Annotated in this window: 49 protein-coding genes and 1 pseudogene (2 of these 50 cut by a window edge); 30 read left to right on the top strand and 20 right to left on the bottom strand. The window is 69.8% G+C overall.

The window, feature by feature from the left end; translation table 11 throughout:
• The 3 genes from LRX76_RS15040 to nfi all read right to left on the bottom strand — a co-directional run.
• Window positions 1–7 carry the 5' portion of a hypothetical protein gene (locus LRX76_RS15040; RefSeq protein WP_231806442.1) on the bottom strand. 455 nt of this gene lie to the left of the window's left edge, so 7 of the gene's 462 nt are visible here — the first part of the coding sequence; its start codon is at window positions 5–7; its stop codon lies beyond the left edge, outside the window.
• Between the two features lie 802 nt (window positions 8–809).
• Window positions 810–1,700, bottom strand: a complete 891-nt coding sequence (locus LRX76_RS15035) for a pirin family protein (protein ID WP_231806441.1) — start codon at window positions 1,698–1,700, stop codon at window positions 810–812.
• A 181-nt stretch (window positions 1,701–1,881) separates the two neighbouring features.
• Entirely contained in the window at window positions 1,882–2,589 is a 708-nt protein-coding gene (gene nfi, locus LRX76_RS15030) for a deoxyribonuclease V (protein WP_231806440.1), read from the bottom strand.
• Between the two features lie 100 nt (window positions 2,590–2,689).
• On the opposite strand from nfi, the gene gpmA reads away from it, so the two are divergent.
• The 3 genes from gpmA (at window position 2,690) to LRX76_RS15015 (ending at window position 7,324) form a co-directional block, all read left to right on the top strand.
• On the top strand, window positions 2,690–3,439 hold the full coding sequence (gene gpmA / locus LRX76_RS15025) for a 2,3-diphosphoglycerate-dependent phosphoglycerate mutase (protein WP_231806439.1): 750 nt from the start codon (window positions 2,690–2,692) through the stop codon (window positions 3,437–3,439).
• Window positions 3,440–3,586: 147 nt separating this feature from the next.
• Complete coding sequence (locus tag LRX76_RS15020) at window positions 3,587–5,629, top strand: M13-type metalloendopeptidase (protein WP_231806438.1); 2,043 nt, start codon at window positions 3,587–3,589, stop codon at window positions 5,627–5,629.
• A 138-nt stretch (window positions 5,630–5,767) separates the two neighbouring features.
• Window positions 5,768–7,324: a phospholipase D family protein gene (locus tag LRX76_RS15015; protein WP_231806437.1), complete on the top strand. Its 1,557-nt coding sequence runs from the start codon at window positions 5,768–5,770 to the stop codon at window positions 7,322–7,324.
• A 440-nt stretch (window positions 7,325–7,764) separates the two neighbouring features.
• Here the strand turns inward: LRX76_RS15015 and LRX76_RS15010 are convergent, their stop codons facing one another.
• Together LRX76_RS15010 and LRX76_RS15005 are read right to left on the bottom strand one after the other, a co-directional pair.
• On the bottom strand, window positions 7,765–8,370 hold the full coding sequence (locus LRX76_RS15010) for an HD domain-containing phosphohydrolase (protein WP_231806436.1): 606 nt from the start codon (window positions 8,368–8,370) through the stop codon (window positions 7,765–7,767).
• Window positions 8,371–8,583: 213 nt separating this feature from the next.
• Window positions 8,584–10,380: a methyl-accepting chemotaxis protein gene (locus tag LRX76_RS15005; RefSeq protein ID WP_231806435.1), complete on the bottom strand. Its 1,797-nt coding sequence runs from the start codon at window positions 10,378–10,380 to the stop codon at window positions 8,584–8,586.
• 412 nt (window positions 10,381–10,792) lie between these two features.
• On the opposite strand from LRX76_RS15005, the gene LRX76_RS15000 reads away from it, so the two are divergent.
• Window positions 10,793–10,945: a hypothetical protein gene (locus LRX76_RS15000; RefSeq protein WP_231806434.1), complete on the top strand. Its 153-nt coding sequence runs from the start codon at window positions 10,793–10,795 to the stop codon at window positions 10,943–10,945.
• A gap of 176 nt (window positions 10,946–11,121) precedes the next feature.
• Here LRX76_RS15000 and mfd read toward each other — a convergent pair whose 3' ends face one another.
• The 3 genes from mfd to rlmJ form a co-directional block, all read right to left on the bottom strand.
• A complete protein-coding gene (gene mfd, locus LRX76_RS14995) occupies window positions 11,122–14,625 on the bottom strand; it encodes a transcription-repair coupling factor (protein WP_231806433.1) in 3,504 nt (1,167 codons plus the stop codon).
• A 536-nt stretch (window positions 14,626–15,161) separates the two neighbouring features.
• Window positions 15,162–15,704: a GNAT family N-acetyltransferase gene (locus tag LRX76_RS14990; RefSeq protein ID WP_231806432.1), complete on the bottom strand. Its 543-nt coding sequence runs from the start codon at window positions 15,702–15,704 to the stop codon at window positions 15,162–15,164.
• 168 nt (window positions 15,705–15,872) lie between these two features.
• On the bottom strand, window positions 15,873–16,730 hold the full coding sequence (rlmJ, locus tag LRX76_RS14985) for a 23S rRNA (adenine(2030)-N(6))-methyltransferase RlmJ (protein WP_231806431.1): 858 nt from the start codon (window positions 16,728–16,730) through the stop codon (window positions 15,873–15,875).
• 265 nt (window positions 16,731–16,995) lie between these two features.
• Here rlmJ and LRX76_RS14980 point away from each other — a divergent pair, with 265 nt between their 5' ends.
• From LRX76_RS14980 to LRX76_RS14930, 11 genes are all read left to right on the top strand, one after another.
• Window positions 16,996–17,658: a response regulator transcription factor gene (locus LRX76_RS14980; protein WP_231806430.1), complete on the top strand. Its 663-nt coding sequence runs from the start codon at window positions 16,996–16,998 to the stop codon at window positions 17,656–17,658.
• Window positions 17,655–19,109: an ATP-binding protein gene (locus LRX76_RS14975; RefSeq protein ID WP_231806429.1), complete on the top strand. Its 1,455-nt coding sequence runs from the start codon at window positions 17,655–17,657 to the stop codon at window positions 19,107–19,109. Before LRX76_RS14980 ends, LRX76_RS14975 begins: the two co-directional genes overlap by 4 nt.
• 81 nt (window positions 19,110–19,190) lie before the next feature.
• Window positions 19,191–19,556 carry a NirD/YgiW/YdeI family stress tolerance protein gene (locus LRX76_RS14970; RefSeq protein WP_231806428.1) on the top strand — a complete coding sequence of 122 codons (366 nt, stop codon included), beginning with the start codon at window positions 19,191–19,193 and terminating at the stop codon, window positions 19,554–19,556.
• 433 nt (window positions 19,557–19,989) lie between these two features.
• Window positions 19,990–22,386: a membrane-bound PQQ-dependent dehydrogenase, glucose/quinate/shikimate family gene (locus LRX76_RS14965; protein ID WP_231806427.1), complete on the top strand. Its 2,397-nt coding sequence runs from the start codon at window positions 19,990–19,992 to the stop codon at window positions 22,384–22,386.
• 241 nt (window positions 22,387–22,627) lie between these two features.
• Window positions 22,628–23,929 carry a carbohydrate porin gene (locus tag LRX76_RS14960; protein ID WP_231806426.1) on the top strand — a complete coding sequence of 434 codons (1,302 nt, stop codon included), beginning with the start codon at window positions 22,628–22,630 and terminating at the stop codon, window positions 23,927–23,929.
• 73 nt (window positions 23,930–24,002) lie between these two features.
• Window positions 24,003–25,058, top strand: coding sequence for a LacI family DNA-binding transcriptional regulator (locus tag LRX76_RS14955; protein ID WP_231806425.1), 1,056 nt, complete (start codon window positions 24,003–24,005; stop codon window positions 25,056–25,058).
• Window positions 25,059–25,108: 50 nt separating this feature from the next.
• The gene (creB, locus tag LRX76_RS14950; protein WP_231806424.1) at window positions 25,109–25,807 is read left to right on the top strand and encodes a two-component system response regulator CreB; all 699 of its coding nucleotides are present in this window, start codon (window positions 25,109–25,111) and stop codon (window positions 25,805–25,807) included.
• A 1-nt stretch (window position 25,808) separates the two neighbouring features.
• The gene (creC, locus tag LRX76_RS14945; protein WP_231806423.1) at window positions 25,809–27,254 is read left to right on the top strand and encodes a two-component system sensor histidine kinase CreC; all 1,446 of its coding nucleotides are present in this window, start codon (window positions 25,809–25,811) and stop codon (window positions 27,252–27,254) included.
• A gap of 120 nt (window positions 27,255–27,374) precedes the next feature.
• Window positions 27,375–28,697 carry a cell envelope integrity protein CreD gene (gene creD / locus LRX76_RS14940; RefSeq protein ID WP_231806422.1) on the top strand — a complete coding sequence of 441 codons (1,323 nt, stop codon included), beginning with the start codon at window positions 27,375–27,377 and terminating at the stop codon, window positions 28,695–28,697.
• Window positions 28,672–29,136 carry a hypothetical protein gene (locus LRX76_RS14935; protein WP_231806421.1) on the top strand — a complete coding sequence of 155 codons (465 nt, stop codon included), beginning with the start codon at window positions 28,672–28,674 and terminating at the stop codon, window positions 29,134–29,136. Before creD ends, LRX76_RS14935 begins: the two co-directional genes overlap by 26 nt.
• 156 nt (window positions 29,137–29,292) lie before the next feature.
• Window positions 29,293–30,876, top strand: coding sequence for a M20/M25/M40 family metallo-hydrolase (locus LRX76_RS14930; protein ID WP_231806451.1), 1,584 nt, complete (start codon window positions 29,293–29,295; stop codon window positions 30,874–30,876).
• A gap of 181 nt (window positions 30,877–31,057) precedes the next feature.
• Here LRX76_RS14930 and LRX76_RS14925 read toward each other — a convergent pair whose 3' ends face one another.
• The gene (locus tag LRX76_RS14925) at window positions 31,058–31,810 is read right to left on the bottom strand and encodes an EAL domain-containing protein (RefSeq protein ID WP_231806450.1); all 753 of its coding nucleotides are present in this window, start codon (window positions 31,808–31,810) and stop codon (window positions 31,058–31,060) included.
• A gap of 213 nt (window positions 31,811–32,023) precedes the next feature.
• On the opposite strand from LRX76_RS14925, the gene LRX76_RS14920 reads away from it, so the two are divergent.
• From LRX76_RS14920 to LRX76_RS14910, 3 genes are all read left to right on the top strand, one after another.
• Window positions 32,024–32,371 (top strand): helix-turn-helix transcriptional regulator, encoded by a 348-nt coding sequence (locus LRX76_RS14920; protein ID WP_231806420.1) that lies wholly within the window; start codon window positions 32,024–32,026, stop codon window positions 32,369–32,371.
• Window positions 32,372–32,441: 70 nt separating this feature from the next.
• Window positions 32,442–33,848, top strand: a complete 1,407-nt coding sequence (gene gltX / locus LRX76_RS14915; protein ID WP_231806419.1) for a glutamate--tRNA ligase — start codon at window positions 32,442–32,444, stop codon at window positions 33,846–33,848.
• A gap of 13 nt (window positions 33,849–33,861) precedes the next feature.
• Window positions 33,862–34,353 carry a Fur family transcriptional regulator gene (locus LRX76_RS14910; protein WP_231806418.1) on the top strand — a complete coding sequence of 164 codons (492 nt, stop codon included), beginning with the start codon at window positions 33,862–33,864 and terminating at the stop codon, window positions 34,351–34,353.
• 68 nt (window positions 34,354–34,421) lie between these two features.
• Here the strand turns inward: LRX76_RS14910 and LRX76_RS14905 are convergent, their stop codons facing one another.
• The 3 genes from LRX76_RS14905 to LRX76_RS14895 form a co-directional block, all read right to left on the bottom strand.
• On the bottom strand, window positions 34,422–35,381 hold the full coding sequence (locus LRX76_RS14905; protein ID WP_231806417.1) for a hypothetical protein: 960 nt from the start codon (window positions 35,379–35,381) through the stop codon (window positions 34,422–34,424).
• Entirely contained in the window at window positions 35,321–35,875 is a 555-nt protein-coding gene (locus tag LRX76_RS14900; RefSeq protein WP_231806416.1) for a hypothetical protein, read from the bottom strand. Before LRX76_RS14900 ends, LRX76_RS14905 begins: the two co-directional genes overlap by 61 nt.
• A 183-nt stretch (window positions 35,876–36,058) precedes the next feature.
• Window positions 36,059–38,107, bottom strand: coding sequence for a TonB-dependent receptor (locus LRX76_RS14895; protein ID WP_231806415.1), 2,049 nt, complete (start codon window positions 38,105–38,107; stop codon window positions 36,059–36,061).
• 185 nt (window positions 38,108–38,292) lie between these two features.
• Here LRX76_RS14895 and LRX76_RS14890 point away from each other — a divergent pair, with 185 nt between their 5' ends.
• Both LRX76_RS14890 and LRX76_RS14885 read left to right on the top strand, forming a co-directional pair.
• Window positions 38,293–38,709, top strand: coding sequence for a MerC domain-containing protein (locus tag LRX76_RS14890; protein ID WP_231806414.1), 417 nt, complete (start codon window positions 38,293–38,295; stop codon window positions 38,707–38,709).
• Window positions 38,710–38,837: 128 nt separating this feature from the next.
• Window positions 38,838–39,020 (top strand): 30S ribosomal protein THX, encoded by a 183-nt coding sequence (locus tag LRX76_RS14885; RefSeq protein ID WP_231806413.1) that lies wholly within the window; start codon window positions 38,838–38,840, stop codon window positions 39,018–39,020.
• 121 nt (window positions 39,021–39,141) lie between these two features.
• Here LRX76_RS14885 and LRX76_RS14880 read toward each other — a convergent pair whose 3' ends face one another.
• From LRX76_RS14880 to LRX76_RS14865, 4 genes are all read right to left on the bottom strand, one after another.
• Window positions 39,142–40,416: an ectonucleotide pyrophosphatase/phosphodiesterase gene (locus LRX76_RS14880; RefSeq protein WP_231806412.1), complete on the bottom strand. Its 1,275-nt coding sequence runs from the start codon at window positions 40,414–40,416 to the stop codon at window positions 39,142–39,144.
• Window positions 40,417–40,490: 74 nt separating this feature from the next.
• Window positions 40,491–40,973 carry an NUDIX hydrolase gene (locus tag LRX76_RS14875; RefSeq protein WP_231806411.1) on the bottom strand — a complete coding sequence of 161 codons (483 nt, stop codon included), beginning with the start codon at window positions 40,971–40,973 and terminating at the stop codon, window positions 40,491–40,493.
• A 217-nt stretch (window positions 40,974–41,190) separates the two neighbouring features.
• Window positions 41,191–41,706 (bottom strand): methylated-DNA--[protein]-cysteine S-methyltransferase, encoded by a 516-nt coding sequence (locus LRX76_RS14870; protein ID WP_231806410.1) that lies wholly within the window; start codon window positions 41,704–41,706, stop codon window positions 41,191–41,193.
• A 79-nt stretch (window positions 41,707–41,785) separates the two neighbouring features.
• Window positions 41,786–43,249: an AlkA N-terminal domain-containing protein gene (locus LRX76_RS14865; protein WP_231806409.1), complete on the bottom strand. Its 1,464-nt coding sequence runs from the start codon at window positions 43,247–43,249 to the stop codon at window positions 41,786–41,788.
• Window positions 43,250–43,427: 178 nt separating this feature from the next.
• Here LRX76_RS14865 and LRX76_RS14860 point away from each other — a divergent pair, with 178 nt between their 5' ends.
• The 6 genes from LRX76_RS14860 (at window position 43,428) to LRX76_RS14835 (ending at window position 48,890) form a co-directional block, all read left to right on the top strand.
• Window positions 43,428–44,504: a hypothetical protein gene (locus tag LRX76_RS14860; protein ID WP_231806408.1), complete on the top strand. Its 1,077-nt coding sequence runs from the start codon at window positions 43,428–43,430 to the stop codon at window positions 44,502–44,504.
• A 275-nt stretch (window positions 44,505–44,779) separates the two neighbouring features.
• Window positions 44,780–45,025: a hypothetical protein gene (locus tag LRX76_RS14855; RefSeq protein ID WP_231806407.1), complete on the top strand. Its 246-nt coding sequence runs from the start codon at window positions 44,780–44,782 to the stop codon at window positions 45,023–45,025.
• 164 nt (window positions 45,026–45,189) lie between these two features.
• A complete protein-coding gene (locus LRX76_RS14850) occupies window positions 45,190–45,654 on the top strand; it encodes a DUF4019 domain-containing protein (protein WP_231806449.1) in 465 nt (154 codons plus the stop codon).
• Window positions 45,655–45,687: 33 nt separating this feature from the next.
• On the top strand, window positions 45,688–46,080 hold the full coding sequence (locus tag LRX76_RS14845) for an MAPEG family protein (protein ID WP_231806406.1): 393 nt from the start codon (window positions 45,688–45,690) through the stop codon (window positions 46,078–46,080).
• A gap of 213 nt (window positions 46,081–46,293) precedes the next feature.
• Entirely contained in the window at window positions 46,294–47,481 is a 1,188-nt protein-coding gene (ubiM, locus tag LRX76_RS14840; RefSeq protein ID WP_231806405.1) for a 5-demethoxyubiquinol-8 5-hydroxylase UbiM, read from the top strand.
• A 212-nt stretch (window positions 47,482–47,693) separates the two neighbouring features.
• On the top strand, window positions 47,694–48,890 hold the full coding sequence (locus LRX76_RS14835; RefSeq protein WP_231806404.1) for a mechanosensitive ion channel domain-containing protein: 1,197 nt from the start codon (window positions 47,694–47,696) through the stop codon (window positions 48,888–48,890).
• A gap of 304 nt (window positions 48,891–49,194) precedes the next feature.
• On the opposite strand, the gene LRX76_RS14830 is transcribed toward LRX76_RS14835, so the two are convergent.
• Together LRX76_RS14830 and LRX76_RS14825 are read right to left on the bottom strand one after the other, a co-directional pair.
• On the bottom strand, window positions 49,195–49,419 hold the full coding sequence (locus LRX76_RS14830) for an RNA-binding S4 domain-containing protein (protein WP_231806403.1): 225 nt from the start codon (window positions 49,417–49,419) through the stop codon (window positions 49,195–49,197).
• A gap of 109 nt (window positions 49,420–49,528) precedes the next feature.
• Window positions 49,529–49,723, bottom strand: a pseudogene (locus LRX76_RS14825) (sigma factor); the annotation flags it as partial.
• Between the two features lie 160 nt (window positions 49,724–49,883).
• Between LRX76_RS14825 and LRX76_RS14820 the strand changes: the two are divergent.
• Entirely contained in the window at window positions 49,884–51,842 is a 1,959-nt protein-coding gene (locus LRX76_RS14820) for a DEAD/DEAH box helicase (protein ID WP_231806402.1), read from the top strand.
• A gap of 191 nt (window positions 51,843–52,033) precedes the next feature.
• Complete coding sequence (locus tag LRX76_RS14815; protein ID WP_231806401.1) at window positions 52,034–52,756, top strand: pseudouridine synthase; 723 nt, start codon at window positions 52,034–52,036, stop codon at window positions 52,754–52,756.
• Between the two features lie 91 nt (window positions 52,757–52,847).
• Here LRX76_RS14815 and LRX76_RS14810 read toward each other — a convergent pair whose 3' ends face one another.
• Both LRX76_RS14810 and LRX76_RS14805 read right to left on the bottom strand, forming a co-directional pair.
• On the bottom strand, window positions 52,848–53,777 hold the full coding sequence (locus LRX76_RS14810; protein WP_231806400.1) for a DMT family transporter: 930 nt from the start codon (window positions 53,775–53,777) through the stop codon (window positions 52,848–52,850).
• 481 nt (window positions 53,778–54,258) lie between these two features.
• Window positions 54,259–55,089, bottom strand: coding sequence for a DUF72 domain-containing protein (locus LRX76_RS14805; protein WP_231806399.1), 831 nt, complete (start codon window positions 55,087–55,089; stop codon window positions 54,259–54,261).
• Between the two features lie 246 nt (window positions 55,090–55,335).
• On the opposite strand from LRX76_RS14805, the gene rraA reads away from it, so the two are divergent.
• Complete coding sequence (gene rraA / locus LRX76_RS14800) at window positions 55,336–55,812, top strand: ribonuclease E activity regulator RraA (RefSeq protein WP_231806398.1); 477 nt, start codon at window positions 55,336–55,338, stop codon at window positions 55,810–55,812.
• Between the two features lie 67 nt (window positions 55,813–55,879).
• Window positions 55,880–56,045, top strand: partial view of a serine hydrolase gene (locus tag LRX76_RS14795; RefSeq protein ID WP_231806448.1) — the beginning only. 1,373 nt of this gene lie beyond the right edge of the window; 166 of the gene's 1,539 nt are visible here — the first part of the coding sequence; it begins with the start codon at window positions 55,880–55,882; its stop codon lies beyond the right edge, outside the window.

The following is a 56,045-nucleotide window of genomic DNA, read 5'->3' as shown; positions in this document are numbered from 1 at the left end:
TCTTCATGCGTTGGATCCCCGAGTCGGAAGCGAACCTGGGCGGCATCGCCGTGTGACCCTGCCGCGATGCTGCCCGAATGCCTTCCGACGCTCCCCGCGCGGACGACACCTTGCGCTGCACCATAACCAAGGGCTACCTGCGAGGCAACCGGCAGGCGGGCGGCAATCCCGGGGTTCCGACCGACAAGAAAGCCAAGCCATCGTCGTCCGGGCCTGCGCGCACAACTGTCGGGGAAATTCCGATCGTCGCTCCGGCGCAGGCGGAAGCCCATTGGACGTTGTCTCGATCTGTACGAAAGTCCCTGGGCTCCGTCTGCGCGCACGACTTTGCGGGGAAGTTTCCCGACCTGGCCGGCGAGGGCTTGCGGCGGAGGCCTTGCGACCTCGATGGCAGCGGGACTCGGAGCGTAGGCCGTCGTCCGTGTGCTCGTCGGCCCCGCGCAGGCGGGGAGCCAGCAATTTACGTGGTGAAATCAATCAGCTACGCATATCCCGGTAGCTCCACCTTTCAAGGCACAGGCACTGGATCCCCGCCTGCGCGTGGACGACGCGTTCAATTCTCCCGGACGTGAGCCATGCCGCTTCAGCTGCCAGCTGTCCGATCCTGAATTTTCTGCGGACAGTAGTGCGCCTGCGCGGGGATGACGAGAACCAAGGTTCGGCGCGCAAGCCTCTCTATCCGGGTCCCGGGAGTGCCCAGGCGCATCGAGAGCCTCGCGTTTCAGGCTTCGCTGTCCCGGCGAGGAAACTTCTCCGGGCAGCAGTGCGCCTGCGCGGCGATGGCGAAACGCCGGCCGCGGGACGGACTCCTAGGGATAGTCCACCGGCTTGGGGACCCGCTGCTCGGGCAGCGGGATGAATTCCTTGTCGTCCCCGGGGATGGTGCCGAAGCGGCCCTGGCGCCAGTCCTCCTTGGCCTGCTCGATGCGCTCCTTCGAGCTGGAGACGAAGTTCCACCACAGGTGGCGCGGCGCGTCGAGCGGCTCGCCGCCCATCAGCATGGCCTTGAGCGGCGTCTTCGCGCGCAGCCGCGCGCGGGCGCCGGGCTCGGGGATCACCAGGTGGCGGGCGGGGATGTCGACCCCGTCCAGCTGCGCCTCGCCCTCCAGCACGTAGATGCAGCGCTCGACGTGCGAGCCGTCCAGGTCGATTTCGGCGTCGGCCTGCAGGTCGATGGCGACGTTGAGGGTGTCGGCGAACACCTCCACCGGCGATTCCTCGCCGTAGCCGCGGCCGGCGATCACCCGCAGCCAGGCGCCCGCGCGGCGTTGCTGCGGCAGGCGCTCGGCGCCGAAGTGGAAGAACGCCGGCGCGGTTTCCTCGGCCGACCGCGGCAGCGCCACCCAGGTCTGCATGCCGTGCAGCGGGCTCTCGTGCTCGCGCGCGGTCTGCGGGGTGCGTTCGGAGTGGGCGATGCCGCGTCCGGCGGTCATCCAGTTGACGTCGCCGGCGCGGATCACCTGGTCCGAGCCGAGCGTGTCGCGATGGCCGATCTCGCCCGACCACAGGAAGGTCACGGTGGCCAGGCCGATGTGCGGGTGCGGACGCACGTCGATGCCGTGCCCGGGCTCGAACAGTGCCGGGCCCATGTGGTCGACGAACACGAACGGGCCGACGCTGCGCGCCTGCAGGCTGGGCACGGAGCGGCGGACTTGCAGTCCATCGATGTCGTGGACGCGGGGCGCGATGATCGTGGTCATGGGAAGGCTCGCTATGGTGCTCGCTGGCGACGTGGCCACAGCATCGCATGGGGCGTCGGGGCTCCCTTTCCGGGCCGGGGCAGGCTGGTGCGCGGTGGGGGGGGGATTGGGGATTCGGGATTGGGGATTGGCAAACGCCTTGCTCTTGCGAATCCCCAATCCCGAATCCCCAATCCCCGCCCTAAAGCAAATCGTCCTGCCGAAGGTCCGGCATCGCGCCGCGCCGCGAGGCCAGGCGGTCGGCCAGCCGGGTGGGTTCGGGCAGGCGGTAGCCGGCGAGGAAGCGCTCGGTCAGCGCCAGCGCGCCATCCAGGGACACGTTGTGGCCCGGCGACACGATCAACGGGTTGCAGCGGCGCTTGCTGCGCAGCGCCCAGCCGACCTGTTCGCCGCGGTGCAGGATCGGCGTGCGCTCGCCCGGCTCCGGCCCGGGCGGGTCGAAGCGGCCGGCCAGCAGCGTCTTGGCCACGCCGATGCTGGGCAGTCCGCTGACCACGCCGAAATGCGCGGCGATGCCCAGCCGGCGCGGGTGGGCGATGCCCTGGCCATCGACGAACACCAGGTCCGGCGTGCGCGAAAGCAGTGCCAGCGCCTGCATCAGCGCCGGCAGCTCGCGGAAGCTGAGCAGGCCGGGGACGTAGGGCATCGAGGTCGGCACCCGCGCGACATGGCTTTCCAGCAACTGCAGCGATTGCGCGTCCAGCAGCACCGCGGCGGCGCGGGTGACGGCACCGTCGTCCTCGAAGCCGACGTCGAAGCCGGCCAGCAGCTGCAGCGGCTGCCGGTAGCGGTCTTCCAGCACCACCTGGCGCGCGAGCTGATGCTGCAGCACCCGCGCCTGTGCCGGGGAACCGTCCCAATCGCCGAAGACCGAATCGTTGCTGTCCATGGCCGCATCATCGCCGACGCGGGGTGGTCGCCGGGTGCAGGCGGGCTGGCGGCGTGCGGCTACAATCGTGGGCTCGACCCGTGTCCGATGGAGATCCGTAGTGACCCGCAAACTCGTATTGCTGCGCCATGGCCAGAGCCAGTGGAACCTGGCCAACCGCTTCACCGGCTGGGTGGACGTGGATCTCACCGAACAGGGGCGCCAGGAAGCGGCGGCGGCCGGACGCCTGATGCGCGAGGAGGGCCTGCAGTTCGACGTCGCCCATACCTCGGTGCTCAAGCGCGCCATCCACACCCTGCAGGGGGCGCTGGCCGAACTGGACCAGGACTGGCTGCCGGTGCACAAGAGCTGGCGCCTCAACGAGCGCCACTACGGCGCGCTGCAGGGCCTGGACAAGGCCGAGACCGCGGCCCGCCACGGCGAGGACCAGGTCAAGGTCTGGCGCCGCTCCTACGACATCCCGCCGCCGCCGATGGACGCCGAGGATCCGGGCCATCCGCTCCACGACCGCCGCTACGCCACGCTCGACCGCCACGCGTTGCCCGGAACCGAATCGCTGGCGACCACCCTCGATCGCGTGCTGCCGTACTGGTTCGACGCCATCGCGCCGCAGCTCAAGGACGGCAGGACGGTGCTGGTGACCGCGCACGGCAACTCGCTGCGGGCGCTGTACAAGTACCTCAACGGCGTCTCGCGCGAGGACATCGTCGAGCTCAACATCCCCACCGGCATCCCGCTGCTGTTCGAGCTGGACGACGAGCTGGCGGTGCAGTCCTTCCGCTACCTGGGCGATCCGGAGGCGGCGAAGAAGGCGGCCGCGGCCGTGGCCGCGCAGGGCAAGGCGAAGTAGCCGGCCGACGTTGCGGCATGCGATATATGCAACCGGCTCCCGAGCCGGCAGTGCGTGCCGACTCCGCTGGGGCATGACCTTTGTCCTACCCGTCACGGCGCGCGATCGCCTACGCTGGCCGTTTGCGCCGTCCCACGGAGTTCCTGCATGAGGCTTCCCACGTTGTTTCCCTTGACCCTGTCCATCGCCGCGGCGATCGCCGCTCCGGCCCTGGCCGCCGGCGGCGACGAGCCGCTGCCCAGCGCCAGCCTGCAGCCGGGCGACCTGGATCCGTCCGTGTCCGCCTGCACCGACCTCAACGCCTTCGTCAACGGCAAGTGGCTGGCGGCCAACCCGGTGCCGGCCGACCGCACCACCTGGGGCAGCTTCGAGATCCTCGGCGAGCGCTCGCTGGCGATCCAGCACAAACTGGTGCAGGAAGCCGCGGCCGGCGCACGGCCCGGCAGCATCGAGGCCAAGCTGGGCGACATCTGGAGCACCGGCATGGACCAGGCGGCAGTCGACGCGGCCGGCATCGCCCCGCTGCAGCCGCAGCTGGCGCGCATCGAGCAGGTGCGCGACAGCGCCGGCGTCGCCGCCTACCTGCGCCAGGCCTACGCGGCCGGGCAGGGGCCGCTGTTCTCCTTCGGCGCCAACGCCGACTACAAGGATTCCGGGCAGGTGATCGCCTACGCCGGCCAGGGCGGCCTGGGGCTGCCGGAGAAGGGCTACTACGTCGAGCCGGCCCACGCCAAGATCCGCGAGGCCTACGTGCAGTACATCGCGCGGCTGCTGACGCTGTCAGGCGTGGACGCGGCGCAGGCGGCCGCACAGGCCAAGGCGGTGATGGAGTTCGAGACCCGGCTGGCGCAGGCCTCGCTCTCGCGCATCGAGCTGCGCGACCCGGCCCGGCGCTACAACCCGGTGAGCCTGGCCGAGGCCGAGCGCATCATCCCCAGCCTCGACTGGACGGCGTTCTTCGACACCCTGCAGGTGCCGGCGCCGGCACATTTCTCGCTGGGCCAGCCGCAGTACTTCGCCGAGCTGGAGAGCATGCTGGCGCGGGTGCCGGCCTCGACCTGGCGCGCCTACCTGCGCTTCCACGCCGTCGACGACGCCGCACCGTACCTGGGCCAGGCGTTCGAGCAGGCCAACTTCGACTTCTACTCCAGGACCCTGCGCGGCCAGCAGGAAATGCTGCCGCGCTGGAAGCGCGTGCTCGCCGCCACCAACACCGCCATGGGCGAGGCGCTGGGCAAGCTGTACGTGCAGGACGCGTTCCCGGCGCAATCCAAGGAGCAGATGCAGCACCTGGTGCAGAACCTGTCGGTGGCGCTGAAGGCGCGGCTGCAGAACCTGGACTGGATGAGCGAGCAGACCAAGCAGCGCGCGCTGGAGAAGTGGGCCAGCTTCACCCCGAAGATCGGCTACCCGGACAAGTGGCGCGACTGGAGCGGGCTGCAGACCACCCGCAGCAGTTTCCTGGCCAACATGCAGACCGCGCGCGCGTTCAACTACCGCTACATGCTCGACAAGATCGGCAAGCCGGTGGACCGGACCGAATGGGGCATGACCCCGCAGACGGTCAACGCCTACTACAACGCCACCAAGAACGAGATCGTGTTCCCGGCGGCGATCCTGCAGGCGCCGTTCTTCGATCCCGAGGCCGATCCGGCGCTCAACTACGGCGGCATCGGTGCGGTGATCGGCCACGAGATGATGCACGGCTACGACGATTCGGGCAGCCAGTTCGACGCCCAGGGCAACTTCGACAACTGGTGGACCGAGGGCGACCGCAAGCGCTTCGACGAGCGCACCGACAAGCTGGTGGCGCAGTTCGACGGCTACGAGGCGCTGCCCGGCCTGCACGTGAAGGGACGGCTAACCCTGGGCGAGAACATCGGCGACCTCGGCGGGCTGACCGTGGCCTACGACGCGCTGCAGGTGGCGCTGAAGGAGGATCCGGCCGCCAACGTGCAGGTGGACGGCTACAGCCAGGACCAGCGCTTCTTCATGAACTGGGCCACGGTGTGGCGGCGCAACTTCACCGACGGCGAGCTGCGGGTGCGCCTGAACACCGATCCGCACGCGCCGGCCAACTTCCGCGCCAACGGCGCGCCGTCGAACATGCCGGCGTTCGCGCAGGCGTTCCAGTGCAAGGCCGGCGACGCGATGGTGCGGCCGGACAAGGATCGCGTGGTGATCTGGTAGGCCCGCCTTGGCGGGCCGGGATTCGGGATTGGAGATTCGGGATTCGATGGAAGCAGGAGCAGGGCATTTGCCAATCCCGAATCCTGAATCCCCGATCCCTCCCCCTAGAATGGACGTCCACTCATTCCGGGCCCGCCGATGAAGAAGGCATTGAAGTGGATCGGCCTGGCATTCGCGCTGCTGGCGCTGGCCTCGCTGCTGTCGTTGTACGGCTACGGCCGGTTCGCCGAGCGTGCCCGGGGCGTCGAGTCGCGGGCGCTGCCGCCGGCCGCGGACGCGACCCCCATCGATCGCGCGGTGCGGCCGTTGACCGAGGCACGGCCCGGGCAAACGGGCATGCTGATGCTGGCCGACAACGTCGATGCCTTCGCGGTGCGTGCGCTCACCGCGCGCTCGGCCGGCCGCAGCCTGGACCTGCAGTACTACATCTGGCATCCGGACTTCACCGGCAACCTGCTGTACGGCGAACTGGTGCGCGCAGCCGATCGCGGCGTGCGGGTGCGCCTGCTGCTGGACGACATGAACGCCCACGGCAGCCATTCCGTGCTGGCCGCGCTGGACGACCATCCGCTGATCGAGGTGCGCATGTTCAACCCGACCCGCGCCCGCGAGGGCACGCTGATGCGCGGGGCGGAGATGCTGCTGCGGTTCTTCAGCATCAACCGGCGCATGCACAACAAGGCCTGGATCGCCGATGGCCGGATCGCCGTGGTCGGCGGCCGCAACATCGGCGACGAATACTTCGATGCCGCCGGCGACGTCAACTTCCTGGATACCGACGTGGCCCTGGTCGGTCCGGCGGTGGCGCAGGGCTCGCGGATATTCGACGCCTACTGGAACAGCCGCAGCGCCATCCCGCTGTCGGCACTGGCGCAGCCCGGCGGCGATGCGCTGGCGCGGCTGCGCGGCGCCATCGATGCGGGAATGGCGTCGGTGCGCGCCCATCCCTACCTGCAGCGGGTGCGGCAGTCGACCGACGTGCGTGGCCTGCTGGCGAGCGACCCGCCGCTGCACTGGACGCGGCAGGCGCAGGTGGTGTCCGACCCGCCGGAGAAGGCCGAGGGCGCCGCGCCGACGGCCGACTGGCTGACGCCGGTGCTGGTGTCGCACATGGCGCGCACGCAGCGCGAGCTGAAGCTGATATCGCCGTACTTCGTGCCCGGCGATGCCGGCGTGCGCTGGATCGGCGAGCTGCGCCGGCGCGGCGTGGAGGTGGGCATCCTGACCAATTCGCTGGCGGCCAACGACGTGGTGGCGGTGCATGGCGGCTACGCCGGATATCGCGTGCCGCTGCTGCGCCAGGGCGTTTCGCTGTTCGAGCTGATGCCGCACGGAAAGCCCGACAGCAGCCTGTTCGGTTCCAGCGGCGCAAGCCTGCATACCAAGGCGTTCGTGCGCGATGGCGAGGCCGGCTTCATCGGCTCGTTCAATCTCGATCCGCGCTCGATCAACCTCAATACCGAGATGGGCCTGCTGTTCCGCGACGCCGATGCGGCCGCCGAACTGGAAAGGCTGTACGCGGCCAAGACCGCGGCCGACAGCAGCTATCGCCTGCAGTTGCAGGGCGAGCGCCTGCGCTGGCTGGATGGCTCGGTGCAGCCGCCGCGCACCTGGGAGCGCGAGCCGGAAGCGGGGTTCTGGCGTCGCGCCGCCGCCCGGGTGATCGGCTGGCTGCCGCTGGAGTCGCAGCTGTAGGGCAGTGCGGTGCCGTTGTGACCGTGCAGGTGTCCTGCCGACGTGCGGGGAAACGTACCTGGCCGAACAGCCGTTGATCGAAGCGCTGCGGCGCATGCCCGGGAAACCCGAACACGGCGTTCCCGCGGCTTTCGGCCGAAGGTCTGGACTGGCTGGGATCCGGTGATCTTGCGGTGCGATCAATCGGCCATGTGGAGCGGGCAAGGGCAAAGGTTGCATGGGCCGAGGCTGTCCCGGCTCACGGGTGCGCTTCGCTTGCCCGGGCCAGGGTCAGCGTTCCCGCCACGCGCGGCGCGGGATTGGGGATTGGGGATTCGGGATTCGGGATTCGGGAAAGGCAGGAGCAAGGCTCTTGCCAATCCCGAATCTCCAATCCCCAATCCCGGCAGTGCCCGCTGTTCCATCGATGCCTCGACGCAAGAACGATCGCGTCCGCCGGCTCAGCTTCGCCCGGCGCCGGCGTCCTCCATCAGGCACTCGAACTCGGCGAACACCTGCGGATCGATCTGCCGGTGCCTGGCCTGCCGCAGCCGCTGCATCGCCTGCGCGTGCGACAGCATCGCGCGGTAGGGGCGGCTGCTGGTCATGGCGTCATAGCTGTCTGCCACGCTGAGGATGCGTGCCGGCAGCGGGATGTGCTCGCCGTGCAGGCCGTCGGGGTAGCCGCTGCCGTCGTAGGCCTCGTGGTGGTGGCGGATCAGCTGTGCGACCTGCGGCGCATGCGGGTGGCGGCTGGCGGCGAAGATGCGCTCGCCGCGCTCGGAATGGGACTGCATCAGCCGCCAGTCCTCGTCGCTCAAGCGGTGCGGCGCGTTCAAGACGTGGTCGGGGATGCCGATCTTGCCGATGTCGTGGAGCAGGGCGGCCAGGGTCAGCTGCGCCAGCGTGGTGGCATCGAGATCGCAGCGCCGGCCGAGCCGGTTCGCCAGCCGGCTCACGCGGTCGCAGTGGGCACGGGTATAGCGGTCGCGCTCTTCCAGCGCGAGTGCGAGCGATTCGGCGGAGCAGTTCAGGTAGCTGGGGTCGGGGTGAAGGTTGGAAAACAATGTCTGTGAAGCATCGTCAGGAAAAGTGTGACGATGTTCTCAACTAATGCGTCCTTTGCCTACATAAAAATAGAGAAGCGGCAGCGGTGAGCACATCTCGTTCCAGCAGCGGCCCGCTTGCTGCATGGGTGCGGCCGCATCGCATGCGGGATATGCGGGGCCGCGGTTCGCAGGCGGCCGGGCGGAACCCGGCCGCAGGCGCTTCTTCCGGATTCAGGATTGCGGCGTGACGAGGCGGACGATCCTGAGCGGGCGTCCACCCTTCGGCGTGGGGGCCGCCGCCTGCACGGCGCCGGAGAGGGGGAGCGATTCGATCCTGAAGAAGGCCATCAACTGCCGCAGCCGTCCGGCCTGCGCGCTCATTTCCTCCGCGGTGGCGGCCAGTTCCTCGGCATTGGCTGCCGCCTGCTGGGTAGTCTGGTTGAGGTGCCCGACGGTGGTGTTGATCTGCGCCACGCCGTCGCGCTGCTCGCCGGAGGCGGAGGCGATGTCCTGCACCAGCTCGGAGGTGTGGCGGATGGCCGGGACGATCTGCTCCAGCCGGTGCCCGGCGTCCTCGGCCATGCCCACGCTGGAGGCGGCCACGCTGCCGATCTCCCTGGCGGCGGCGCGGCTGCGCTCGGCCAGCCGGCGCACTTCCGCGGCGACCACGGCGAAGCCACGGCCCTGCTCGCCGGCATGGGCTGCCTCGATCGCCGCGTTCAAGGCCAGCAGGTTGGTCTGGTAGGCGATATCGTCGACGATGCAGATCCTGGCGGCGATCTGCTTCATCGCCGCGATGGTGGCATGCACGGTGCGGCTGCCTTCGACAGCGTCGGCCGCGGCCCGCGCGGCGGTGTCGTCGGTGACCTGGGCATTGTCGGCATTGCGCGCGATCGAGGCGGACATCTGTTCCATCGCGCTGCTGGCCTGCTCCACGCCGGCGGCCTGCTCGCAGGCGGCCATGCTCAGCGACTGCGCGGTGGCGCTGACCTGATCGGAGGCACCGGCCAGGGTGCCGGCGCTGTCGTGGACCTCGCCGACGATCTGCCTGAGCTTGGCGACGGTACCGTTGACGTCGCCGTGCATGTCGGCGAAGGCGCCCTCGTAGCGGCCGCCCATGGTGCGGCCGAGGTCGCCGCCGGCGACCGCGCGCATCACCGCGATCACCTCGCCGACGCTGCGCAGGTTGGCGCGGGCGCGCTCGATGGTGTCGTTGATGAAGGCCTTCTTGCCGGGCAGCCGCGGCAGCGGCGCCTCGAAGTTGCCGCGGCCGAATTCGGCGACCACGGCCATGGCCATCTTCTTGACCGCGATATGGCTGCCGACCATGGCGTTGATGCCTTCGGCCATGGTGCGGAAGTCGCCGTCGAAGCGCGCGCTGTCGATGACCACGTCGATGTCGCCGGCGTCGTGCTCGCGCGACATGCGGTTCATCTCCTCGATCAGCCCGGCCAGGTTGCGCCGGACCTGGTCGATGATGTCGTTGATGAAGGCCTTCTTGCCGGGCAGCGGCGGCAGCGACGCCTGGAAGTTGCCGCGGCCGAACTCGGCGACCACGTCCATGGCCATCTTCTTGACCTCGATGTGGCTGCCGACCATCGTGTTGATGCCCTCGGCGATGGTGCGGAACTCGCCCTCGCAGTGCGCGCTGTCGATGACCACGTCGATGTCGCCGGCCTCGTGTTCGCGCGCCATGCGGTTGATCTGTTCGTTGACGTGGCGGATGTTGCTCTGCACCGCGCGCAGGCCGCGTGCGATCTCGTTGCCGCCAATGCCGGCGGCGGGCAGTTCTACGTCGAACCGGCCGTGCGAGAACGCTTCGAGCGTGCGCGCGGCCAGGCGCAGGGAGCGCGCCGCGGCGAACACCGGCCAGGCCAGGACCGCGGCGCAGGCGAGCGCGACGCCCAGCAGCAGTTCGCCCGGATTCTGCCGCTGCACGGTCTCGGGGACCAAGTGGACGGCCAGCAGCGGTATCGCCACGGCGACGGCGGCGGCGATGCACAGCCGGGTAGCCTGGGTCAGGCGCATGGCGCACCTCCCTGGCTGGAAGCGGAACCCTGGAACACGTGGGCAGCATCCGTGCCGATGCGCCTGCAGTGATGCTGTCTTGCCATCTTTCACCTCCGATGTGATGTCGGACTGTCGCCAACTCCGCGGCGGTCCGTGGCCTCCTTCCTGGATAACGGCAGCAGGCGGAAATGCTTCATCGCCTGGCCATGCCGGAAGCTTGCCAATTCATGAACGGCATCTGAAAGATGCAGCGACCGTTGTCGTGGCGACGTGAACGCGTGGCGCCGGCGCGGTAGCCAGGCCGCTGATGCGTGGAGACGGTGCGCCGGCCTGGTGGTGGGTGGCCCGATGTGCGGCCGTCCATCGTCTACAGGCGCGGCTGCTTCCGGATCGTCCAGGTCGGTGGATCGCCCTGGCGCCGAACAACTCGATGCGGAAGATTGCCTTCACCGCCAGCCGGTTCGGCTGCGCGAAGGCCACCGGCGGCAGACGCGGAGGTCCGGTGCTCTCCGTCCGCCAGAGCGGCCTGTTCGTTCCGCTGTCCGACTGGAAGCTGCCGCCGCGGGTGCGGCACGGCTACTGACGAATGCACCGCACCGGGTTTCCCGGCCGATCCATCGAGGCACGCGTGACCCCTGTAGGAGCGCCGTAGGAGCGACTTCAGTCGCGATGGGGCTTTCCCGGGAAAGCCTCATCGCGACTGAAGTCGCTCCTACGGCGTCCCCTGCGGTGGCTGTGACAACCCGAGCGCGGTGCAGGTCAGTTAGGGCTCAGCGAGGTCAACAGGCCGCGGGCGGCGTTGAAGCGGTCCGCCGGCTCGGGCAGCGGATGCTTGATGCGCAGCTTGTCCGGCCCATCCATTGCGTACAGCCGCGGCTGCTTCTGGATCATCTGGATGACGGTCATCGGGTCGACGTTGGGCTTGGGGTCGAACACGATGCGGCCGCCGTTCTCGCCCAGTTCCAGCTTGCGGATGCCCAGGGCGTTGGCCTGCAGCTTGAGCTCGGCGATGGCGTAGAGGTTCTTCACCGCGTCCGGCAGCAGGCCGAAGCGGTCGATCATCTCCACCTGCAGCTCGCGCAGCGCCTCGCTGTCGCGCGCGCTGGAGATGCGCTTGTACAGGGTCAGGCGGGTATGGACGTCGGGCAGGTAGTCCTCCGGGATCAGCGCCGGCACGTGTAACTCGACCTCGGCGCCGCGCGCTTCCTCGCCGGCGTCCAGGTCCGGCAGCTTGCCCTGCCTGATGCTGCGCACCGCGCGCTCGAGCAGCTCGGTGTACAGGCTGAAGCCGACCTCGGCCATCTGCCCGCTCTGGTCCTCGCCCAGCAGCTCGCCGGCGCCGCGGATCTCCAGGTCGTGGGTGGCCAGGGTGAAGCCGGCGCCGAGCTCGTCCATCGAGGCGATCGCCTCCAGCCGCTTCTCGGCATCGGGGGTCATGCTGCGGCGGTCGGGCACCAGCAGGTAGGCGTAGGCGCGGTGGTGCGAGCGGCCGACGCGGCCGCGCAGCTGGTGCAGCTGGGCCAGGCCGAAGCGGTCGGCGCGGTTGATGATGATGGTGTTGGCGTTGGGGATGTCGATGCCCGACTCGATGATCGTGGTCGACAGCAGCACGTTGAAGCGCTGCTTCTGGAAATCCACCATCACCCGCTCCAGCTCGCGCTCGGGCATCTGCCCGTGGGCGATGCCGATGCGCGCCTCCGGCACCAGCTCGGACAGCTCGCGCTGCATGCGGCCGATGCTTTCCACGTCGTTGTGCAGGAAGTACAGCTGGCCGCCGCGCGAAAGCTCGCGCTGGAACGCCTCGCGCAGCTGCGCGCTGTCCCAGGGGGTGACGAAGGTCTGCACCGCCAGCCGGTTCGGCGGCGGGGTGGCGATGATGGACAGGTCGCGCAGCCCGGCCATGGCCATGTTGAGCGTGCGCGGGATCGGCGTGGCGGTCAGCGTCAGCAGGTGCACGTTGGCGCGCAGCGCCTTGAGCGCCTCCTTCTGGCGCACGCCGAAGCGCTGCTCCTCGTCGACGATCACCAGTCCCAGGTCCTTGAACTTGACGTCCGGCTGCAGCAGCCGGTGGGTGCCGATGATCACGTCGATGGTGCCGTCGGCGACCTTGGCCAGCTCGGCCTTGATCTCCTTGGTGCTCTTGAAGCGCGACAGCACCTCGACCTTGAGCGGCCAGTCGGCGAAGCGATCGCGGAAGTTGCGGTAGTGCTGCTCGGCCAGCAGCGTGGTCGGCACCAGCACCGCCACCTGCCGCCCGGAGCTGGCGGCGGCGAAGGCGGCGCGCACGGCGACCTCGGTCTTGCCGAAGCCGACGTCGCCGCAGACCACGCGGTCCATCGGCTGGCTGCTGGCCAGGTCGCGCAGGGTGGCGTCGATGGCGGCCAGCTGGTCCGGCGTCTCCTCGAACGGGAAGCCGGCGGCGAACGGCTCGTACATCGCCCGGTCCACCTGCAGCGCCAGCCCGGCGCGGGCGCGGCGGCGGGCCTGGATCTCCAGCAGCTCGGCGGCGACGTCGCGTACCTTCTCGGCGGCCTTGCGCTTGGCACGGGTCCATTGCTCCCCACCGAGCGAGTGCAGCGGCGCGGTCTCGGCCGAGGCGCCGGAGTAGCGGCTGATCAGCTGCAGCTGCGCCACCGGCACGTACAGGCGGTCGCCCTTGGCGTACTCGATTTCGAGGAATTCGCCGGGCATGCCGCCGATGTCCATCGTCACCAGCCCGCGGTAGCGGCCGACGCCGTGGTCCTCGTGGACGATCGGCGCGCCCTCGGTCAGTTCGCCGAGGTCGCGGATGATCGCCTCGGGCTCGCGCCCGGCGCGGGCACGGCGACGCGGCTGGTTGGCGCGCTCGGGGAACAGCTGGCGCTCGGTGAGCACGGCGATGCGCGGCTCGTCCAGCGCGAAGCCGTCCTCCAGCGGCGCCACGGCGATGGCGAAGCGCGGTGCGCCCCGGCGCAGGAACGCCGGGAAATCGGTCGCCACCTGCGGCTTGAGCTCGGCCGCGGCCAGCACCTCCAGCAGCGCCTCGCGGCGGCCGGGCGAATCGGCGGCGATCAGCACGCGGCCCGGATAATGGTCGAGGAAGGACTTCAGCGCGGCGCCCGGCGCGGCGTCCTTGGCCGCCACCGGCAACGGCGGCAGTGGCTGGTCGCCCAGCGCGCTGGCCTTGTCGATGTTGGCGTGGTCCGCCGGCCAGACCTCGATGCGAGCGAGCCTGTTGAGCCGCTCGCGCAGGGTGTCGGGCGACTGGTACAGCTCTTCCGGCGCCAGCAGCGGGCGTTCGACGTCGTGGCGGCGCTGCTCGTAGCGGCCCTGGGTCTGCGCCCAGAACGCATCGGCGGCATTGGAGACGCCCGGTGCGACCAGCGGCAATGCCTTGTCGCCGAGGTAGTCGAACAGCGTGGCGGTGGAGCTGTGCAGGTCCTTCGCAACAGCCCGCGCGTCGTCGTGCGGCGAGTCGAAGAACAGCGGCAGGTAGTACTCGATGCCTGACGGCGCCAGCCCGGACTTGAGGTCCTGGTACAGCGCGCTGCGGCGGGTGTCGACGTCGAAGCGCTCGCGCAGTGCCGCCAGCACGCGGTCGATGCTGGAATCGTCCATCGGCACTTCGCGGCCGGGCAGCATCTTCACCGCCTCGACCCTGTCCAGCGAGCGCTGCGATTCGGGATCGAAGGCGCGGATCGAGTCGATGTCCTCGTCCAGCAGCTCGATCCGCAGCGGCGTCTTCGAGCCCATCGGGAACACGTCGAGCAGGCCGCCGCGCACGGCGAAGTCGCCCGGGTCCATCACCTGCGGGACGTTGCGGTAGCCGGCGCTTTCCAGCCGGCGCTTCTCGGCCTCGAGGTCCAGGCGCTGGCCGACCCGGAGGTCGAAGCTGCTGCCGACGATGTAGCGCAGCGGCGCCAACCGCTGCATCAGCGTCTGCACCGGCACCACCACCACGCCGCGCTCCAGCGTGGGCAGCCGGTGCAGCGTGGCCAGCCGCTGCGAGACGATCTCCGGGTGCGGGCTGAACTGGTCGTAGGGCAGGGTTTCCCAGTCGGGGAAGCTCAGCACCGGCAACGGCTCGGCCTGCGCGCCTTCCGTGCCCAGCAGGGTATGCAGGTCGGCCTCGAGCTGGCGTGCGGCCTGGTTGTCCCGCGTCACCGCCAGCAGCGGGCCGGGGTGGTGCTCGGCGGCACGGGCGACGTACCAGGCCAGGGCGGTGGCCGAGGCGGGCGCGCGCCAGAAGGCGCGGAGCTGCCCGGATCTGGGCAGTGGCGGCATGGAAGAGGGCTGCGACGACATGAACCGACAATTTTACCGCGCCACGATGAAGCATGGGTAATGCCGGTGGCGGCGCGGAAGGCGTCCGGTCCCTCGCAGCGAGGGGGGCGTGGCGGACTGGTCCGGCCGGCTCCATGGCGCCAGCTGGGATGGCCTGGCGCCCCCGCCGGTTCACCGCCTCGCAGGGGCGCAGCGCTGCGGCGGCCTTTGCATTGGGAAAAGCCGCTTCGCGGTCGATGGCCGGGAGGCCACGCAGCGCTGCCACGATGGCATGGGGCGGATTCCGGCCCGCCGCACGGCGCTCGCAGCGCCGGCCACACGCAGGCCCGCGCCTTGATCGCCGCTTGCATGCCGCTGGTTCGTGACCTGCTCATCTTGCCGGTCACGGCAGTCCCGCCGTGGTGGGCCGGGGCCCGCCCTGTGACCGGGAAATGGCTGGCTCCTGAAAGGAAAGCGCTCCTGCGCCTGGTGCAGGGCGATCGATTCGAGCGCCGCGTACCACCAGGCCGCCGCCCTGGAAAGGGATCCGGCCGGCGCTAGGCGCCCAGTTCCATCTTCACCCGCACCAGTCCGCTGGCGCTGGGATGCGTCTGCGGCTCGAAGCCGAGCGACGCCGCCAGCTGCAGCATCGGCTCGTTGCTTTCCATCACGTCGCCCTGCAGCCGGTCCAGGTACTTGCCGCGCGCCCACTTGACCAGCTTGCGCATCAGCTGCCGGCCCAGGCCCTGCCCGGCGATGAAGTGGCTGACCAGGATCGCGAACTCGGCGTCGCGGGTGCCCGGCAGGATCGTCGCCCGTGCCACCGCGGCCACCAGTGCCTCGCCCGGCGGCAGCGGCTCGGCCGCCACCAGCGCGATCTCGGTCTTGGGGTTGGGATGGGTCAGGCGCTGGGCCATCTGCGGGGTGAGTTCGTCGACCGTATGCAGGAAGCGGTCGCGGATCTCCGCCGGACCGAGCAGGCTGAAGGCGCCCTGCAGCGGTTCGGCGTCCTCCGGGCGGATCGGGCGGATCAGCAGTTCGCGGCCGCTGGGGAGGATGAAAGTCTCATGCCACGGCGGCATTCGGTTGCGGGTAGCCATGATCGACTTTCCTCGGGGAGAGTGGCGGCGATTCTCGCACTGCCAGGTATGTATGCGGTGAATGTGGGGTTTGGGGCGGGGATTCGGGATTGGGGATCCGTTTAGGAGCATAGGCCTCATGCTCTATATGAATCCCCAATCCCCAATCCCCAATCCCCAATCCCGCCCTCACCGCGGCGCCTTGAGCCACTCCAGCCGGGTCGAGGCGCCGGCCTCGCCCAGGTACTGCTTCAGCGCGGGCAGGGCCGGGGCGATGGCCTGGTCGATCTGCCACGGCGCGTTGAGCAGCAGCATGCCGCTGCCGTTGAGCCGCAGCGGCGAGTCGTCCGGGCGCACCTGCAGTTCGGCCAGCAGTGCCGAGTTGGCCGGCAGCGCGGCGGCCTTGCGGAAGAACGGTTGCAGGCTGCGCCGCTGCTTGATCGGGTACCACACCGCGCACACCGCCTGCGGCCAGCGTGCCAGGGTCTCGCGCAGCGCCGCGACGATGGCCGGGTACTCGGCCTCCTGCGCCTCGTACGGCGGATCGATCAGCACCAGCCCGCGGCCGATCTTGTGGCCGCCGGGCTTGGGCGGCAGCAGCGCCCGGATCGCCGCGTAGCCGTCGCCGGCCACCACCTGCACGCGGCGGTCGTGGGCGAACAGGGCCTTCAGCGCCGCCGCTTCCTCCGGCTGCAGTTCGCAGGCGGCCAGCCGGTCCTGCTCGCGCATCGCCTGCGCCACCAGCAGCGGCGAGCCGGGATAGGCGAGCAGGGCGCCGACCGGGTTGTCGGCCTGCACCGCGCGCAGGTAGCGCTCGATCACCTCCGGCAGCCTGGGCAGCGTCATCAGCCGCATCACCCCGGCGTCGGCCTCGGCGGTCTTGCGGCTCTCCTCGGCGGCGAACAGGTAGCGGCCGCGTCCGGCATGGGTGTCGAGCACGAAGAACGGGGTGTCCTTGCGCTTGAGCGCGTCGATCAGCGCGAGCAGCACGACGTGCTTGAGCACGTCGGCGTGGTTGCCGGCATGGAAGGCGTGGCGATAGTTCATCGCGGCAGTGTACGGGCTGCGCCCAGGGGCGGCCATGGCGCCGCTGCGCATGCTCGCCGCGTGGCGGCGTGCAGACGAGGGGCGGCCCCAGGTGCCCCACGCGCGCAGGCACTCGCCTTCGCGGCACCGCGAATCCGGGCCGCGATGGCACCCGCGCCGCCGCACCGGGGCCTGGCAGCGGTTGCCCGCCGGTGCCATGCTCGAGCGCCGTGGCGCCTGCCGCGGACATCAGGTTCACTTCATCTCCGGCCCCTACGCTCGCCCGATGCGCATCCTCCTGGTAGAAGACGACCCCTCGCTCGGCGAGACCCTGCAGGCCTGGCTGCGGCTGGACGGCTATACCGTGGACTGGCTTACCCGCGGCGACCAGGCGCGTACCGCGCTGCTGGCGCAGCCCTACCAGTGCATCCTGCTCGACCGCGGCCTTCCCGGGCTGGACGGCGATGCGCTGCTGCAGGCGCTGCGCGCTTCGCAGTTGGCTACCCCGGTGCTGATGATCACCGCGCGCGACACGCTGGAGGACCGGGTGCAGGGGCTGGACCTGGGCGCCGACGACTATCTGGTCAAGCCGTTCGACCTGGAGGAGCTGTCGGCCCGCATCCGCGCCGCCCTGCGCCGCGGCGCAGGCAACGCTACTGTGCTGCTGAGCCACGGCGAGGTGGCGCTGGACCCTGTGGCCAAGCGCGTCACCCGCGGCGGCGAGCCGGTGGCGCTGACCGCGAGAGAGTATGCCGTCGCGCATGCGCTGCTGCTGCGCAAGGGCCATATCGTCGGCCGCGGCCAGCTGGAGGATGCGCTCTATGGCTGGGGCGAGGAGGTGGAGAGCAATGCCATCGAGGTCCACATCTCGCACCTGCGCAAGAAGCTGGGCAGCGATTTCATCGTCACGGTGCGGCGCCAGGGCTACTGCGTGGGAGCGCCGCGGTGAGGCTGCCGGCATGGATGCGCCGCAGCAGGCCCGCCGGCGCGCGCTATTCGCTGCGTCGCCGCCTGATCGCCACGACGCTGGGATCGAGTGTCGTGTGCTGGCTGGCCAGCCTGGCGATCATCGTCGGCGTGGCATGGAACGAGACCAGCGACGTGTTCGACGATGCGCTGGAGGAAGGGGCGCACCTGGTGGCGGCGTTCGCGACCGGGCTGGACCCGACCGATGCGTCCACCGCCGGCGCGCTGGCCACGGTCCAGGGGCGCGGCGACGGCGTGCGACTGTACTACCAGGTCGTCGATCGGCAGGGCAGGGTGCTGCGCCGCTCGCGCGACGTGCCGGACCGGCCGTTCGTGGCGCCGGCGCGGGTGGATGGCGACGACGAGACGTCGACCGTTCGGCACGGGCAGCGGCTGTGGCGGGTGCACGTGCTGCACGTCGAGGCGCACGGTCTCTACGTGCAGGTGGCCCAGCCGCTGGAGGCACGCACCGAACTGCTGGAGGAAATGGCCGAGGACCTGGTGTGGCCGGGGCTGGTGCTGCTGGTGCTGCTGGCGGCGGTCAACTGGCTGGCGATCCGCCGCCAGTTGCGACCGCTGGAGCGCATCGCCGGCGATATCGGGCGCAAGTCCCCCAGCGACCTGGCCGCGGTGCCGGATGCGGGCCAGGCCGACGAACTGCGCCCGATCGTGCAGTCCTTCAACGGCGTGCTGGCGCGCCTCGGCGAGGCCCTGCAATCCGAGCGCCGCTTCACCGCCGACGCCGCGCACGAATTGCGCACGCCGCTGGCGGCGCTGCGCATGAAGATCCAGCTGATGCAGCGCAGCCACGCCGCCAGCCTGGACGCGGCGCAGCAGCGCGACCTGACGGCATTGCGTGCCGACGTGGACCGTTGCACCTCGTTGGTGGAGAACCTGTTGGTGCTGGCGCGGCTGGACCCGCAGCAGCCCGGCAGCCTGGCCTGCGAAGCGGTGGCGCTGCCTGCATTGGTGAATGCGGTGTTGGTCGACGTGGCGCCGGCGGCGCGGGCCAAGGGCGTGCGCCTGCAGGCCGAGGTGCAGGCCGACGTGGCCTGGGCGCACGCCGAGTTGCTGCGCAGCGCGTTGCGCAACCTGGCCGACAACGCCGTGCGTTATGGCGCGGAGGGCGGACAGGTGTGCATCGAGGTGAAGCAGTTGCCCGCCGTGCCGGGTGCCGCTCCGGCGGTGCGGATCGCGGTTCGCGACGATGGTCCGGGCGTTGCCGCCGCCGACCTTCGGCAGCTCACCCGGCGTTTCTTCCGGGTACTGGGCAATGCCGGGCAGGGCAGCGGACTGGGCCTGTCCATCGTCGAGCGCATCGTCGGCCTGCATGGTGGGCAGCTGCGCTTCGGGGACGGACTGGAGGGGCGGGGGCTCGCGGTGGTGATGGTGCTGCCGCAGCCCGGCCCGGCAGCACTGCCGCGGGCCTCCTGAGGCATCAGATCCTCTTCAGGTTGCTGCGGTGCAATGGCGTGCATGGCGATCGGCCATGACTCATCACAAGGAGCATCTCCCATGAAAAAGACCCTTCTTTCCACGCTTGCGCTGACCACCTTCGCCGCCATGGCGGCACTGCCGGGAGCGGCCTTGGCCCAGTACACCGGACCGAGCAGCGTGCAGGTAGTGACGGTCAAGCAGCTGCTGGACACGGGCAAGGACGAGCAGCAGGTGGTGCTGCGCGGGCGCATCGTGTCGCACGACGGTGGCGACCGCTATACCTTCGCCGACGCCACCGGCCGCGTCCGCGTCGAGATCGATGCGCACCGCCTGCCGCAGGGCCGGGCGTTCGACGACAAGGCGCAGGTCGAACTGGTGGGAGAGTTCGACAAGGGCTTCCGCTCGGCCGAAGTGGAAGTGGACGAGGTCCGTTTCCTGCGCTGACCTGCACTTGCCTCATGCCGCCGCGTTGCGCGGCGGCGGCGGGACGAGCTGGCCGGCTCCACGCGACGCGTGCCTGAACAGGCCGCCGTGCAAGGCGGTGGCGGTGGTTCGGCACGGGCATACGAATTGGTGCCGGCTGGCGGCCCTGCCGCGGATTCGCTGCGGCCGGCCGCGGGTGGCTGTGATATTGACGTAATTACGTCAAGACGACTTTCACCGGCCGACGGCGCCGCTATGATCCCGCCGCGCTGAAACTCTGCGACAAAATGTCGCATCCGGTCCCGTCGGTCTCCGGTATTTCTGCACGGATGCACGGTTCCGCGCACCCGAACGCGCCCCACCCAAGCGGGCGGCGCGCCACGAGATGACACGTATCCCGGCGGTCCGCTGCAAGGCGGGCCGCGACGGGCTGCGGGTGCCACATGAGGTGTGTATGCAGAAGATGTTCCTGGGATTGGCCCGTGCGGCCGGGGTGCTGTTCGCCGTGCTCGGCGTGGCCCTGGCCGCGGGCGGTGTCTGGCTGGCCGCGCTCGGCGGCTCGCTGTTCTATCTGATTGCAGGCGTGGCGATGGCCGCGGTCGGCGTGCAGCTGTTCCGCCGCCGCGCCAGCGCGCTGTGGATCGCACTGGCGCTGCTGGTGGTGGCGGTGGCGTGGGCGCTGTGGGAGGTCGGTGGCGACTTCTGGCAGCTGGTGCCGCGCCTGATCGCCTTCCTGGTGGTGGCGCTGGTCGCGGCCGCGGCGGCGCCGTTGCTGCGGCGTCGTGGCGACGCACCGGCGCTGGGCTGCAAGCCGGCCGCGCTGCTGTCGGCGATCCTGGCGGTGGCGATCGTGGCCTTCTTCGCCGGCATGTTCCGCCCGCACCCGACCGTGGTGGCCAGCGGCGCACCGTCGCCGGTGATCAAGCCCGACGCCGGCCAGGACGGCGGCGACGACTGGAGCGCCTGGGGCCGCAATACCCACGGCGACCGCTTCGCGCAGTTCGAGCAGATCAACAAGTCCAACGTGAAGGACCTGAAGGTCGCCTGGACCTACCGTACCGGCGAGCTGGCGATCGAGGGCGGCGAGTACCAGGTCACCCCGCTGAAGGTCGGTGACACGCTGTACCTGTGCACGCCGCGCAACCAGGTGATCGCGCTGGATCCGACCAGCGGCCAGGAGCGCTGGCGCTTCGACCCGAAGCTGCGCGAGACCGAGAGCAACAAGGCCTGGAAGCGCTGCCGCGGCGTCGGCTATGCCGACCTGGCCGCGCAGGCCCCGGCCGGCGACGCGCAGCCGCTGGCCGCTGCCGCCGCGCCGGCGGTCTGCCGCAAGCGCATCGTCAGCACCACCAACGACGGCCGCCTGTTCGTGCTGGATGCCGAGACCGGCAAGCCGTGCGAGGACTTCGGCGACCACGGCTTCGTCAACCTGCTCGATGGCCTGACGGACAGCCCGGAGGAGGGGTCCTACTACGTGACTTCCGCGCCGCTGGTGGCGGACGGGGTGGTCCTGGTCGGCGGCAAGCTCAACGACAACCTGTCGGTGGGCGAGCCCTCCGGCGTGGTGCGCGGCTTCGACGTGGCGACCGGCAAGGTGCTGTGGGCCTGGGACGCCGCCCGCGGCGCCAGCGACAGCACCCCGCTGCCCCCGGGCCAGCACTACGCGCCGGAAACCCCGAACTTCTGGGGCACCGCCGCCTACGACCCCAAGCTGGGCCTGGCCTACTTCCCGACCGGCAACCAGACGCCGGACTTCTGGACCGGCAACCGCCACCCGTACTCCAACGAGTACAACGACGCCATCGTCGCGGTGGAGATGAAGACCGGCAAGGAGCGCTGGCACTTCCGCACCGCCAACATCGACCAGTTCGACTACGACACCACCTCGCAGCCGATCCTGTACGACCTGCCGCAGAAGGATGGCTCGACCGTCCCGGTGGTGATCCAGCTGACCAAGCGCGGCCAGGTGTTCGTGCTCGACCGCCGCGACGGCAAGCCGGTGTTCCCGGTGGAACAGCGCAAGGTCGCGACCGACGTGATGCCGGGCATGCAGGTGGCCGATACCCAGCCCTACTCGGCGATCTCGGTGGGCACCACCCCGTTCAAGGAATCGGACATGTGGGGTGCGTCGATCTTCGACCAGCTCTACTGCCGCATCCAGTTCAAGCAGATGCGCTGGCAGGGCGAGTGGACCCCGCTGTCGGACAAGCAGCGCACGCTGATCTACCCGGGCTACTACGGCGGCATGAACTGGGGCGGCGGCGCGCTGGACGCGTCCACCGGCACGCTGATCGTCAACGACATCCGCATGGCGCAGTGGGGCCGTTTCATCAAGCAGGAGGAGGCCGAGCGCACCGGGTTGAAGCCGTCCACCGAAGGCGAGTATTCCACCCAGACCGGCACCCCGTGGGGCGTGGAACGCTCGATGTTCGTCTCGCCGCTGGGCGTGCCGTGCTTCAAGCCGCCGTTCGGCACCCTGACCGCGATCGACCTGACCAACGGCCAGACCAAGTGGCAGGTGCCGATGGGCAGCATCCAGGACGCGCCGGTGCACGGCATCGTGCCGGGCGTGCGGATTCCGCTCGGCATGCCGACCATGGGCGGCCCTCTGGTGACCAGGAGCGGACTGACGTTCTTCTTCGGCACGCTGGACTTCTACATCCGCGCCTTCGACAACGACACCGGCAAGGAGCTGTGGCGCGACCGGCTGCCGGTCGGCGGCCAGGGCGCGCCGATGAGCTACATGGGCAAGGACGGCAAGCAGTACGTGGTGGTGGTCGATGGCGGCTCCACGCGCACCGGCACCAACAAGAACCGTGGCGACTACGTGATCGCCTACGCGTTGCCCTGAGGCAGGCAGGCGGCGGGAACCCGGTTCCCGCCTCGCCACGAAGGGGCTGCCGGCAACGGCAGCTCCTTTTTTCCGGTTCCTCATGGACTACCCGGGAATCCGCGGATCGCGGCCACGTCCCGCGGACATCACGCGCATCGGCCGCGTGGGCCTGCCGGCGGTCGAGGCGGTCCGGCAATCCGCCAGGGCCTTCTTCTCGCACGGTCGGCCCGCCGCCGACCCCTACGACAGAAACGCTTGCATGAACATCCGAATCCTTCCGCTGGCCGGCGTCCTGCTGGGTGCCGGCATCCTGCCGCCGGCCGCGCAGGCGGCCGACGCCGGCGCCTCCGCCTGGCTGCTGGGCGACTGGGACGGCGCGCGCACGCGCCTGCACGAGTCCGGCGTCGATTTCCAGCTGGCCTGGACCAACGAGACCGCGCACAACAGCACCGGCGGCGAGCGCTCGTTGACGCGCAGCGCCGGCCAGTTCGTGCTCGGCACCACCCTGGACCTGGACAGGTTGTGGAACTGGCATGGCGCCCGCTTCCAGGTCACCGTCGACAAGCGCTACGGCAAGAACGTCGCCGACGAGGCCGGCATCGGGGTGGCGATGAACGCGCACGAGATCTACGGCCGCGGCCAGACCTGGTGGCTGACCGACTTCTACCTCGAGCAGGACTTCGCCGATGGCCGCGTGTCGCTGCGTGCGGGCAAGATGCCGGTGGGCTCGGACTTCGGCTACGACGAGTGCCACTTCCTCAACACCACCGCGTGCGGATCCACGCCCGGCAACATGGAAGGCCGCTACTGGTACAACTGGCCGATCGGCAGCTGGGGCCTGCGCGCGCAGGTGGTCCTGTCGGCCGACACCTACCTGAAGGCCGGCGTCTACCAGGTCGGCGCCCGCTACGTCGACGACGACTGGGCCCGCGACAACGGCTGGAAGATCACCAACCCCGGTACCGACGGCGCGCTGGTGCCGGTGGAGTTCGGCTGGACCCCGCGCCTGGCCTGGCTGGCCGGCCACTACCGCCTGGGCGCGTGGGTCTCCAGCGCGGGCGGCGACGATCTGTATCTCAACAGCGACGGGCTGTCGCTGGGCAGTGCCGGTGGCCAGGCGCTGCACCGCGACCGCAGCCGCGGCGCCTACCTGTCGCTCAAGCAGCAGCTGACCGGCGGCGCCGACGGCACCGGCCTGCATGGCTTCGTCAACCTGACCCGGGCCGACAGCCGCACCGCTCGCTACGACGCCCAGGCGGTCGCTGGCGTGTTCTACCAGGGCCTGCCCTGGCACGTGGCCGACAGCGCCGGGGTGATGGCCGGCATCACCTCGGTCAGCGATCGCTACAGCGACCGCGCGCGGCTGTGGAACCAGTTCCATCCCGACGACCGCCAGGTGCCGGCGGGCGGTGCCGAGAAGGTGGTCGAGGCCTTTTACCAGTGGCAGCCGCTGCCGTCCGTCTCCCTGCGTCCCAGCATCCAGTACATCGCCGACCCGGGCGGCGAAGCCAGCCGCCGCGACGCGGTGGTGCTGGGAGTGAAAAGCAGCGTCGTGTTCTGAAGCGGTTGCGCCGCGCCCGGCGCGCTAGCATGGCGCCTGCTTCCGCGGCTTGATCGTTGCGTCCGTCACCAGCATGTCTCCTTCGCCTCCCACCAGATCCCGCCGTTCGCCGCGCATCCCCGAGATCGCCGCCGCAGCGGGCGTCAGCGCCAGCACCGTCGATCGCGTGCTCAACGAACGCGGCAGCGTCTCCGATGCGTTGCGGCGGCGGGTGATCGAGGCCGCGCGCGGCCTCGACGTCCGGCGCGTGCTGCCGGGCCTGCACCACGGCGTGCTGCATTTCGACGTGGTGCTGCCCGGCACCGGCATGCCGCACTTCCAGCGCCTGGACCGCGCGATCCAGGCCTACGCGCAGGCGATCGGGCCGCACGTCTCGATCCACCGCACGTTCTGGCGCGAGGGCGAGGAGGTCGCGCTGCGCAACTTCCTGCTGCGGCCGCCGTACCGGCGCGCCGGCCTGCTGGCCATGGTGCGCGACGTGGAGCGCATCCGCGCCTGCCTGCGCCGCGTGCAGGCCGAGGGCACGCCGGTGGTGACCATCACCGGCGATGTCGGCGAGATCGGCCCGCATCCGTACGTCGGCATCGACAACGCGATGGCCGGCCGTACCGCCGCCTACCTGATCGGCCGCTTCGTGCGGCGCCCGGGCAAGGTGTGGCTGCCGGTGATGTCGATGGAGTTCCGCGACCACTCCGAGCGCGTGGCCGGATTCCGCAAGACCCTGGGCGAGCGTTTTCCCGCGCTGCAGGCGTACGCGCCCTCCGCGCACCATGACGACGACGCCCTGGCGCAGGCGCAGATGCAGGCGGCGCTGGAGCAGCACTCCGACATCGTGGCGATCTACAACACCGGGGTGGGCAACGACGGCATCTACCAGGCGCTGCGCCACCTGGCGCCGGCGGACGCCCCGGTGTGGGTCACCCACGAGGCGACCTTCGGCAACGCCGAGCTGATGGCCAAGGGCTACGTGGCGGCGGTGATCGACCAGGACCCGGAAGCGCAGGCGCTGGAGGGGCTGAACCATCTGCTGCGCGCCTGCGGCGAACTGGAGCGCGTGCCGCCGCCGCGGCCGATCCGTTTCCGCGTGGTCACCCCCGAGAACGTGTCCCGGGACGAGCTGAGCGCCTGACATGCCTGGCTACCGGCCCGCTCCGGTGTGCGGTGAGCGGGCGTGAGGCTATGCTGCGGGGCATGACCGCTGCTGCCCGCATCCTCGTCGTCGAGGACGAAACCGCCATTGCCGACACCGTGCTCTACGCCCTGCGCAGCGAGGGCTATGCCGCCGAGCATTGCCTGCTGGGTCGGCAGGCACTGCAACGGTTGCGCGAGGCTGGCTGCGACGTGGTGGTGCTGGACGTGGGCTTGCCGGACATCAGCGGTTTCGAGGTCTGCCGCGAACTGCGCGGCTTCAGCCAGGTGCCGGTGATCTTCCTTACCGCGCGCAATGACGAGATCGACTGCGTGCTCGGGCTGGAGCTGGGGGCGGACGATTACATGGCCAAGCCATTCTCCCCGCGCGAGCTGGTGGCACGGATACGGGCGCGTCTGCGTCGTGCCGGGGCGTCGGCGGCGGAGGATGGCTGGACGCGGCACGGCGCTTTCGCCATCGACCGCGAGGGCCGCCGCATCCGCTACCGCGACGTGCCACTGGCGCTCACTCGCTACGAGTACGCGGTGCTGGCCGCGCTGCTGCAGCGCCCAGGTGCGATCCTCAGCCGCGCGCAGCTGATGGACCGCGGCTGGGACAGCGATGCCGACAGTGCCGACCGCACGGTGGATACGCACGTCAAGACGCTGCGAGCCAAGCTGCGCGAGGCCGGCGCCAGGCCCGACGCCATCCGTACCCACCGCGGTCTCGGCTACGCGCTGGAAGAATGAGATGCGCCTGGGGCTGAAGCTGTTCCTGGGGTTCTTCCTGATCGTCGGCATCGCGGCGTTCTTCGTGATGCGGGTGTTCGTCGAGGAGGTCAAGCCGGGCGTGCGCCAGGCGATGGAGTCCACGCTGGTGGATGCGGCCAACGTGCTGGCGGAGATGGCCGCGGCCGACCTGGCGGCCGGGCGCATCGACAGCGGCGCGTTCGCGCACAACCTGGACAAGGCCGAGCGGCGCGACCCCAATGCCCGGGTCTGGCGCTTCCCCAAGCACAGTGTCGACTACCGCATCACCGTCACCGATGCCCGCGGCGTGGTGGTCTACGACTCGCAGGGACGCGATCTGGGGCGCGACAACTCGCGCTGGAACGACGTCTACCGCACCCTGCGCGGCGAATACGGGGCACGCTCCAGCCCGGAGTCGCCCGACGACGCCAGCTACAGTGTGATGCACGTGGCGGCACCCATCTTCGCCCCGGACGACGGCCGCACCCTGATCGGCGTGCTGACCCTGGCCCAGCCCAACCGAAGCATCGAGCCGTTCATCGCCGCCAGTCAGCGCAGCATCCTGCGGCGCGGCGGCTGGCTGATCGGTATTTCCGCCCTGATCGGCATCCTCATGACCTGGTGGCTGATGCGTGGCATCGGCCGGCTCAACCGTTATGCGCAGGCGGTCAGCAGTGGCGAGCCGGTGCCGCCGCCGCCGCCGCGGCGCGACGAGATCGGCGACCTGGGTCAGGCGCTGGAGACGATGCGGCGCAAGCTTGAGGGCAAGGCCTACGTGGAGCAGTACGTGCAGTCGCTGACCCACGAGATGAAGAGTCCGCTGGCGGCGATCCGTGGTGCTGCCGAATTGCTGTCCGAGCCGTTGCCGGAGGCCGACCGGCAGCGCTTCCTGGCCAGCATCCGCAGCCAGCAGCAGCGGCTGACCGAGACCATCGACAAGCTGCTGGCGCTGGCCGAGGTGGAGCAGCACGGCTGGCTGCAGAAGCGCGAACGCATCCCGGTGGACGTGCTGCTGCGCGATGCGGCCGCGGCGATGTCGGCGCGCGCGGAGGGCGCGGGCATCGTGCTGCGGGTCGAAGCGGACGCGGTGACTGCCGGGCAGGCGGTGCGGGGCGATCCGTTCCTGCTGCGGCAGGCGCTGTGCAACCTGCTGGAGAACGCGATCGCGTTCTCGCCGGCCGCTGCGGTCGTGCTGCTGCGGGCGGCGAGCGCGGACGGACGCGTGGGCCTGGAGGTGGCCGATCGGGGTACCGGGATCCCGGATTACGCGCAGGAACGGGTGTTCGAGCGGTTCTATTCGCTGGCGCGGCCGGGCAGCGGGCAGCGCAGTTCGGGACTGGGGCTGCCGTTCGTGCGCGAGGTGGCGCGGCTGCATGGTGGCGAGGCGAGCTTGGCCAATCGCGAGGGCGGCGGGGCGCTGGCGGTGTTGTCGCTGCCACTGGCATGAGGCCCGCGGCTGCTCCAGGCCGCGGCGGCGGGAGCGACTTCACGCTCGCTTCAAATTCGCCACAAACTTCCCACACCGGCCGGTCCCACCCTGGCGTCCTCCCCATGACGAGGACGTCCGATGACATCCCTGAAACTGCTGTTGCGGTTCGCCACCATCGGCGGGCTGGTGCTGTTGCTGTTGATCCCGCTGGCGATGATCCGCGGCACCGTGCACGACCGCGAGCGCTACCGCGACCAGGCGGTGCAGCGCGTGTCCGAGGGCAAGGCCGGCGAGCAGCGCTTCATCGCACCGGTGCGCTACATCCCCTGGAGCGAGGATGCCGAGGTCGAGGTCGCCGGCGAGGGCGGCCGGCCCCGGCGCGAACGCCGGCAGCGCAGCGGCTGGCTGCAGCAGACACCTTCGCGGCTGAGCATCGGCGGCGAACTGAAGCCGTCGCAGCGGCGGATCGGGTTGTTCCGGGTGCAGGTCTACAGCTGGCATGCGCGGGTCAGGGCCGAGTTCGATGAACTGCCTTATCCGGCCGTGCCGGGCCGGACCTATGGCCGGCCCTACCTGGCCGTGGGAATCTCCGATGTGCGCGGGCTGGTCGGCACGCCCAGCCTGCGCGCCGATGGCAAGGCGCTGCCGCTGCAGGCCGGGACGCACGCGCTGGCGCGGCTGTCGCCGGGCATCAGCGCGCAGTTGCCGGCGCTGGCCGACCCCCGGCAAGGCTCGCTGGGCAGGCTGGGCCGGGTGGAGATGCAGTTCGTGCTCGACGGCACCCGCGCGCTGTCGGTGGTGCCGATCGGCGACGACAACGACGTCGCGCTGCATTCGGCGTGGCCGCATCCGTTGTTCGGCGGGCGCTTCCTGCCCAACGAGCGCAGCGTCGATAGCAACGGCTTCAGCGCCCACTGGTCGCTGCCGGCGCTGGCCACCGGCGCACAGGGCCAGCTGCGCGGCACGCGCGGCAACGATCTGGATACGCTGCGCGTGGACCTGGTCGATCCGGTGGACGTCTATACCCAGGCCGATCGCGCCAGCAAGTACGGCATCCTGTTCGTTGTGCTGACCTTCGTCGGCTTCGCGCTGTTCGAGCTGATCAAGCGGCTGCCGATCCATCCGCTGCAATACCTGCTGGTCGGGCTTGCGCTGGCGATCTTCTTCCTGCTGCTGCTCAGCCTGTCCGAGCACATCGCGTTCTGGCAGGCGTACGTGGCGTCGGCGGCGGCCTGCATCGGGTTGCAGTTCTTCTATCTGTCCGGCGTGCTGCGCAGCTGGGGGAGGGCGGGCGGCTTCGCCACGATGCTCACCGCACTGTATGGCGTGCTGTACAGCCTGCTGGTGTCGGAGGACAACGCGCTGCTGATGGGCTCGCTGCTGCTGTTCGGCATCCTCGCCACGATCATGTGGGTCACCCGCAAGCTGGACTGGTATGAACTGGGCAACGGCCTGCGCTGATGCTGGCGCGGCAGGTGGACGCCTGCCGCGCCTGCGCCGGCTGCTGCACCATCGGGCTCGGGCATTGTTGCCGCCGGCGTTGCGTACCTGCGGGCTGGCGGTGCTGGAAACCGACGCCCCCGTGCAGGCCGCGACCGTGCTGTCGGCGTTGCCGCTGGCCGGCGGCAACGGCCAGTTGTGGCTCCGGCTCGATGCTTCCACGGCCGCGCAGCTGGCGCAGCGCGGGCTGCCGTTCCTGGACCACGCCTGCGAAGCGGCGGGAGCAGGGCGGGCGCCACGCTGGCGCTATGCCCGCTGGCGGATGTTGCCGACGGGCGAAACCGGCTTCGAAACGGTCGAACTCATGCAACGGCTGCGGCTGTGCGTATGGCCGCGGCCGGCGCTGTTGCTGTGCGAATGGACAGGCTGTCCTGGGCGGCTGCCTCGCGGCCGGTCGTGACGGGTATCGGCGGCCACCGAAGCATGCCAAGGGCGGCGAAACCGGCATGCATGCGATGCTCCCATGACCGATGGCCCGGTCGGTGGCCGCGCCTGGCCGGCTAGACTCGGCAGTCCACATCGCTCCCGGGGGACACGAAACGTGATCAAGCAATGCATGGCGGCCCTGTGCCTTGGCGTGGCCGCACTGGCCCAGGCCGAAGTGATCGAGCCGGTGGACCTGGACATGGTCAGCCGCATCCGCCAGGAGGCATTCCACCGCTCGCAGGTGATGGACACCTTCGGCTACCTCACCGAGGAGATCGGCCCGCGCCTGAGCAACTCGCCGGCGATGGCGCGCGCCAATGCCTGGACGCGCGGCAAGTTCGAGCAGTGGGGGCTGGTCAACGTGCGCGACGAGGCGTTCGACGGCTTCGGCCGCGGCTGGGAGTTCGACTCGGCCAGCGTGGAGATGCTGGGGCCGCGCGTGCTGCCGCTGCACGCACTGCCCAAGGCATGGACGCCGGGCACCAACGGGCCGGTCGAGGGGGAGCTGGTGCAGGTCGCCATCAAGACCAAGGCCGACCTGGACAAGTACAAGGGCCAGCTGCGCGGGAAGATCGTGCTGCTGGACGAGGCGCGCGAATACAAGCGCGCCACCGAGCCGGATTCGCGGCGCCATACCGAGGCCACCCTGGCCGACCTGCACCATTTCGAACTGCCCAGGCCCGCCACCGCGGCCGACCGGCTCAAGCGCACGCGCGAGTTCGTCGAGCGGCAGGAGCTGGGCGAGGCGACGCGCCGCTTCTTCGCCGACGAGGGCGTGCTGGCGGCCATCGGCATCAGCGGCTGGGACAACGGCATCATCCGCGTCACCGGCGGCGGCTCGCGCAAGGCCGGCGAGCCGGTCGGCGTGCCCGAGCTGGTGATGATCTCCGAGCACTACAACCCGCTGGTGCGGGCGCTGGAGAGGAACGAGACGGTGCGGCTGCGGGTCAATGTCGATGCCCGCTTCACCGACCAGGCCGACCAGCCCGGCTACAACACCGTGGCCGAGATCCGTGGCAGCGGCAAGGCCGACGAGATCGTCATGCTGGGCGCGCACATGGATTCCTGGCACACCGGCACCGGCGCATCCGACAACGCCGCCGGCGTGGCGGTGATGATGGAGGCCATGCGCATCCTCAAGGCGGTCGGCGCCAAGCCGAAGCGGACCGTGCGCGTGGCCCTGTGGAGCGGCGAGGAACAGGGTCTGGTCGGTTCGCAGGCATACGTGGCCGAGCATTTCGCCGCCTATCCCGCGCCCACCGATCCGGCCGAGCTCAAGCTGCCGGCCGCGCTGCGCACGCCGACCGGGGCGCTGCAGCGCAAGCGCGACTACGACCGCTTCTCCGCCTACTTCAACCTGGACAACGGCTCCGGCCGCATCCGCGGCATCTATGCCCAGGAGAACATGGCGGTGGTGCCGATCTTCAGGGCCTGGCTGGCGCCGTTCGCCGACGTCGGCGCCACCGACGTGGTCAGCCGCAACACCGGCAGCACCGACCACATCAGCTTCGACCGCGTCGGCCTGCCGGGCTTCCAGTTCGTGCAGGACCGGCTGGACTACTCCACCAACGTCCACCACAGCCACCTGGACACCTACGACCACGCCGAGCCGGATGACCTGCGCCAGGCCGCGGCCATCGTCGCCACGTTCGTCTACCAGGCGGCGATGCGCGACCAGAAGCTGCCGCGCAAGCCGCTGCTGGAGGGCAACTGATCCGCATGGGGCGGGCCGGCGGATGGCCGGATGGCGGGCCGGGGCCCGCCCCATGTCATTGCATCGGGCCAGCGAACAGGGCGCAGGCCTCGGCCCGCCGCGACACCCGAGGCGCCGGCGGCACGTGCCGTCGCGGCACGGTCGCCGACGGATGCGGCGAGTGGCGAGCGGCGAGCGGCGCTCACTGCGGCAGGAGCGCCGGCCATACCTGGTGCGGGCGCTGCAGGTGGTAGCCCTGGAAGTAGGAGAACGGCAGCGCCAGCATGGTCTCGTACTGCCACTGGTCCTCGATCACCTCGGCGATCATCTCCACCCGGTAGCGGTCGATGCAGCGCTGCATCGGCTCGGCCAGCGCTTCCAGCAGGGCGCGGCCGGCGTGCTCTGAAAGCGAGGACAGGCCGAGCTGGCTGAGGTCGACCTTGACGTAGTCGCACAGTTCCTCGGCCAGTTCGACCGGCTCGCGCGGCAGCGGCAGCACGCAGTCGTCCAGCGCCAGCACGATGCCCTGGCGCTTGAGTCGATAGAGGTTCTCGATGTAGCGAAGCCGCTGGCGCGGGTCGCGCAGCGGCCGTTCGGTGATCTCCACGACCAGCCTGCAGTCCTGCAGCGCCAGCAGTTCCTGGGTCCGCAGCAGCGGCGCCAGAATGCGCGGATCGGCCAGCGTGGTCTTTTCCATGTTGACGAACTCGCGCAGGCCCGGCGCCTGTGCGCAGCCGCGCAGCAGGCATGCGTGGCAGGCCTTCTCCAGCACTTCACAGGAGATTTCCCAAAGTTGCTGGGCGGAGGCTGCGGCGAAGGCGGACTCGGTGCTGTCCCGACCGGATAGCCGTGCCAGGTGTTCATGGCCATGCAACTGGCCGTGCCGATCGAAGATGGGTTGCCACAGCAAAGCACTCAGACGCGGGGCGGGCGCGACCGGGTCGGGCGACGGCATGAGTGTGGAGGGGTGTTCCATGAGCCGATCCGACGTGGTTTTCCAGTCAAAGACGCTAGCAGTGAAGATGTTTGGAAACCTTGATTTAGTTTCCAAAACAGAAACAAAAGTATAAGAAAAGGAGACGACAGCACGTGGTTGCGCACGCCAGACTGACCGGCAAGGCCCGGACTGGGGCTCCGTGGGAAATGCATCGGTCGTGATGCCGTCCTGATGACTAAATTCGGTGAACGTCTGCGAAAGCTACGCACTGCTCGGCGTTGGTCACAGGAGCGACTTGGTTTCGATCTGGGTGTGGGCAAGGCGACGATAAGCAAATGGGAAAATGGCCTGGCCGAACCCAGTTTCAGGCAATTGCTTTCGATCAAGCGCGTATTTGCCGATCAGGGAATCAGCCTTGATTATCTGATCGACGACCATTCCGCCTGTGCTCATTTGCCGGTGAGCGGAGGCAAGGGCCTGGTGGCGACGGTTTCCGAGGACGAGGCGCTGCTGCTGGCGCGCTATCGCCGGCTCGACGCCCAGCAGCGGCGCTCGCTGCTCGGCCTGCTCGGTTCCTGAGCGCGGCCGGGGCGGCAGGGAGCGGGCGGCTCCGGTAAAATCGTCCGGTTTCCGTCCTTTCGAGCGCTCCATGACCTGCCGTACCCGCTTTGCCCCCAGTCCCACCGGCTACCTGCACATCGGCGGCGCGCGCACCGCGCTGTACTGCTGGCTGCAGGCGCGCCACCACGGTGGCAAGTTCGTGCTGCGCATCGAGGACACCGACCGCGAGCGCAGCACCCAGGCGGCGATCGACGCCATCCTGGAGGCGATGGACTGGCTGGGCCTGGACTACGACGAGGGCCCGTTCTACCAGACCGCGCGCATCGACCGCTACCGCGAGGTGGCCGAGCAGTTGCTGGCCGCGGGCAAGGCCTACTACGCCTACGAGAGCAGGGAAGAGCTGGATGCCATGCGCGAGGCGGCGATGGCCCGGCAGGAGAAGCCGCGCTACAACGGCGCCGCGCGCGAACTGAAGCTGCCGTACCGCGACGATCCGAACCGGGTGATCCGCTTCAAGAACCCGCTGGACGGCACGGTGGCCTTCGACGACATGATCAAGGGCCGCATCGAGATCGCCAACAGCGAGCTCGACGACATGGTGATCTTCCGCCCGGACGGCTATCCCACCTACAACTTCGCGGTGGTGGTGGACGACTGGGACATGGACATCACCGAGGTCATCCGCGGCGACGACCACATCAACAACACCCCGCGCCAGATCAACATCTACGAGGCCCTCGGCGCACCGGTGCCGAAGTTCGCGCACATGCCGATGATCCTGGACGAGGCCGGCGCCAAGCTGTCCAAGCGCACCGGCGCGGCCGACGTGATGCAGTACAAGGACGCCGGCTACCTGCCCGACGCGCTGATCAACTACCTGGCGCGGCTGGGCTGGTCGCACGGCGACCAGGAGATCTTCTCGCGCGAGGAACTGGTGGCGCTGTTCGACGTGCACGACGTCAATTCCAAGGCCTCGCGGCTGGACATGGCCAAGCTCGGCTGGGTCAACCAGCACTACCTGAAGACCGACGAACCGGCGGCGATCGCGCCGCAGCTGGGATACCAGCTGCGCAAGCTCGGCATCGACCCGGACGCCGGCCCGGCGCCGCAGGACGTGGTGGTCGCGCTGCGCGAGCGCGTGCAGACGCTGAAGGAAATGGCCGAGAAGGCGCAGGTCTGGTACCGGCCGCTGGAACACTACGACGAGGCCGCGGTGGCCAAGCACCTCAAGCCGGCCGCTGCGGCGCCGCTGGGCAAGGCCCGCGAGCTGCTGGCGGCCTTGCCGGAATGGAACGCCGAGGCCGTCTCCGCCGCGCTGCACGAGGTCGCCGCCGCGCTGGAGCTGGGCATGGGCAAGGTCGCCCAGCCGCTGCGCGTGGCCATCACCGGCACCCAGGTCAGCCCCGACATCGGCCACACCGTGTACCTGGCCGGGCGCGAGCAGGCCTTGAAACGCATCGACGCGGCGCTTATCAAGATCGAAGCGATCGCCTGAGCCGGGAGGCCCCATGTCCAGCACGCACGCCTGTACCGATCCGCACCACCATGTCGACGATGCCGCCGGCTTCGTCCAGGCGGTCGAGCGTGCCTGCCGCGAACGCGGCCTGCGGCTCACGCCGATCCGCGCCAACGTGCTGCGTCTGATCGCCGAGGCCGGCAAGCCGGTCAAGGCCTACGACCTGCTGGAATGGGTGCGCCAGGGCAAGGGCGTGGGCGCCGACGCGCCGCCCACCGTCTACCGCGCGCTGGACTTCCTGATGGCCAACGGCTTCGTGCACAAGCTGTCCTCGGTCAATGCCTTCGTCGCCTGCCACCATCCCTCCAGCGCCCAGCACTCGGTGCCGTTCCTGATCTGCGACCGCTGCCACAGCGCGGTGGAGCTGGAGGACCGCGAGGTGGTCACGCAGCTGGAAAAACGCGCCAAGGCGCTGGGCTTCCAGCCGCAGGCGCAGACGCTGGAAGTGCACGGGCTGTGCGCGGAGTGCGCGATGGCAGGATAAGGACAGTTTTTCGGTTTCGTTTGTCCCCAGTCGGCGGCGGTATGAATCCCTGTTGCCGGGCATCGGCGTTACTGAGAGAACGCCGCCTGCATGCGTATTACGCCATCGGCATTGGGCCAGCCCTCGAATGTCTGTACGAGCTGTGTGCCGCTCATTAGGTAGAACGTTGGCGTGTCCAGGCTGGGCAGGGCCTGCCAGTCGTCCCGGGTATACATCACATGCATCGGCATATCCGGATGCGTGCCGTTCCAGGTCAGCAGTGCTTTGTTCGGTAACGAGGCATCCGGCGGGACGACAAGCAGCAGGTGGTCGCGCATCTGGCGCAGATCTTCCCGCGATTCGATGTCGGCTAAGGCGCGCACCGAGAAGGCGCACGCCGGATGAACGACGGCGATGATCTGCAGTTGATCTGGAAGCGGAGTCCAGTTCCGTACATCGGCATGGGCCTCGTTCTCAAGCGAGATGAACCGCCAGCCTTTACTTAGACTTGGGGCGGCCGTTAACTCGGGCAACAGCGGCATCCGTCCGTCCGGTACATGCTTAGATAGTCGATTGGCGTCCGCATAGCGTGCGACCGTGACGAGCGCGCCGGCGTATGTAAGTACGTGCCAGCGACTTGTCTTGCCATTGCGCGACAGCTCTTGGTACAGGCAGCCCAAAGTGTCCACGTCTGATTCCGACAGCGAATAAAGTTCGGCGAATGCGGTTGCGCGGAACAGGTCATCGGCGCGCGCCACGTCATCGATCGGGCGGACGCATGCCGAGACTTTTGACATGAGTTCCCGGTATCGCTGTACAACTGCCGCCGATCGTTGCTGCCCGCTCACGTCGCGTAGCTGGCTATTCAGTGCAACTAGTTGTTCGTATATCGAGTCATCTTCCAGCGCGGATGAAGCCGCCAGTGGGTTCAAAGCCGAAAGTGTCGCCAGCCAGAGGATGGCGACACCGAAAATTGCAGTAGGCCTCATCAACAGCCGCTCATGCAGATTGAACCAATGTCGCGCGAGCACGTCGCACGGCTTGAGCACCAGTAGTTCTCGTGATCGGCCATCAGCAAAGGAACTTCATCGCTGAACGCGGTCATGATTTCCCTGTCCTTCGCATTATCGACCCGAAGCTTGGGCATGAAAGCCAGAGTGCTTTGTAGGCCGAACGTGGACAGCAGTTCGTAGGCTTGGCTGCTATTAAGCTCCGACTCGATGTCAGCGTAATAGAAGGATGTAACGCCAGTCTCGTTGAAGCGCAGTGAATCCACAAAACGTGCTTTCGCGACAGGAGACAGTAAGTCGATAGGCGAAGCGGTATCCTTCGTTTTGGCAAGAAATCCTGCCAACTGTTCTGCAGAATGTATCGGGGCGGTCTTGCGGATGAGCTTCTGCTGCGCGATGTAGGCGCTTGCTATCTGTACAGCTACATCTTCATTGGCCTGCTCAGATAATTGCTCTTGCGCCGACACCGGACTCGACGTCACGCTCAAGCCGAACACTGAAATGGCGATAGCAAAAAGTATGTGCGACTTCATAGAAAACTCCTTTTCGTATGAAATTGCCTCTTGGTCGCGCTGAACGCCATTGAATGCGCCTTCAAGCGCATGGGCATGTATAACGTGTCGGCACGAAGTTATCAATCCGCGTTCGTCGCGTTGAACAGAATGAGTCTATGTGTAGGGGGAGGGGGCGACCGTGATGGTCGCCCCGCGGTGTGGTCAGAAGAACAGGCGCACGCCGAAGGAGGCGTTGCGGCCCGGCAGCATCACGTCGTCCTTGAGGAACGAGGTGTGCACGCGGGCCTCCTGGTCGGTGAGGTTGTTGCCGTCCAGGAACACTTCCCACGCGCTGCGGCCGGCATCGACGTGGTAGGCGAGGTGGGCATCGACCAGGGTGTAGCCGTCGGTCGGGGTCTCGCCCTCGGCCACCTTGTCCTGCTTGTTGACGCGGGTGGCGCCGAGCGAGGCGCGCCAGACGGCGTTCTCCCAGCGCAGCTGGGTGCCCACGCGCGAGGGCGCGATGCGCGGCAGGTTGCCGCCGTCGACCAGGCGCGCGCGCACGGTGTCGCCGAACACGCGCAGGTCCCAGGTACCGGTGTCGTTGTTGGCCAGGTGGAAGGTGGCCTCGCCCTCGAAACCGTGGAACTTGGCGTCGCCCTGGTTCCACTGGCGGATCGGCAGTTCCTCGTCCTCCTCGTCGAAGTACCAGCTGCCGCCGGTATCGGCCAGGTAGATGAAGTCGTTGTAGCGGTTGTAGTAGGCCGCGACCTTGGCGTCCATCCATTCGTTCTGGTACTGCAGGCCCAGTTCGGCCTGGTTGGCGGCCTCCTTCTTCAGGTCGGGGTTGCCGATCTCGTAGGCCAGGGTGGCGATGTGCGGGCCGTCGGCGAACAGTTCCTCCTCGGCCGGGGCGCGCTCGGCGTGGTCCAGGTTGAGGGTCAGGCGCCAGTTCGGGTTCAGCCGCCAGGCGCCGCTCAGCGAGGCGCTGCCCGGGTGGAAGTCGCGCGACAGGCCGCTGTCGGTCTCGTACTTGACCTGGTCGATGCGCGCGCCGAGATCGGCCTGGAACGGCCCCCAGCTGTTGCGCGCCACCGCGAACAGGCCGAGCGACTTGTTGTCGGTCTTGGGCACGAACGCTTCCTCGCCGATCGCCTCGAAGGTCGAGTCGCTGCCCTGCAGGCCGATGGCGGTCTTCCAGCCGCTGTCGGCGGCGAAGGCGGCCTCGACGCGGCCCTCGTTGGCGCGCTTGCTGAACATGGTGCCGACCTCGTCGCCCTCGAACTCGGTATGGTCGTACTGGGTGTGGCCGATGCTGTAGCGCAGGCCGCTGCCTTCGCCCCACGGGTCGTTGAGGCCGCCCTTGAGCTCGTAGCGGTCCTGCTTCATGCGCAGCCACACGCCGCGCTCGCCCTCGGCCAGGTCGCCCGGCTCGCCGGGGTTGCCGTAGTCGTCGCGGAAGCGCGAGGCCGACACGCCGACGAAGCCCCAGTCGCCCGACAGCGAGGTGCCGACCGAGCCGGACTTGGTGTCGACGAACGAGTTGTCCTGGCGGCCGAGCGGGGTGTCGTAGTCCTTCTGGTTGCGGTACACGCCGTCGGCGTGCATCGACAGGCCGCTGCCGTTGCCGGCATCGACGCGGAACATGTCGGTGTTGCCGTCGCGGTCGCCGCCGTCGAAGCGCACCTCGGCGCGGCCGCTGAAGCCGTCCACCGGCGTCTCGGCGATGCGCCCGTCGACCACGTTGACCACGCCGCCGATGGCACCGGAGCCGTACAGCAGGGTGGACGGGCCCTTGAGCACCTCGATCTGGTCGGCGAGGAAGGATTCCACCGCCGGCGAGTGGTCCTGGCTCACCGTGGACACGTCCTGGCTGGACAGCCCGTCGTTGAGCACGGCCACGCGCGGGCCGTCCATGCCGCGGATGATCGGGCGGCCGACGCCGGGGCCGAAGTTGGAACTCTGCACGCCGGGCAGGCCGGAGATGGTCTCGCCCAGGCTGGCCGCGCGCGCCTCGTCCAGGCGCTCGCCGCTGAGCACCTCGACCGGGCGGCTCAGTTCGGTGGCGCTGTCGCGCAGCGGGCTGGCGGTGACGATCACCGCATCCAGGTCCTTGGCGTGGCGGTCGTGTGCGGTGGAGGTGTGGCGGCTGTCGCCGGGCGGGGTGTCGGCCTGCTCGGCTGCGGCCTGGGCGGCGGCCGGGGCCAGCAGGGCGGCCAGGGCCAGCGTCAGCGCCTTGCGGCGGGGAGAGGAGGAGAAAGTCGGGTTCATGGGTAATGGGCCTGGAACAGGGAGGGGGATGCGCAGCCGGTGGGATGCTGTCCAGGCCGGCCGCCTGGGGCGGTCGGCAGCACTCAAGGGGCAAGCGTTGAGGGGTGGAGCGGTGGGGGCTTGTCTGGTTACGACATCGACAATGTTATAATGTTCCAAACGGAAAGTGTGATGGCCCGGAAGTCATGTCTGATAACAAATCGCCCCTGTCCCGCCTGCTCGACCGCTTCGGCGCCACGGGCTCGTTGTTGTGTGCCGTGCATTGCGCCCTGCTGCCGATGCTGCTGGCCGTGATCCCGTCGCTGGGGCTCTCGTTCCTGCTGGACGATGCGCTCGAGATCGGCTTCGTGGTGTTTGTCAGCGTGCTTGGCCTGTTCAGCCTGGTCTGGGGCTATCGCCGTCACCACCTGTTCCGTGCCCTGAGCGTGCTGCTGGCCGGCCTGCTGTTGCTGTGGCTGGGCGTGCTGTACCCGCCGCTGCACGAATCGACGGTTCCGCATGCGGCCGTGATGACGCTGGGCGGCATGCTGGTGGGGCTGGCGCACCTGCTCAACCTGCGGCTGAACCACTGGCACGTGCACGACGCGCGCTGCGCCCACTGAGGGCTTGCCATCCACTCGAGGGCTGGTCGCGCCCGGGGCAGCGATTCCGGTGCGTGTGTTAGTCTTTGCGGCCTCGCGCATGGAAAACGGCGCGGCCGAATGTTCAATCTTTTCTTAGGAGTATCCGCATGGGTAAGGGTGACCGCAAAACTGCCAAGGGCAAGCGCTACAACTCCAGCTATGGCAATTCGCGCAGCCACAGCGTGGCCAAGGTGATCGTGGGCGCCGCCGCGCCGGTCGCCAAGAAGACCGTGGTCAAGGCGCCGGCCAAGAAGGCCGTGGCCAAGAAGACGGTCGCCAAGGCCGGCTGAGCCGGGCACTGCCCCTCAGGTGGAAAACGCGGCGCTTGCGCCGCGTTTTTCGTTTGGGCCGCAGGTGCGACTGTCCTTATGCGGCCCTGGACGACCGCCTCGGACGAGGCGGTCGGGATGTTCAGCGCGGCGAGCCGACTCCGTCGCGCAGCGCCGGCAGCAGCGTGGCCGGGTCGCCGTCGTTGGGCGCGGCCTCGATGCCGAGCAGGCGCGCCAGCAGCGGGTAGACGTCGACATTGTCGAACGGCGGCAAAGTCTGGCCCTGGCGGAACGACGGACCGGAGGCCATGAACACCGCGCGCATCGACGGCAGCGCCGGATCGAAGCCGTGCGAGCCGCGGGTGCCGCCGTCGGCGCGGCGGCGCTTGGCCCACTCGGCCCGAACTGCATCCCAGCCCTCGTGCATCTGGCAGACGATGGCGGGGATGCGCGGGTGCGTGCCGTAGTGCCAGCGGGCCGGCAGATCCTGCTTGCGCCAGCAGTCGTGCTGCGGATGCGCACCGAGCAGGTGCGCCTCGGCGGCGGCCTGTTGTCCGGGCAGCGGCTCGAAACCGACCGACTGGCCGACGGAGACGATGGTGGCCAGCTGCGCCGGCAGCATGTCCTCGGCAACGACGAAATGGCCGGGCGCTACCGTGGCCATGCCATGGTCGGAGACGATCACCAGGTCCACCGTGCTGGTCAGTCCGCGGCGCACGAGCCCGGCCTGCAGGCGCCCGACGGCGGCATCCACCTCGCGTACGGCCTGCGCGTACTCGGGCGAGTCCGGGCCGTAATCGTGGCCGGCATGGTCGACATGCTCGAAGTACAGCGTGGCCAGCCGCGGCCGCGTGGAGACCGGTTCGGACAGCCAGCCCAGTACCTCGTCCACCCGCGCCTGCTGCGGCACGCTGGCGTCGAAGTTGTGCCAGCGGGTCGGGCGGATGCCGCCGACGGCGGCCTCGCTGCCGGGCCACGACCAGGTATAGGCGCGCATGCCGGCCTTCTGTACGCCGGCCCACAGCGGCTCGCCGCCCCACCAGCGTGCGTCGCCGACCGCGTCGCGGTCGGACAGCGAGAAGCCGCCGAGCGCGGCGTCGTGCATGGTGTTGTTGACGATGCCGTGGTGGTCCGGGCGCAGGCCGGTGACGATGGTGTAGTGGTTGGGAAAGGTGAGCGAGGGATAGGAGGGATTCATCCACCGCGCTCGCACGCCCTGCGCGGCGATGCGCGAAAGGTTGGGTGCCATGCCGCGGTCGAGCACGTCGGCGCGCAGCCCGTCGATGGAGACCAGCAGCACGGTCGGCGCTGCCGGCGTGGACGCGGCGGCGACGGGAGAAGGGGAGGACGGGGAGGAGGCACAGGCGGCCAGCAGCAGCGCCGCGGCGGCCGCAAGGAAGGGGCGGAACTGAATCATTCGGCAATGATACGGTGCGTGGATGACAGCGCGAAGACCTCGATTTGTCGCGCCTGCAACATCGTGACCGCGGGCTACCTGACCGGAGGAGCGTCTTCGCTTGCCGGGAAGTGATCAAGAAGGGACCGGTCGATGGCCGAGACATCCGCCGGAAGCGAGCAACGAGGCCAGAATCCGATGGCATCGATCTCAGCGTTCGTGTCGAAGCGGCGTGGAGCGCGAATCGTCGCGCTGAACAGCGCCCCATATGTGCTGTGTGCCACGCCGTTGCCGGGAAACTCCAGTTCAAGCAGTGCTTCCCAGCGAGGCAATACAGCGATCTGTCCGGATTCTTCCTGCAATTCCCGCAGTGCGGCCTGCCTCGCCGATTCGCCCGGATCGAGAAACCCTCCCGGCAGTTCCCAGATCCGCCGGCGGGTGTCGTGTACCAGCAGGTACCCAGGTTTCGCGAATCCGATGATCAGGGCGAATGCGATCGGAAACGAAGCTGCAGCCGCTTCGCCGATCCGGAGGATCGACACCAGCCTTTCTCCACGTTCGTTGACGACCGGTTTCATGGTTTCAGTCCTCGTAGCCCGGGCAAGGCCGCCGGCCGCACCCGGGGCGCTGTGTTCCTCCGGTTCGCGGGTGCGCTTCGCTTAAGCGGGCTACGGGGCGCCTCGTCCTGCTGTCTTTCCCGGGGAGGTAGTGTGCTTGCGCAGGAGCGGCACGGCTTGCTCGGGAACTGGCGGCACGCCCTCGCCATGGCGCGGGCGTCGCGTCAGTGCGGCCGGCTCAGGCGAACAGGTCCTCGTCCTGCCGCAACTGCGGCATGTCCACGCCTTCCAGCCGCAGCAGCGCGGCCTTGGTGGGCAGGCCGCCGCCGAAGCCGGTCAGGGCGCCGCTGGCGCCGATCACGCGGTGGCAGGGCAGCACGATCGGCAGCGGGTTGCGGCCGTTGGCGGCGCCGACCGCGCGGCTGGCGCTTGGCCGGCCGACGTGGCGCGCCAGTTCGGCGTAGCTCCAGGTGGCGCCGAACGGGATCTGCGCCAGCGCCTGCCAGACCTGCAGCTGGAAGGCGGTGCCGGCCGGCGCCAGCGGCAGTTCGAAACGGCGCCGCCGGCCGGCGAAGTACTCCAGCAGTTGCGCGCGCGCATCCGCCAGTGCGGCGGGGTCGTGGCGCCAGTGTTCGCGGCCTTGCGGCTGGTAGCGGTTCTGCGGGAACAGGATGTGGCGCAGGCCATGCGCGTCGGCGGCCACGGTGAGGATGCCGATCGGGCTGTCGAAGGCGTCGTAGCTGAGCGGGGTCATTGCGATTCTCCTGTCGGGCGTGGAGCATGCGCTGGCGGTGCTGCTGCATGCGCTGTGGCAAACGGAACGGATGCGTGTCTCAGGTCTGCTTGCCGCGCTCGGCGGCCAGGTGCCAGAGATGCAGCACGGCGTAGGCGCGCCAGGGCCGCCAGGCCTGCGAGCGGTCCTCGGCCTGGCGTTCGCTCAGCCGCTGGCCTTCGCCGAGCACCTGCTGCAGCACCAGGTCGCCGGCGGGGAAGGCGTCGGGCTGGCCGAGCGCGCGCAGGGCGATGTAGTGCGCGGTCCAGCGGCCGATGCCGGGCAGGGCGGTGCACTGGACGATGAAGTCCTGCAGGCGCTGGCCGCCGCTGAAATCGAGCCGGCCGTCGGCGTGGGCGGCGGCCAGCGCGCGCAGCGTCGCGGCACGCGTGCGAGGCAGGCCCAGGGTCTCCAGCGGCAACTCGCGCAGCGCCTGCGCGCTGGGGAAGCTGCGGTCCAGGCCCGGCGGCATGTCCGCGCGGGCCTGGCCGTGGCGTTCGACCAGCCGCCGCGCCAGCGTCGCCGCGCCGGCCACGCTGACCTGCTGGCCCAGGACCGCGCGCACCGCCACTTCGAAGCCGTCCCAGCCGCCGGGCACGCGCAGCCCGGGGCGCCTGGCGATGGCGGCGGCCAGCAGCGGATCGTGCGCCAGCACTTCGTGTACCGCGCTCAGGTCGGCGTCGAGGTCGAACATCCGGCGCACGCGGCGGACGATGCCGGGGATGGCGCGCGGATCGGTGGCGCCGATGCGCAGCAGCAGCTCCGGCCGGCGGGGATCGGCGCTGACGTGGATCAGGGTGGACGACTCGGCCGGACCGGTCACGCGCTCGTAGCTGTCCTGGCCGATGCGCTCGATGCCGGGGATGGCGCGCCGGCGCAGGAAGTCGAGCATCGCCACGAAATCCAGCGGCGGGCGGTAGCCCAGGCGCAGCGTCAGCTCGCCGCCGGCCGGCGCGCTGCGCTGACGGCGGATCGCCGTGGGCGGCATGCCGCAGCCCTGGGCGAAGGCGGCATTGAAGCGGCGCAGACTGTTGAAGCCGGCCGCCAGCGCCACCTGGGTGACCGGCAGCGTGGTCTCGGTGAGCAGCTGCTTGGCCAGCAGCAGGCGGCGGGTGGCGTGCACCTGCGCCGGCGTGGCGCCGAGCCGGGCGACGAACAGCCGCTGCAGCTGGCGCGCGCTCAGGCCGACGCGTCCGGCCAGTTGCGGCACCGCGCCGTCCTGCAGCGCGCCTTCGCCGAGCAGCGCCAGCGCGCGTTGCAGCGTGGCGTCGTCGAGGTGGCGCTGCGCCTGCGGCGACAGCTCCGGCCGGCAGCGCAGGCAGGGGCGGTAGCCGGCCGCGCTGGCGGCCGCGGCGGTGGGGTAGTAGGTGACGTTGCCGGGCTTGGGCGGCGGGGCCGGACAGACCGGACGGCAGTAGATGCCGGTGCTGCGCACGGCGGTGAAGAACACGCCGTCGAAGCGCGCATCGCGCGACAGGCGGGCGCGTTCGTACAGTTCGGGCCGGGGCAGGTGGCGGGGTTCCATGGCGCCCAGTGTAGGCACCCCGGACCGTGTTGCTGGCCGTTTTCGGACATGGATGCCGGCGGGCGGCCGCCGCCGGGACGGCGATTCATCGCGCATTGATGAATGGCCTGTCGATCCCGCCATGCGGCGCCTAGACTGTGGCATCCCGCATCGCCGCATCGGCAAAGTCGAACCCCGCATGCTCAAGAGTCGTTGCCCGTTCTGGTTGTGCCTTGGGCTCGCGCTTGCGGCCTGCAGCCAGGGCGAGGCGCCCGATCGCACCCAGGCCGAGGTGCCGCTGCGGCAGTCCGCGGTGGACGGCGACCACATGGTGTCGGTGGATACGGCCACCGCCGCCCCTTCGCCGCGGCCGTCGCCGCAATCGAAGGAATGGCCGGCCGCGGAGTTGCAGCAGGGCCAGGCATGGGTGAGCTGCGATACCGACTACGCCGGCGAGGCCGGCGATGGCGAGCCGCTGGCCGGGCTGGACCAGCCGGCGATGGAGGCGGCGCTGGCGTCGTGCGCCGAGCGCGGGCTGCTGCGGGTGCGCTACGCCGGCAAGATCAACGACGGGTTCGCCGAGCTGGTCTGGCGCGCGGCGGCGGTGGCCGACCGGTTGGGCATCGGCAAGCGCATCCTCGACCTGGATTCCAGTGGCGGCCAGGTGGAGGCGGCGATCCGCGCCGGCGACGCCATCGGCGAGTCGGGCTGGACGATCTGGGTACGCGAGGGCTCGATCTGCCACAGCGCCTGCGTGTTCGTGCTCGCCGCCGGCGACAACCGGCTGGTCTCGGGCAAGGTCGGCATCCACCGGATGATGCGCATCAGCTCCAGGGCGACCTCGCGCGCCGAACTCAACCGCGAGCTGCACGAGGTCTACGGCAGCGTCAAGGACTACCTGGAGCGCAACGGCGTGGCGGTGGCGGTGGCCGACCTGATGATGACCGTGCCCAACCGCAGCGTGCGCCTGCTCACCGCCGACGAACTCAAGCAGTACGGCCTGGACGGCACCAACGCGGTGCAGGACGACCTGGACCGGATCAAGCAGATGCGCAAGTGCGGCGACGATTTCCTGCGCCGCAAGGATGCGTTCCTGGTGGCCTTCGACCAGGAGTGCAAGGCCGCGCATGCCGACATGGAGGCGTTGACCGCCTGCGGCCAGGCGCTCAAGCAGCGTTTCGGCTTCCCCGATGCCGCCTGCCCGGACGAGAGTCCGCTGTCGGAGATCGATTCGGCGGCGTTGCCGCTGGCGCCGGCGGGCCACCAGGAGGGCTAGGGGGCGCCGGAAGCCGTGCGGCGTTGCGAAGCCGCCGATGCGGTCGGAAGGCGCGGCGCTTCCTGGCCTGTAGTAGCCCTGCTACGGGCTGGCGAACTTTCAAGGAAACGGTTTCGCACGCGAGCTTCCACCGGTGTCGCCGTGGTGCACCGGTCTGCCACGGACATTCGTTGAGTTCACGCCTGCAGGGCGCGTGACGGCAGGCCTGGGGCTCTTCACATCGCCGGCACCGGGCCGCCGCTAGCGTCGGCACACTTCCGCGAAGGGGTTGGGCCATGGGCGATAGAACCCGCAGGGCACTGAGGGCGTACTGGCCGCCGCTGGCGCTGATGCTGGGCGGGCTGGTCCTGGCCGAGATCCTGATGCGGCTGGCCCAGGGCCTGCACGTCCAGGTGCTGGCATCGCTGGGCAGCTGGCTGAGCCTGGCCGGGCTGGTGGCGGGCACGGCTTGGATGCTGCTGGTCACCTGGCGGGTCTGGCGGCACCGTACGCCGCCCTCGGCCGGCGGCGGCGTGGCGTGAATCGCTTTCCGGGGCCGCGTCCGCCCGGCTTCGGCATGGCCCGGGCAGCCGCCGACCGGAGCGCCCGGTGCGCGCGCCGGCGTAGACTCCGGCCTTCCACTTCGCAGCACTTTCCGAGGTCCCCGATGCGCTCGATTACCCGCCTGTTGCCCGTTTTCCTGCTCATGGCCGGTGCCGCCGGCAGCGGCCTGGCCCAGCAGCCGGCCACGCCGCCGGCCCAGTCGGCCCCGACGCCGGCGCAACAGGCGCAGCTGGCCCGGCAGGACGCGGAAATGAGCCAGGCCGCGCTCAAGGTCGCGCAGATGGTCGATGCCGGGCAGCTCGGTCCGCTGTGGGACGGCGCCTCGGCCGTGGCCAGGAAGGCCGTCGCCCGCGAGGCCTTCGTCAAGCAGGTAGGCGAGGAGCGCGCGCGGCTGGGCGCGGTGGTCGGGCGCGGCCAGGCATCGGTGAGCCGCGTGCAGTACGGGCCGGGCGCGCAGGTGCCGGCGGGGCTGTACATCAATGTCAGCTTTCCCAGCCGCTTCGCCGGGGCGCCGCAGCCGGTGCGCGAGCTGGTGTCCTTCCGCCTGGACGAGGACCAGACCTGGCGCCTGTCCGGCTACAACCTGCGCGTTCCGCCCAGGTCCTGATCCGTCGCCGCCGTCGAACCCGGAGTACATGCCATGAGTATCGAGATCCGCATGCTGGCCTGGTCGGTGCTGCTGGGCATCGCGCAGTTGATGCTGGCCTCGACGCTGATGACGCGGCAGCGCGGGCTGAAGTGGAACGCCAGCGCCCGCGACGGTACCCCGGCGCCGCTGACCGGCGTGGCCGCGCGGATGGAACGGGTGGTGCACAACTTCATGGAGACCTTCCCGTTCTTCGCCGCTGCGGTTCTGGCGGTGGCGATCGCCGGGCGCCAGGACGGGCGCAGCGCGCTGGCGGTGCAGCTGTACTTCTGGGCGCGGCTGGCCTACGTGCCGCTGTACGCAGCCGGCGTTCCCTACCTGCGCAGCCTGGTGTGGGGCGTGTCGCTGCTGGGCATCTTGATGCTGCTGTGGTCGTTGCTGGGCTAGCCGGTCCCCGGGCCGGCACATGGCCGGGCAAGGGCCAAGCCCGCGCCTGCAGCGCGATGGCGAAGTCGGTGCGCTCCCGGTATTCGGAAGCGCCGCGCGTGCCCGGGCCACGCGCCCGCTAAGCGAAGCCAGCCCGGACCTTCCTGATCCAGATCAACGTCGCATGCAGCCGGCGGCCGTTATCCTGACCGGCGATTCTGTACGGGAATGCCCATGAAACAGGTGGATGTGGTCATCGTCGGCGCCGGTCCGGCCGGTCTGAGCTTCGCGCGCGCGCTGGCCGGCAGCGGGTTGTCGATCGCGCTGGTGGAGCCGCAGCCGCGCGACAGGCTGGCCGCCCCGGCGTTCGACGGACGCGAGATCGCGCTGACCCATGCCTCGCGCTCGATCATGCAGCGGCTCGGGATGTGGGAGCGGATCGACCCGGACGAGATCTCCGCGCTGCGCGATGCCAAGGTGATGAACGGCTCCTCGCCGTTCTCGCTGACCTTCGCCGCGCAGCAGCGCCAGGCCGGCGAACTGGGCTGGCTGGTGCCCAACCACCTGATCCGCCGCGCCGCCTGGCAGGCGACCGAGGAGCAGGAGGGACTGGAGCTGCTCGATGGCGTCTCGGTGACCGGCCTGCAGCCGGGCAGCGAGCGTTCGCAGGTCGCCCTGTCCGATGGCGGCCAGTTGTCGGCGCGGCTGGTGGTGGCCGCCGACAGTCGTTTCTCCAGTACCCGCAGGATGATGGGCATCGGCGCGCAGATGCGCGATTTCGGCAAGACCATGCTGGTGTGCCGGATGCGCCACGAGCGCCCGCACCACCATGCGGCGTGGGAGTGGTTCGGCTACGGCAAGACCCTGGCGCTGCTGCCGCTCAACGGCGAACGCGCCGGCGCCGTGGTGACGCTGCCGCCGCGCGAGATCGAGGCGCTGCTGGCGCTGGACGAGGCCGCCTTCGGCGCGGCGATCACACGGTTGTTCGAGCATCGCCTCGGCGCCATGGTGCAGGACGGCTCGCGCCACGCCTATCCGCTGGTGGGGGTGTATGCGCACCGCTTCGTCGGCCAGCGCTACGCGTTGATCGGCGACGCCGCGGTGGGCATGCACCCGGTGACCGCGCACGGCTTCAACTTCGGCCTGCAGAGCCAGGCGCGGCTGTCCGGCGCGGTGGCGCAAGCGGCCGCCAGCGGGCGCGACATCGGCGCTGCGGCATTGCTGGCCGGCTACGAGCGCAGCCACCGCTGGGCCACGCGGCCGCTGTACGAGGCGACCAACGCCATCGCCGCGCTGTACACCGACGATCGCCTGCCGGCGCGGCTGCTGCGCGATGCCGCGCTGCGCCTGGCCAATGGCGTGGCGCCGTTCAAGCAGGCCATCGCCGCGCACCTGACCCAGCGCCGCGCGCTGCCGCGCTGAGGATCCGTGCCGGGTCGCGGCGGCGCGGGACCAGCTGGGGAACCACCTGTAGGAGCGACGTAGGAGCGACTTCAGTCGCGTTGGGGCCTTGCCGGTAAAAGCCCGACCGCGACTGAAGTCGCTCCTACGTCGCTCCTACAGAGGGCGCGAACAGGTTCTAAAATGGGGGTGCGAGCAGCGGTACCGGATGACCGCGCCCCCTGGACTGCAACGTGAAAGACTGGAAGAACTGGTTCTCCTCCGACGATTGGCTCCCCGTGCTGTATGCGCTGCTGGCGCTGGCCGTCGCCGGTATCCTGACATGGCTGTGGATGCGCATGCTGGAGCGCGCGCGGATGCGGGTGCGGGCCTGGAAGGGCACGCGCATCCAGGCCATCCGCTTCCAGAAGATGGTGCTGCTGAGCGAGGAGCGCATCGTCTCGCTGCTGACCTCGGTGCTGGGCGCGGCCAGGCTGGCCGGCTGCCTGGTGCTGCTGGTGCTGTGGGCGATCGTCACGCTGAACTTCTTCCCCGCCACCCAGCAGCTGGAAGAGCAGGCGCTGGATTACGTCACCGAGCCGCTGGCCTCGGTGGCGATGGGCATCGTGCACTACATCCCCAAGCTGATGTTCATCGTGTTCGCGGTGGTGGCCGGGCGCGTGCTGCTCAAGGGCGTCTACTTCTTCTTCCACCAGATCGAGCTGGGCACGGTTCGCTTCCGCGGCTTCCATCCGGACTGGGCCGGGCCGACCTACCAGCTGGCCAAGACGCTGGTGGTCGTGTTCGTGGTCATCATCATCTTCCCGTACCTGCCGGCCGCCAGTTCCGGCGCCTTCAAGGGCATCTCGGTGTTCCTGGGCGTGCTGGTGTCGCTGGGCTCGTCCTCGGCGGTGGGCAACATCGTCTCCGGGGTGGTGCTGACCTACATGCGGCCGTACCAGGTGGACGACTACGTGCGCATCGCCCAGACCGAGGGCCGGGTGATCGAGCGCAGCCTGCTGCTGACCCGCGTGCAGACCCCGCAGAACGAGATCGTCACCATCCCCAACGCGCAGATCCTGTCCGGGCAGATGGTCAACTACAGCGGCATGGCGGCCGGCGACGGGGTGATCCTGCACATGCCGCTGTCGCTGGGCTACCAGGTGCCGTTCGAGAAGATCGAACCGTTGCTGATCGAAGCGGTGCGGCGCACGCCCGAACTGGAGCAGACCCCGGCGCCGTACGTGATGCACGTGGGCCTGGACAACACCGTGGCGCGCTACGAGCTCAACGCCTACACGCGCAAGCCGCTGCGGCTGCCGTACATCTACTCGGACCTGCGCTTCAAGGTGCAGGCGGTGTTCGCCGAGGCCGGCGTGGACCTGACCTCGCCGGTGTTCTACCCGCGGCCATCGCAGCTGGATATCCAGGACCGGCGGCCGTCCGCCTGAGCGGCGCGATCGCCCGCGATGAAGCGGTAGATTTCGTCGGGGACGCACAGGTTGCGACGGCCGCCGGAGTGCGCGCGGCCGGTCCGGTGCGGCCAACGGCTTCCTCGGCTAGGCTGCAGCCGGGCCGTCGCCGCCATGCCTTCGCGACCGGCTCAGTCATTGCCGGCGACCCGACGGTGCCGGGTCCGTTCTTCGGGCATCCGGCAAAAGTCGGGGCAGGTGGAGCCTCGCCAGCGCCGGCGTGCTGCGGCGGAAGCCGAAGGCACCGCCGGACAGCGCGGGCGCCTTCGCCGGCGGCGCGGCCTCAGCCGGCCCCGCCGAGTACGCGGATCTCGACGTCGCCGACGCTCACGAGCTGGCCACTGCGGATCTTGCAGGCCTTGCGCAGTTCCACCTCGCCGTCCACGCGCACCGCGCCGTCGCCGATCAGCACCTTGGCGGCACCGCCGCTGTCGCTGATGCCGGCCAGCTTCAGCAATTGCTTGAGTTCGACGTATTCGCGGTCGAGTTCGAAATCTATGGTCTGCATGGGGAATGTGCCGGAAGGACGGCGGCCATTGTCGGTCATTCGCGCTCGAAGCGTTCGATTTCCTCCAGCATCGCCTGGGCGCGGGCGACGCTGCGTCCGACGTTGCCGCGGTGGAGAACGGCCGTGCCGGGTCGTAGCCGGGGAAGGCGCGCCACAGCTGGGCGGCGATCTCCTGCCGCAGGTCGGCGCGGTCCTCGGCGCCGAAGGCATAGCTGCCGGCGACCTTGTACAGGATGCCGCGGTGGCGTTCGAGCAAGGTCGCGAACCGCGCGCGGGCGGCTTCGCTACGGTCGAGGCGGGGCATGGGCGGGTTCTGTGCGGACATGCAGGGGGGATTCGCGCGAACGGGCAGTTCGTCACGGCGCCGCCTCGCAGCTGAACGGGACTTTTCGACACGGCTCCCCGCAGGCGGCACAATAGCGCTCTTTCGCCCGCCCGTTCGCGGCGGTGCCTCCGGAGTCACCATGTCCCAAGATACCCCCGCGCCGCTGCAGTTCGCAGATCTCGGCCTCTCCGCTGCCGTCATGCAGGCCGTGTCGGATATCGGCTACGAGACGCCGTCGCCGATCCAGGCGGCCACCATCCCCGCCATGCTCGCCGGCCGCGACGTGCTCGGCCAGGCGCAGACCGGCACCGGCAAGACCGGTGCGTTCGCGCTGCCGGTGCTGTCCAATGTCGACCTGTCGCAGAGGAAGCCGCAGGCGCTGGTGCTGGCGCCGACTCGCGAGCTGGCCATCCAGGTCGCCGAGGCGTTCCACAGCTATGCCGGCCACATCCCCGGTTTCCACGTGCTGCCGGTGTACGGCGGCCAGAGCTACGGGCCGCAGCTGGCCGCGCTCAAGCGCGGCGCGCACGTGGTGGTGGGCACCCCGGGGCGGGTGATCGACCATCTCGACCGCGGCACCCTGGACCTGTCCGAGCTGAAGACGCTGGTGCTGGACGAGGCCGACGAGATGCTGCGCATGGGCTTCATCGACGATGTCGAGGCGGTGCTCAAGAAGCTGCCGGAGAAGCGCCAGGTGGCGCTGTTCTCGGCGACCATGCCGCCGGCGATCCGGCGCATCGCCCAGACCTACCTGATCGACCCGGCCGAAGTCACCATCGCCGCCAAGACCACCACCTCGGCCAACATCCGCCAGCGCTATTGGTATGTCGGCGGCACCCACAAGCTCGACGCGCTGACCCGCATCCTCGAGGTCGAGCCGTACGACGCGATGATCGTGTTCGCCCGCACCAAGGCCGCCACCGACGAGCTGGCCGGCAAGCTGCAGGCGCGCGGGCTGGCGGCGGCGGCGATCAACGGCGACATCCAGCAGGCGCAGCGCGAGAAGACCATCCAGCAGCTCAAGGACGGCCAGCTCGACATCCTGGTGGCCACCGACGTGGCCGCGCGCGGGCTGGATGTGGAGCGCATCAGCCACGTGTTGAACTACGACATCCCGTACGACACCGAGAGCTACGTGCACCGCATCGGCCGCACCGGCCGCGCCGGCCGCACCGGCGATGCGATCCTGTTCGTCAGCGGGCGCGAGAAGGGCATGCTGCGCGCGATCGAGCGCGCCACCCGGCAGCCGATCGAGGAGATGCAGCTGCCCAGCGTGGAGACCGTCAACGACCACCGCGTGGCCAAGTTCATGGAGCGCATCGGCGAGACCCTGGAAGAGGGCGACATCGCGTTCTACCGCGAGCTGGTGCAGCGCTTCGAGCGCGAGCGCGAGGTGCCCGCCATCGAGATCGCCGCGGCGCTGGCCAAGCTGCTGCAGGGCGATACGCCGTTCCTGCTGTCGGCGCCGTCGCGCAGTGCGCACGAGGCCGGCACGCGCCCGGTGCGGCACGAGCATGGCGGCGAACGCGCACCGCGCTTCGAGCCCAAGTTCGACCGGGCACCGCGTCCGGCCCGCGAGCCGCGCGAGCATGCCCCGCGCGCGGCGGCCGAACCGCCGGCGCACGGCGGCGACTTCGACTACGAGCGCGATATCGGCAGCTTCGAGCGGCCCCGCCGCGATGCCAAGCCCAAGGCGCCGCGCGGCGAGCCCGAGTTCGGCATGGAGACCTTCCGCATCGAGGTCGGCCACGCGCACGGGGTCAAGCCGGCGAACATCGTCGGCGCCATCGCCAACGAGGCCGGGCTGGAGAGCCGCTACATCGGCCGCATCGACATCCACGACGACTACTCCATCCTCGACCTGCCGGCGGAGATGCCGCGCGAGTTGCTGCAGCACCTGAAGAAGGTCTGGGTGTCCGGCCAGCAGCTGCAGATGCGCAAGGTCGACGGTAGCGAGGGCGATGCGCCGCCGCGCGCGTTCAAGCCCAGGTCCGGCCATGCCGGCAAGCCGGCGGGCAAGCCCGGCCGCTTCGGCGACAAGCCGGCGGCGCCGCACCGCAAGGGCCCGCCCAAGCCGCGGGGCCCGCGCGGCGCCTGAACGGCGCCGGCCATTTCCTTCCCCCGCTTGCGGGGGAAGGTGCCGAAGGCGGATGGGGGAGGCGCCGCAGGCGCCTGGAAGCACCCTCATCCGCCCCTTCGGGGCACCTTCTCCCGTGAACGGGAGAAGGGGGCAGCGCTGCGTTCCCTTCCCGTGCGAGTGTCTTTTCCTTCCGTCGTGATCCCCCTCCCATGACCACACGCCTGAACAAGCACATCGCCGAGACCGGCTTCTGCTCGCGCCGCGAGGCCGATCGCCTGATCGGCGAGCGCCGCGTCACCGTCAACGGCATCACCGCCGGCGCCGGGGCGGTGGTGGGCGAGGGCGACGAGGTCAAGCTGGACGGGCAGCCGCTGCGCGCCCGCGCGGTCGTCGGCAAGACCGGCCGCCGGCATGTCTACATCGTGCTCAACAAGCCGGTGGGCATCACCTGCACCACCGAGAGCGCGGTCAAGGGCAACATCGTCGATTTCGTCGGCCACGAGCAGCGCATCTTCCCGATCGGGCGGCTGGACAAGGAGTCCGAGGGGCTGATCCTGCTGACCAGCAACGGCGACATCGTCAACCAGATCCTGCGTGCGGAGAACCGTCGGCAGAAGGAGTACCTGGTGGCGGTGAACAAGCCGGTGACCGAGGAGTTCCTGCGCGGCATGGCCCGCGGCGTGCGCATCCACGGCGAGATGACGCTGCCGTGTCGCACCGCGCGCATCGCCAAGTTCGGCTTCCGCATCGTGCTCGAGCAGGGACTGAACCGGCAGATCCGGCTGATGGCGGCCGAGTTCGGCTACCGCGTCACCCAGCTGCGCCGGGTGCGCATCGACAACGTCAAGCTCGGCGCGCTCAGGCCCGGGCAGTGGCGCAATCTCACCGACGCCGAACTGCGCGGCCTGCTGCCGCAGCACAACGAATTCTGAGCCGGCCTGGCGAGGGCGAGGTCCCTGTAGGAGCGACTTCAGTCGCGATTGCGGCTTTACCGGTACAGCCTCATCGCGACTGAAGTCGCTCCTACAGGTGCTCCTGCGGGGAGGTGCCGGCCGGGACCGGTTTCCACCGCCCCAGCAGCGGATGCAGGAACACCGCGGCCAGGATGATCGCCACGCCGAGGTAGAACATCGGCGTCAGTTCCCTCTGCTCCTGCAGGAACAGCGCCGCCAGCACGATCGCGTAGACCGGCTCCAGGTTGGTCACCAGCTGCACCGTGTAGGCGCTGAGCCGGCGCAGCGCCACCAGCGCCAGCGCGAACGGCAGCAGCGTGCAGGCCAGCGAGAGCAGCAGCAACAGCAGGGCGTCGTGCAGGCTCGGCAGCACCAGCAGCGGGCCGCTCAGGACCGGCAGCAGGAACGGCAGCAGCGGCGCCAGCAGCATCAGTGCCAGGGTACCGGCGCCGAGTTCGAGCGCGGTGACCGTCAAGGGGTCGGCATGGCTGACCAGGCGCTTGTTGAGCGAGCCGAAGACCGCCACCAGCAGCGCCGAGGCCGCGCCCACCATCACGCCCAGGCGCATGCCGTCGGGCACGCCGCCGACCACCATGGCCACGCCGGGCAGCACCGCCACGCCGAAGAACAGTTCGCGCGGCTGGAACGGCCGCTTCGCCACCCACGGCTCGATCACCGAGGTGAACACCGGTGCCAGCGCGATGCAGGTGGCCGCCACCGAGGCGTTGGCCAGCTTGATCGCGCCGTAGAAGGTGAGCCAGTGCAGCGCCACCAGCACGCCGACGCCGCAATAGCCCCATGCCAGCCGCGGCGTCAGTGCCGACAGGCCGCGCCAGACCCGCGGCAGCAGCGCCAGCGCGGCCACCACCAGCAGCATGCGCCACCACACCAGCGCCAGTGCCGGCAGCGTGATCAGCTTGCCCAGGATCGCGGTGATGCCCCACAGCAGGACGCAGAAGTGGATCTGCAGCAGGGCGGTGCGGTTGGCGGTGTCGGGCATGGGCGCGATTGTCGCCGATCGGCGGTGTCATGGGCAGGATCGGCATGCCGTTGTCCGGTCTCGCCGTGTCGCCAACCAGGCACGCAACGCGCCGTCTTCGCGAAGCTGTGGCGCTTGCGGAACATCCAATCGTCGTCGTCCCCGCGCAGGCGGCCGCCCAGCGCCTGTGCCTTGGAAGACGGGATCAGCGGGAGATTCCGTGGCTGGCTGATTCCACCGCGAAAGTCCCCGGGTCCCCGCCTGCGCGGAGACGATGGTTCCGTTATCCCGGGCATGAGCCACGCCACTTGGGCGGAGAGCTGCCGGTCCTGCGCTTCTCTCCGAACAGCGGGCGCCTGTGCGGGGACGACTTTTCCGTTATCCCGGGCATGAACCACGCCGCTTGGGCGCAGAGCCGCGGTCCTGCGCTTCTCCGGACAGCGGGGCACCTGCGCGGGGACGACGAGGTCGATGTTTGCCGCCGCCGCCGTTGCCCGCCGGATCAGCGCTGCGCCAGCTCCTGCAGCAGCCGCATCGCCGCGGCCGGGTTGTGCTGCTTGGCCGCGCTGATGAAGAACACGAACACCTCGCGCGGCGTCGCCGGTGCGTCCGCTTCGTGCAGGTGCGGCAGTTCCGCCGGGTCCTCGCCACGGCGCCAGGCGTGGATGCGGCTTGCCCATGCCTTGAGGGCGGCGAGCGGGTAGCCGGTCGCCATGTCCGCCTGGCTGCGCATCAGCCGGGCATAGACGAAGTCGGCGGTGAGGTCGGCATGGGACGGATACTCGGGCGAGTCGGTGTAGACGATCGCCATGCGCTGGCGCCTGGCCAGCGCCAGCAGGTCGGGGGTGAAGAACTCCGGATCGCGGATCTCCAGCGCGTGGCGCAGCCGGTGGTGTCCGGCTCGCGCGGGCAGCAACTCCAGGAACGCGGCGAAATCGTCGTGCTCCAGGCGGCGGCCGGCCTCGAACTGCCACGACAGCACCGCCAGCCGGTCGCCCAGTTCGGCGATGCCGGCGACGAAGTCCTCGACCTGCCCGCGCGTGCCGGCCAGCGTGCGTGCGCTGGTGATGCGCCGCGGCGCCTTGGCGGAGAACACGAAGCCTTCCGGCGTCTGCTCGCGCCACTTGGCGTAGGTGGCCGGTTTCTGAGTGCCGTACCAGGTGCCGTTGATCTCGATGGCATTGACGTGGCGGCTGGCGTACTCCAGCTCGCGCCGCTGCACCAGTCCCTGCGGATAGAACATGCCGCCGCGCCAGGGGGCGAAGGTCCAGCCGCCGATGCCGACGTGGATGCCGTCGGGCAGGGGGACGTTGGCGTCGAACAGGTCGGTCATGCGGCAGGCACCCGGTCGGCGCGGCAGGTCGCGGTGCCGCATCCGTGCCTGGCGCGACGGTGGCAGTCGGGGGGCCGATAAACTCCTTCGCGGTGGGCGAGCGCCGCGTCGCCCCCGCGCAGCGCGTGAGCGGGGACGAGGCGGATGAAGGTGGTCGGCATGACGGGCGCTCCGTGTCGGTGTGGCGGCGAAGGTCGCTCCGCTCGCGTTACCATCGCGCGAAACCCCTCGCGCGAGAACCCCGCCATGTCCTGGACCACGCCCGACCTGTGCGACGAGCACCCGCATGCCGTCGTCGCCCAGCCGCTGTTCCGCGGCTACGGCGGCAAGGTCGCCTTCTGCGGCCGGATCGTCACCGTGCGCGCCCCGCGCGACAACTCGCGCGTGCGCGAGCTGGCAGGCACGCCGGGGCAGGGCCGGGTGCTGGTGGTGGACGGCGGCGGCGCGCTCGACTGCGCCCTGCTGGGCGACCAGATCGCCGCCAACGCGGTGGACAACGGTTGGGCCGGACTGCTGATCCATGGCTGCGTGCGCGACGTGGAGGTGCTGGCGACGCTGCCGCTGGGCGTGCAGGCGCTGGCCGCGTGCCCGCGCAGGACCGACAAGCGCGGGCTGGGCGAGGTGGATGTGCCGGTGACTTTCGCCGGCGTGGATTTCGTGCCGGGCCATTGGCTGTATGCCGACGGCAACGGCGTACTGGTCTCGCCCGCGCCGCTGGCGTGAGGCGGGTGCCGTTTCTTTTCCGTTCGATGGGAGCGATGTCTTGGGCAAGTCCTGGTGGGGTGGTGTGATGCTGGCGGTGAGCGTGTCGGCGGGCGCGGTCGAGGTGCCGCAGGAACTGCAGGACCTGGACGCGCAGGTCGAGCGCGTGCGCAAGCAGTTCGACGTGCCCGGCATCGCCGTGGCCATCGTCAGGGACGGGCAGGTGGTGCTGGAGCGCGGCTACGGCGTGCGCG

This window comes from Stenotrophomonas sp. MMGLT7, assembly GCF_021168555.1.
Taxonomy (GTDB): domain Bacteria; phylum Pseudomonadota; class Gammaproteobacteria; order Xanthomonadales; family Xanthomonadaceae; genus MMGLT7.
This window is presented reverse-complemented; position numbering and strand designations above follow the sequence as displayed.

Excerpts from the sequence above, each read along its gene's own strand:
- LRX76_RS14805 (WP_231806399.1), bottom strand. The coding sequence starts at position 55,089 with ATGACCGACCTGTTCGACGCCAACGTCCCCCTGCCCGACGGCATCCAC.
- LRX76_RS15035 (WP_231806441.1), bottom strand. The coding sequence starts at position 1,700 with ATGACCACGATCATCGCGCCCCGCGTCCACGACATCGATGGACTGCAA.
- LRX76_RS14845 (WP_231806406.1), top strand. The coding sequence starts at position 45,688 with ATGAGTATCGAGATCCGCATGCTGGCCTGGTCGGTGCTGCTGGGCATC.
- LRX76_RS14980 (WP_231806430.1), top strand. The coding sequence starts at position 16,996 with ATGCGCATCCTCCTGGTAGAAGACGACCCCTCGCTCGGCGAGACCCTG.
- rlmJ (WP_231806431.1), bottom strand. The coding sequence starts at position 16,730 with ATGAACTATCGCCACGCCTTCCATGCCGGCAACCACGCCGACGTGCTC.
- LRX76_RS14960 (WP_231806426.1), top strand. The coding sequence starts at position 22,628 with ATGAACATCCGAATCCTTCCGCTGGCCGGCGTCCTGCTGGGTGCCGGC.
- LRX76_RS14990 (WP_231806432.1), bottom strand. The coding sequence starts at position 15,704 with ATGGCTACCCGCAACCGAATGCCGCCGTGGCATGAGACTTTCATCCTC.
- nfi (WP_231806440.1), bottom strand. The coding sequence starts at position 2,589 with ATGGACAGCAACGATTCGGTCTTCGGCGATTGGGACGGTTCCCCGGCA.
- LRX76_RS14895 (WP_231806415.1), bottom strand. The coding sequence starts at position 38,107 with ATGAACCCGACTTTCTCCTCCTCTCCCCGCCGCAAGGCGCTGACGCTG.
- creC (WP_231806423.1), top strand. The coding sequence starts at position 25,809 with ATGCGCCTGGGGCTGAAGCTGTTCCTGGGGTTCTTCCTGATCGTCGGC.
- LRX76_RS15005 (WP_231806435.1), bottom strand. The coding sequence starts at position 10,380 with ATGCGCCTGACCCAGGCTACCCGGCTGTGCATCGCCGCCGCCGTCGCC.
- LRX76_RS15000 (WP_231806434.1), top strand. The coding sequence starts at position 10,793 with ATGCGGAAGATTGCCTTCACCGCCAGCCGGTTCGGCTGCGCGAAGGCC.
- LRX76_RS14820 (WP_231806402.1), top strand. The coding sequence starts at position 49,884 with ATGTCCCAAGATACCCCCGCGCCGCTGCAGTTCGCAGATCTCGGCCTC.
- LRX76_RS14815 (WP_231806401.1), top strand. The coding sequence starts at position 52,034 with ATGACCACACGCCTGAACAAGCACATCGCCGAGACCGGCTTCTGCTCG.
- creB (WP_231806424.1), top strand. The coding sequence starts at position 25,109 with ATGCTGCGGGGCATGACCGCTGCTGCCCGCATCCTCGTCGTCGAGGAC.
- LRX76_RS14900 (WP_231806416.1), bottom strand. The coding sequence starts at position 35,875 with ATGAAGTCGCACATACTTTTTGCTATCGCCATTTCAGTGTTCGGCTTG.
- mfd (WP_231806433.1), bottom strand. The coding sequence starts at position 14,625 with ATGCCGCCACTGCCCAGATCCGGGCAGCTCCGCGCCTTCTGGCGCGCG.
- LRX76_RS14855 (WP_231806407.1), top strand. The coding sequence starts at position 44,780 with ATGGGCGATAGAACCCGCAGGGCACTGAGGGCGTACTGGCCGCCGCTG.
- LRX76_RS14955 (WP_231806425.1), top strand. The coding sequence starts at position 24,003 with ATGTCTCCTTCGCCTCCCACCAGATCCCGCCGTTCGCCGCGCATCCCC.
- LRX76_RS14885 (WP_231806413.1), top strand. The coding sequence starts at position 38,838 with ATGGGTAAGGGTGACCGCAAAACTGCCAAGGGCAAGCGCTACAACTCC.
- LRX76_RS14860 (WP_231806408.1), top strand. The coding sequence starts at position 43,428 with ATGCTCAAGAGTCGTTGCCCGTTCTGGTTGTGCCTTGGGCTCGCGCTT.
- LRX76_RS15015 (WP_231806437.1), top strand. The coding sequence starts at position 5,768 with ATGAAGAAGGCATTGAAGTGGATCGGCCTGGCATTCGCGCTGCTGGCG.
- LRX76_RS14920 (WP_231806420.1), top strand. The coding sequence starts at position 32,024 with ATGACTAAATTCGGTGAACGTCTGCGAAAGCTACGCACTGCTCGGCGT.
- LRX76_RS14830 (WP_231806403.1), bottom strand. The coding sequence starts at position 49,419 with ATGCAGACCATAGATTTCGAACTCGACCGCGAATACGTCGAACTCAAG.
- LRX76_RS14965 (WP_231806427.1), top strand. The coding sequence starts at position 19,990 with ATGCAGAAGATGTTCCTGGGATTGGCCCGTGCGGCCGGGGTGCTGTTC.
- LRX76_RS14880 (WP_231806412.1), bottom strand. The coding sequence starts at position 40,416 with ATGATTCAGTTCCGCCCCTTCCTTGCGGCCGCCGCGGCGCTGCTGCTG.
- LRX76_RS14925 (WP_231806450.1), bottom strand. The coding sequence starts at position 31,810 with ATGCCGTCGCCCGACCCGGTCGCGCCCGCCCCGCGTCTGAGTGCTTTG.
- creD (WP_231806422.1), top strand. The coding sequence starts at position 27,375 with ATGACATCCCTGAAACTGCTGTTGCGGTTCGCCACCATCGGCGGGCTG.
- LRX76_RS14850 (WP_231806449.1), top strand. The coding sequence starts at position 45,190 with ATGGCCGGTGCCGCCGGCAGCGGCCTGGCCCAGCAGCCGGCCACGCCG.
- LRX76_RS14930 (WP_231806451.1), top strand. The coding sequence starts at position 29,293 with ATGGCGGCCCTGTGCCTTGGCGTGGCCGCACTGGCCCAGGCCGAAGTG.
- LRX76_RS14910 (WP_231806418.1), top strand. The coding sequence starts at position 33,862 with ATGTCCAGCACGCACGCCTGTACCGATCCGCACCACCATGTCGACGAT.
- ubiM (WP_231806405.1), top strand. The coding sequence starts at position 46,294 with ATGAAACAGGTGGATGTGGTCATCGTCGGCGCCGGTCCGGCCGGTCTG.
- LRX76_RS15020 (WP_231806438.1), top strand. The coding sequence starts at position 3,587 with ATGAGGCTTCCCACGTTGTTTCCCTTGACCCTGTCCATCGCCGCGGCG.
- LRX76_RS14810 (WP_231806400.1), bottom strand. The coding sequence starts at position 53,777 with ATGCCCGACACCGCCAACCGCACCGCCCTGCTGCAGATCCACTTCTGC.
- LRX76_RS14890 (WP_231806414.1), top strand. The coding sequence starts at position 38,293 with ATGTCTGATAACAAATCGCCCCTGTCCCGCCTGCTCGACCGCTTCGGC.
- LRX76_RS14970 (WP_231806428.1), top strand. The coding sequence starts at position 19,191 with ATGAAAAAGACCCTTCTTTCCACGCTTGCGCTGACCACCTTCGCCGCC.
- LRX76_RS14865 (WP_231806409.1), bottom strand. The coding sequence starts at position 43,249 with ATGGAACCCCGCCACCTGCCCCGGCCCGAACTGTACGAACGCGCCCGC.
- LRX76_RS14870 (WP_231806410.1), bottom strand. The coding sequence starts at position 41,706 with ATGACCCCGCTCAGCTACGACGCCTTCGACAGCCCGATCGGCATCCTC.
- LRX76_RS14935 (WP_231806421.1), top strand. The coding sequence starts at position 28,672 with ATGAACTGGGCAACGGCCTGCGCTGATGCTGGCGCGGCAGGTGGACGC.
- gltX (WP_231806419.1), top strand. The coding sequence starts at position 32,442 with ATGACCTGCCGTACCCGCTTTGCCCCCAGTCCCACCGGCTACCTGCAC.
- rraA (WP_231806398.1), top strand. The coding sequence starts at position 55,336 with ATGTCCTGGACCACGCCCGACCTGTGCGACGAGCACCCGCATGCCGTC.
- LRX76_RS14875 (WP_231806411.1), bottom strand. The coding sequence starts at position 40,973 with ATGAAACCGGTCGTCAACGAACGTGGAGAAAGGCTGGTGTCGATCCTC.